The sequence below is a fragment of the Neobacillus sp. C211 genome (assembly GCF_051842875.1).
Classification (GTDB): Bacteria; Bacillota; Bacilli; order Bacillales; family Cytobacillaceae; genus Neobacillus.
Genome location: NZ_JBPXRO010000011.1, coordinates 57,672 through 115,342, shown reverse-complemented (window position 1 = coordinate 115,342; position 57,671 = coordinate 57,672). Strand labels below are relative to the sequence as shown.

Below are 57,671 nucleotides of genomic sequence, written 5' to 3'. Positions count from 1 at the left end.
AAACAAAGCTGAGTAAATCCAATGCAAGCCGTGCACCTACTTGACCGGTCATTCCAGCTGGGTCATATGGCGGTGCTACTTCGACCAAATCAAAGCCAATCACTTTTCCTCTTTTAGCTATTCCTTCAAGCAATTCATTTACTTCATCGTAAATAAATCCTCCTGGTGAAGGGGTACCTGTTCCAGGTGCTACTGAAGGATCCAAACCATCAATATCTAGGGTAATATAGTATTTTTCTCCTTCTGGAAGTAGTTCTAATACACTTTCAATTCCCATTTTCCTAATTTGGCGCGGTGATAAAATAACACTTCCATATTCTCGTGCTGCATCCACATCTTCCTTCAAACTGCTGGAAATTCCTCGAATTCCAAATTGGAAAATTTTCTGAACATGGTCCATTTCAGATAAACGACGGATACAGCTACCATGCCCATACCTTTGCCCGGAACGATGATCCGCCCAATCCAAATGTGCATCGATTTGAATAACATGAAAAGGTCCTAACTCCTCTATAGCTTTGCCGACTGGAATGGTAATGGAGTGATCTCCGCCTAATACAACCGGCATCGCTCCTTTTGAAACAATCTTTCTAATGGCCTCTTCTGTATTTTCATGGCATTGCATCATATCTCCATGAACCATGTCCACATCCCCGCAATCTACTACTTTCCATCTTGGCCCCAAATACGTAATATCTTTTTCAATATCATAAGCACCATTTAATCCAAAACTGTAAAGTGTAGATCCTTCACGAATCCCCCTTGGACCCATTCTTGCCCCAGATTTCCATTGAGTACCCATATCATTTGGAACTCCAATAACGGCTACATCCGCATCTAGTTGATTAATATCTGAACAAACAGGATATTTTCCAAAAGTGCAGATACCAGTAAAAGGTAAATTCAAAAATTGCTTTTCATCTTGATTTGACATAAAATAGCCTCCTTTAAGTTTCTATTCTTAAAGAGTGCAATTTTCATGCCAACTAATAAAGTCAGCGTTTAAGAGAATGTTGTAGTCAAAAACGACTACCTTTGCTCAACATATTTTAGTATTTTCCGATTGGCAGTAGATTGGCTGATTCCCAATATTTCTGCAAGTTTAATGCTACTAGGATATTTATGATACATTCGCACAATATACTCCTTTTCAAGTGTTTCTAAATAATCGTTTAAGGGAATTTCTTTCGTTGACGGGGTGAAGGAATCCTTTTTTGTTTCCTCTTCTCCCCAATCAAGGTCTATTTCGTTTCCACTAGATGTGATCATTTTCTTTTCAATAAAGTTTCGTAATTCCCTGACATTTCCCGGCCAATTTTGCTGGCTTAGCCAAGCAGCCATTGTTGGGGTAAAATATGTATTCAATTGATATTTACGATTCAATTGTTCAGTAATCTCGTAAATTAATGGAATGATTTCTTCCTTTCGTTCCCTTAGCGGTGGAATCTCTACTTTTACGACATTGATTCGGTAATAGAGATCTTCTCTAAATTTCCTTTCTTCGATCATCTTTTCTAAGTTTTGATTTGTAGCACAAATAATTCTACAATTCACCTCAATTTTTTTTGTTCCTCCAATTCTCATTAGGGTTTGATTTTGCAAAACCGACAATAATTTTACCTGAAGATTCAATGGTAGTTCACCAATTTCATCTAGAAAAAGAGTTCCCTTTCCTGCTATTTCAAAGTACCCCTTCTTACCCCCTTTTTTAGACCCGGTAAAAGCTCCCTCCTCGTAACCGAAAAGCTCTGATTCAAATAAAGATTCAGGTATTGCACCACAGTTTACATCAATGAAGGGTTCAGCCTTTCTTGATGACATTTGATGAATTTTATAAGCAATATGGTTTTTACCAACCCCCGACTCACCTTCGAGTAATACAGTAACGTTTATATCTGCTACCTTTGACACAACTTCAAATACTTTTTCCATTTTTCCATTACTTATAAAGAATTGTTGAGTCGCCTGTTTTCGTAATTTTTCATTTTCTTCTTGAAATTTTAGTAATGCCTTTGCTACTTGCTCATTTTCTTTTCTTAAAGACTCAAATTCGGTTATATCTCTTGAAAAACTCGTAGCGCCTATTAATATTCCTGATTGATCATAAACCGGATATCCTGAAATGATTAGTTTTCTATTATGATTTGTTTCTTGAATTAGCGTTACTTCCTTGTTAGTTCTTAACACGCTTGCAATGACAGAGGGAGAAAAAAGTCCTTGTTTTTCAAGTTCGAAAATATTATGATTAACGATTTGCTCACACGGAATACCAAAGACTGTTTCAGTAGATTGACTTGCATATAAAACCATTCCCATTGCATCCGCAATAAAGATTTCATCAAAAGAATGTTCTAAAATATGGTTTAAAATTATCGAATCATCCCAGCTTTTATTCATTTTCATCACCTAGTCATTTTTGATTTAATCATAATCAAAAATGACTAATAATTCAAACTATTTTAAATTTTTTTATTTCATTTAAGGAAATTTCAAAATGATTTGAATTTTAAAAGGGGGATTTATATTTTACATTCAGATATTTTGCTGGATAAGTGGTAAATATAAAAACAAGAGAAATACAAACTGGTGTAGTTTTGCAAAGAAAGGATTAACGAAAATGATTATAATGGAAAGAGAACAAAGCTATTTTATGGTAACTCAGAATGATCACCCAAAATTGCAGGGGAAATCGCCCGAAACTGTAAAGATGAATATTTTTTTGATCATACACGAACCCAAGAAGTGCAACTGGCGATCCAAGAACATGATAGAGGCTGGATAGAACTGGATACGTCTCCTGTATGGAATGATAAAACGGAGATGCCGTACTCTTTTATCGACTACCCGATAGTGCTTAAAATTTCTTTTTATAAAAAGGGATTGAATGAAGTTGAAAAAATGAGCAAGTATGCTGGACTTTTATGCAGTTTACACTATTCATCATTCATCCAGGATGCTACAGAGCCCGCAGTCAGGGAATTTTGGAATGAAGAAAAGCAAAGACAGGAGCAACTTTTAAAGGGATTGCAAATAGTGGGAAACGAGAATAAGAATGAAACTTTAATGTACCACTTAGATCTGTTAAAATTTTGTGATTATCTTTCCCTGTATATTTGTTTAAATGAACCTGGAGATAATAAAAGGATACATCCCTTTTTTCGAAATGGATTTCCACAGTTATTTCCTTTTGTTACGGACAAACCCATCGATGCTCATTGGAAAAACCAAGAAACGGTTTCGCTCTCCTTCTCCCCTCTGAAAGGTGAATTAGAAGTAAAACTGCCTTATAGGGATGTAAGAAAAGACCAAATAGAGGAACATGGCATCTTACAGGCATACAAGGATACCCCTGTTACTATAAGGAAGATAGCGTTTAATAGGTGAAAACCTGTGGAATGCATTTTCCGAAAAAATGCAATCCACAGGTAAATCGTTTATCTAAGACCTGCGTTTAGGTTTAAAGGTTTTACAACAGGTTTCGGCCGAATGACCTGCCGTATCGATATGATTCTTTTCACCTAATTCGGCAGACATTTCTGTATCATACCTTGCATGGTTATCTAGTTCAACCATAATTTTTTCCGCAGTACAAACATTTCCTTGTCCATAAAACGAACAGTTGGAAATCGCACAAGATACTTCAACTTTAGGCATTGTCTTACCTCCTAGTTAATGACCTGTTGCTTTATTATTTTTTGTAAAAACAATTTTTTCATACACTGGATACAAAAGATTAAAAAACAGATACTAGTAAATAATTATCACCCATTTGTTTTTTTTATAATCAGTTCATTCTATTTAACCAAGAACGTCTCTCCTACTTCATCAAATGCGTGCTTATAGTCAAACGCAAAAGGAGTGGGTCCATGCTGAATATAATAGTTGTATCTCTTGAATGCCTCCTCCCAGGATACATCCTTCACCTTCTCCGTCCACCACACCACATATGTAGGTTGTTTCTCTTGATGAGTTTCAATCCACTTGTTCCTGTCTCGTATGGCTTGCTTGTGTTGGCCTGAATACGTAAAACGATATAAAGATTGAAGGCTTTTCCATACCGTTAGTGTAAGAATAGGTACACCCTCCCCTTGGATAACTTCCTCAGGGAATGGCACTCCATTAGGTGAAAACTCCTCTATAAGATGCCCTGATTTAGCAGCCTGGCGAATCACTTCGTATCCCACCTCAAAAAACTCACGAGAGGCAGGATGCTCATACGGATGTTTTAGTCTACCGACAGTATAGATCGCAACAAAAGCCATAATTATCTCTCCATTTACACTTTTTACCTACATATATTCAAGAAACTCTGGACTAATTCCTGTTGAACAAACTGATCATCATTTTTATGAAAAAACTTACTTTTTATAGAAAGGACTCAAATTCATAAATTTCTAGGCACAATTAATTACCTTTGTAAAATTTTCAAGAAAAGTGTAGTCTCCATACACTCGTTGAAGGGTGGCTGCACTTTTTTTATTTCGACAAAAATCTTCGAAACGCGAGCGGTGACCGGCACTCACTCAATAATTTTATATATACGGGCTCCAATTTCATCTCTAAGTATAATATAAAGGGTGTTAGCCTAATTACCCTCCATACAATATACAATCGAAAGGTAGTGTTTCAATGTATAATAACGCAATCCCTTATCTTAGTGATTACTCTAATGCTATTCCCCAGGCTCCAATGTCTTACGGTTATGCGACTCCTTTTCAAGGACATTGTGCTAATGTTCGTGGGTGGGGAAGTTTTATCATTATCATCGTGTTGTTTATTTTATTAATCATTATCGGTGCAATTGCTTTCTGCTTTTAATTAGGGCAGACCTAATAGTAAGCTCTTCAAAAAAACATAATGATCTTGTCGAGTTAGATGACAAAAGCCAGGGACATGGTACGACCCCATGTCCCATTCATGTAAGAAAAGCTTCTATGTTTAACCTATAAAAACGACTCAGCTATTTAATCTTTAATAAGATTATTAATCCCCAATTCATTAAAAACATTAAACTTTAATATAATCCAAGAACTCCATGACATGATCCGTTTCTCAATTGAATTGGAAAAAAAAGCGAGATAAAAAGCCTGAAACGTTCAACTTTTAACAACTCTATCAAAATTAAGTCTGAACAAATGTGCAGACCTCCGGATCTATTGATGGTATACTTGTTTAATATCTAAAACTATATGGTGATAAATTTGGTTTACTTATTGATATTGATTTTCATTATGGTTTGTATTATTTTATTTTTCACTTTTAAAAAACTTTATATTAGAACTTCAACCATGGCCATGGTTATGGCATTTGGGATTGTTACGCAAGGTGTTCTATTAAACTATTTTGGAATCCAGTTCTTCCAACACATTTTTGGAAAAATTCTAAGCATTATTAACCTATCCCTTTGGTTTGCCTTTATTCTTTCTTTTATAATTGCCAGTCTGGATGGAAAATTTAAAGTCATCCATTATTCCAATCTAATCAATCGTTTTGGGATTGGTACATGGGTTGCTGGTACATCTATTAGTGGCATATTATTTTATAAACAATTTTTCCAATGGGGATTTATTTCGGTCATTATTGCTATTATTAATATTGTCCTGTGGATTATTTATATTGGGATAAGTTTAAAAACATTTTTAGAAATTTCTCGGACAAAATCATATCGGAATGTCCATGGAATTCTTCTGCTTACTACTGTTAGCACTCAATCGATAGTCCTTTTACTTAACACTGTTTTCAAAGAATTTCCGTACATCTTTAACCTATCCTTACTAATCATAGGGTTTTGTTTTTATCTTGTTTGTGTTTTTTTTATTTTATATAGATACATAAAAAATTCTTGGTCAATTGAAATGGATTGGAACAATACGAACTGCATTTTACATGGGGCTTTATCTATTTCCGGGATTGCCTGTTTAGTCACGGGCATCATAAGTATTGATACCATAAGATGGATATGGAGAGCTGCCCTTATTATTTTCATTACGGTGGAGTCTATTGAAATCTACAGGCTTTTTAAACGGATTAAACACTATGGCTTTAAAAAAGCTATCTTTATTTATGATGTTACGCAGTGGAGTAGAGTTTTTACTTTTGCAATGTTTTATACTTTAACATCCCTTATCCATACCCATTTATTTATTGGATCTTTTGTGATTGACACGATCTTAAACGAAGGCGTATGGGTAGTCATAATTCTTTTAATGTTTGAACTAATGCTTTGTTTTAGTGATCTCATAAAAGCTATTAAACAATCATCCAGACAAATTGGTAAAGAAAACGAAGTAAGCTCTCCATTTTAATTGGGGAGCTTTTTAATTTTGAACATTTATTTTTGGCTGCCAATAAAGCATTTGTCTGCCAGTCTAGTCTCGAAACTTGGTTTTAATATTTCTAATTTCACTTAATTCGTCTTTAGTAAGTATTGTAAGCGCATCTTTTAATATAAAAGAAACAGAAATATCACTCCAGATTTTTAATTCCTGTCTCTGCTGTGTTTTCTGAGCCATTTCTTTCAATCCTTCTAAAGCACCTAGTAAAATTGATGTGAAGTTTTTATCCATTTTGCAAATACTCAAGATGATCACCTCAAAAATCTTTGAGAGAATCATACCTGAAAATATTCTTTTCAATATTCAATCAATAAAACCTATTAATTACAACTCCATTCAGAAATAGCCATTTTTATATATGGACTTTCTTCTAGAAGCCCTTCTTTTTCAAGAAAATCATTTACTATTCCCTAATTTGGAATTGCAAAAATGAAAATGAATTCCTGATTCTCTGCTTATTCCAAACTCTTTTCCGATAATATTCAGTTTATTTCTCGAGATAGTAACAGTATAAAACTCAGGAAATAGTAAAATAGAGATTCTATGGGTTTAGGCTAAAGGTATATGCTTTCCTTTACCTAAAACAAGAAGCTGACCAAAAAAAGTCGTCATTCAACGACCGTTCGGGAATTCCCTGAATATATACTCTACTTCAGAAACTAATTTACTTTTTCTTGTTCCTTCTGCTTATCAAGCTCCCCGACTTAATTTATATAAATGTATAGGTATGGATCATTCATTTTCTCGTTGAACGAATGAGGCCTTTCAGAAGCTGCCGCACCAGGTTTTTGAGCCTGTCTTCACGAAAGTAATCGATGAAGTCATTTCGCATCGATTATCCTAAAAATAGATTCTGCAAAAGACATTTTTGGGGTATCCCCCAACATAAAAAATAAAAATCCCTTTACTCGATTTGTTTGAAGCCATCTAATATGATAGAAAGCAATCCCTTACTTGCTTCATAAACAAGTTGCTCCTTAGGGACCGGGCGTTTTTCCTCTTTTCTTGACTCAATACCGTTTCTATACACATACTTTCTTCGAAGGATTCCTTTTTTCTGATTATAATAAAGGACAAACCGCTTCAGATTCGATTTCATGTCAGAATTTTTCCAAATGATGTAAAAATACTGCTGATCCTTCCATTCTTCAACTGAAATCATCGAGTACAGTAAACTTAACTGTAAAATGTTAAAATCATTATTAAAAACTTTAACATCCGTTTCTAAGGTTACTTTTGGTTGATCGATTGTTGGCAGATACTCGTCAACAACTCCAAACTGCTGAAGTTTTTCTATTAATTGATCGTAGGTATTAATTTAAATTTCCTCCTCTGTTTAAACGATATTTCACTTTCCTTTTATTAATCCTAAAGCTAATATCAATTTTATATTCTCCCTTAAATCGATACATCCATATTCCACTTTTATCCTTTTCATGAACAAACGAACTTCTTTAAGTTCATATCTTTTTTTATTATGTAATCATAGATTATACCCTATTCATCTTCTTCATGAACCCATTCAATCGTATAGTAGCATTCCACTAACGCTTCATAAAACCCCCATCCAGTACCATCTGCCATTGATACAACTTTACTTAGTCTGGTAGAAAATTCTCGGTAAAATTCTTCATTCTGATCACATTCCATTGCTACCTGGTCATAACCTGTCTAACTTTACGGGGTCACTTCAATTTAGATTTAAAGATACCCCTTTTTCTCTAAGGCAATTACACAATAGTTATGATGTTTGACATCTGAACTAATTGCAGATCACACAATATCTTCGAAATTGATTCGACTGCCCGATGTACCTGTAACAACGCTGAGTTCCAAACACATTTATTATTACATTCTAAAATTTATCAATAAAAAGAGCAACTTGTCCGTTGCTCTTTTTTGAGTCAGATATATGAATTTTTCACTTATATCGGAACCTCTGATTTTTCACCGTAGGACTGGAATTTTTTGCGTATTGGTCAAAACCCGTATCATAAAATTGAGCGACCTTACTGGACCAGTCGCTGGTATCTTCTCCACTGGTCCGTTCAGACATATAGCATGATATCATTTGATCATATTGGTCAATGATTTCCTTTTGAATTTTCGCATCATACTGTTCTTTCTGAAGGGTTGCCTTAATTGGCAGCCTTGGTTTTTGACCAGGGACGGATCGTGGATATCCGACCACCAGACCTGAGATTGGGAAAACATATTCCGGAAGATTCAATAGATCAACAAAGGTTTGGGGCTTTCTCCGTAATCCTCCGATTGGAACGATCCCGAGTCCCATCGATTCAGCCGCTATCACCGCGCTACCCAGAGCAATCCCTACATCTGTTGAACCGATCAAAATGGCTTCTAAGTCCTCGATAATTTTAAACTCCGTACCATTTTTTTCAGAAGCCAGCTTCGCCCGATAAAAATCTATGCAAAACACTAGAAAAACTGGAGCTTCCTCAATCCACCTTTGGTTGCCTGCCGCTTTCGCCAATGCTGCTTTCCTTTCAGGCTCCCTAACTTCGATCACGCTCACTTGCTGTCCATTAATCCAATTGGGACCAGCCAAAGCCGCCCTAATAATCACTTCGATCTGTGTTTCGCTTACCTCTTTTTTTGCGTCGAAGTCCCTAACTGAGCGATGATTTCTTAATAATTGAATGGTTTCGTTCATACAATCACTCCTCGTGTATACGATACTACACACTCAGCTTTAAATTCAAACACCTGAATCTAATAAAAGTGCCTGACACCACTGAAGGTGGTGTCAGGCACCATTTTACTTATTTAGAAGTTCTAAAAAGGAACAAATCGTTAAGATTCCTTTATCAAAGTTTTCTAAGTTAAAGTGTTCGTTTGGAGCATGAAGATTTTCATCTGGCAGACCGAATCCCATTAAAACAACAGGTGCATGTAGGGATTGGTTGAAATCCGATACAATAGGAATGGAGCCACCTTCTCTTTTGTAAACAGGCGATTTCCCATAAACAATTTCATACGCTTCGGCCGCTTTTTGAATCATCGGACTGTCAATCGGCGTTAAAAATGGATTCCCCGTATCTTGTAGCGACACTTTCAGCGTGCATCCTATTGGTGCATGTTCTTCCAGATGCTTTTTAATCAATCCTTGAATCTTTTCAGGGTTTTGATTGTGGACTAGACGGCAGGTGATTTTGGCATGAGCCTCGTTCGGGATGACCGTTTTAGTTCCTTCCCCCTGAAATCCGCCCCATAATCCGTTGATTTCTAATGTTGGCCTGGAGCTGATTCTCTCAGGATAAGGATAATTGTTTTCCCCTCCTGTTAACTCAGTTAATGCTAACGATTTTTTTAACTTTTCTTCATCGAAACCCAGTGCTTTAATTTGTTCCTTTTCAAATGCGGTTAATTCCACTACATCATCATAAAAATGATCAACATTTACTTTACCATTTGAATCATGAAGAGTAGTAAGCAGCTGTACTAATAGATGGTTGGCGTTTTGAACTCCCCCGCCGAACATACCCGAGTGCAAATCAGAATTAGCGGTTTTAAGAGAAACTTCTAATGCACACAGACCTCTTAATGAATAAGTAATGGCAGGGACGCCTCTGTCCCACATATCAGAATCGGAAATAACAACCACATCACAGGATAATTTTTCTTTATTTTCGGATAAGTATGGCGGAAGATGAGGACTTCCGATTTCTTCTTCTCCTTCGATGCAAAATTTTACGTTTACCGGTAATTTACCTTCTAATTTCAATAGTGTTTCCACTGCTTTGATATGTAAGAACGTCTGCCCTTTGTCGTCGGTTGCCCCTCTGGCAAAGATCTTTTCATCACGGATCGTTGGTTCAAAAGGGGGCGTTTCCCATAAATGAACAGGGTCAACGGGCTGTACGTCATAATGCCCGTACACTAAGACTGTTGGGGCGTTTTCCTGATGAAGCCAGTCCGCATAAACAATCGGATGACCTTTCGTCTGGACGATTTCAACATGATCCATTCCAATGCTTTCTAATTTATTGGCAATCCATGAAGCCGCTTTTTGAATGTCCTCTTTATGCTCGGATAAGGAACTGATGCTTGGAATCCGGAGCAATTCTTTTAATTCCTCGACATTTTGATTATGTTGATTGGATAACAACTCGGATAATTGACTCATGTTCTCACCTTTTCAAGTTTATTTTCTATTCTTATTTTATACAAAAAGAATGGAGAAAACCCACAATCCGCTCTAATTCATATACCGATATTCCCTCAAACTATTCAAAATTGAAATTTCCTGTAATAGTTCTTTACCAATATTCGTTTCTCTTACTTTTTTTCTCACAAGTTCTTTATCCACTACTCTTTTTACCGATAATACATCCGTACCGTCACTTAATACATCTTCTTTTGAATGAAAATGTTTATGAGCCACCAACTGCATACCGTAGGAATTATATAGTAAGGTGTATCCTGCTATACCTGTTACAGATTGATAGGGTTTTGAGAACCCACCATCGATAACAATCATTCTTCCATTCGCTTTGATGGGATTCTCTCCCTCAATTTCTTTCACTGGTGTATGACCGTTGATAATATGACCCTGCTCAGGGTCGAGATCAAATTCAGCAAGGAGTTTTTTGCAAAGTTCTTCATTCTCTCGTAAGTAATAATAAGGGTTCTTTTTCTCCTTATGCGTTTCCTTATCCTTAATAAAGTACCTTTCAAAGGTGGTCATCGCTCGTTTTCCAAATAGGGATGAGTATTCTCCGGTCCATAAATACCAAACCATATCTGTTGCAAGGTCATCAGTCATTTCCGGGTGTTCAAAAGAATATCGTAAATTATATTCAAACGTATCAAGTAATTCACGGCCTGCATACGTTTTATTCTCAATCGTCATTTTTTCCATATTTCCTTCTTCATCTAAAGGAATGCAGCCATGAATTAATAAGTTACCGTTATATTTCAAATAAAGGCTGCCTTTTTTCATTAGAAATTTCATATGCCTAGCCAGCTTCTCGGAATGCTGCACGGAAAATAACAATTTTTCTATCACCTGTTTTTCCTCTTCTAATAATTGATCGGGCTGCTCTGGATTAACCGTTGCAAAGCAACTATTTACTAGAGGGTAGGTTTTCCCATATATGGTTATTTCGTTCTTTTCATAATCAATTTTCTCAAGCAATCGCCTTTCTGACATATTAAAATACGGGCGTCTCTTGATGATCGGGATTTCCAGTTTGAATTGAATCATCGCGATTGCTTGATGAATTTTTGTAATTTGCAGTTGTTCATGATCAGATGGACTTTTATCGGAATGGACCTTAGGTCTAAAAGCTGGATTGTCTTCATAATACTTTTCCGATAGATTAAGTAATGGTCTTAGATTGATTCCATATACGTCTTCAATAATATCCAAATTGTCGTATCTCGCACAAATACGAATAATATTTGCCAGACATACCTTTGATCCAGCAAAGGCACCCAGCCATAGGACATCGTGGTTTCCCCACTGAATATCTACTGAATGGTAACCGATCAGTGTTTCCATAATTTTATCTGGTTCGGGTCCACGGTCGTAAATATCCCCAACTACATGAAGATGGTCGACAACTAATCGCTGTGTCGTATAGGCAAGACCTATGATCAGCTTATCGGCCTGTCCTAAAGAGATAATCTGTTGGACAATTTTTGAATAATAATCATCCTTATTGGTGGAATCATTTTTTTTGTAAAGCAGTTCTTCAATGATATAGACAAACTGATTCGGCAAAGCCTTCCGTAACTTAGAGCGTGTGTATTTAGAGGAGGCAAAAGAGATGAGCATAATCATCCGCTCAATCATTTCTGTATACCATTGATTTAATTCTAATTCATTATAAAAATGATTTTTTATTAACTGAAGTTTTTCTTCTGGATAATAAATTAATGTTGCAAATTCATTCCTTTGGTTTTCCGTTAAGATATATTGAAACAGGTCATTGATTTTCTCTTTTACCTTCCCTGAACCATTTCTTAATACATGTTGAAAGGCTTGATATTCACCATGTAAATCACTGACAAAATGTTCAGTCCCCTTTGGTAGATTTAGGATGGATTCGAGATTAATAATTTCTGTTGCTACTTTTTCTGCACTATCATATTTTTGGGCGAGTAAATCTAGATATTTTGCATTCAAAAAATATGTATCCCCTTTCAGAATTGGCTGCGTTTCTCTTATTAACATCATTCATTAATGCTATTATAAGGGATAAATAGTATATATTTGATAAAATAATACAAATTTTTATTGTCTTTATATGCAAAAGAAGGAAACTTGATGGCTGCAATCACAGAACTTCGCGAAACACATCACTCTTCACCTGCCGTATCGCTTTTAAAATCATATCTTTCGTCTGTAAAAAGCTAGAATCATCTAACCAAACTAACAGCTGCTCTTTCGCATTCATGTTCGAAAAACCAAATCCATAGTCGTCCCAAAACTCAATAATTTCTTTTACATCTACTACTTTTTGATTATTATCTGTGTCAGGATTTTTGTCTATTTTTGGATTAAAAGCTTCTTGTTGTTGTTTTTCTTTTTTATTTTGATTTTTATTTTTATTTTCTTTTTCTTTTTGTCCCCCTTCCGTATAACGACTCGTTAACGCATCGTCATGCGCTCCACAATCAAAATCTAGATATGTATCATTTCCCTTCTCCAATAATCGGGCCCTTTTATGAAAGCCTAATTTCTAACTTACAATACATAGAAATTAGGCTTTTCATATTTGTGAGTGTTTTATCTTTTTTAAAAATGATTGAATCCTTATAACACAGATGACGATGATCGATTATATTCGATACCTTGAATGCGCTCCTGATGGGTGTAAACATTAAATCCGTTAGCTCGGATAAAGCCAACCGCCGTAATTCCGAGTTCTTCTGCTAAATCTAGGGCAAGATTGGTAGGTGCAGATTTGGATAGAATAATTCCTACTCCAATCTTGGCTGCTTTAAGTAACACCTCGGATGAAATTCGGCCACTGAAAGCAATGATTTTATCCTTACGTGGTATTCGGTTAATCATGCAATAGCCAAAAAGTTTATCCAGGGCATTATGTCGACCGATATCCGTTCGTGCTGCCACAATTCCATCCTTCGTACATAGTGCGGCATTATGAACCCCGCCGGTTTGTTGAAAATGTGTAGAGTTTTCTTGCATTTGCTTCATTAACTCACGGCATTGTTCCGGTGTAACCGTCAATTTGGTCATTACCGTTTTCGCTGTCTTTACATCGTTATGAAAGTAAAATTGCCGCCCTTTTCCACAACAAGAACCAATGAATCTCTTCGAATGGAAATCTTTTTGGAGCGAATGTTTACTCACAAGATCAACATAAGCAAATCCCGTTTCTTCATCAATATGGATCGATTGAATATCTTGGTAGACTCGAATCACACCCTCAGAAGCTAGGAAGCCGACCACCAATTCTTTCAGTTCAGAAGGGGTACATACCATGGTGGCAAACTCAGTTCCATCTAATATAATCGTTAAGGCAGATTCGACTGCAATGTCATCCTTTTCCTCTATGAAGTTATGTCCATTATACTTTACAATGTTTTGAGAAGTAGTGATTTCCTTTAACAAATTCGGTGCCCCTTTCCATAAAATATTCTTGCCCTTAACCAACTTCTGTTTCAAGCTCAGCAATCGGCTTTTCTAGATATTGGGTATCTTTACGCGCATGATATCGTTCTGCTTTTTCAACAGTAACCGTGATGTTGTAATCCGGAATGCCGGCAAATTTCTCATACCGACCGCGCGGCAGTAAGTAGTTACCCTCCGGGAAATGAACTTCTAAATTTCCTTTCGCAATATCAACAAATTTGGCCGTACCTTGGAAGACGCCAAATCCGTTATAAACAACAATTCCTTCGCCTTCAGCAATGCTTAATTTTTGCCCATCAACAGGACTCATTAATACATCATAACGACCAGCACCGTTTAACGGATCTACTTCTTTATACACCATCGAGTTAAACTGCTTACCACGGCGAGATGTAATAATAAATTGTTCTGGCTTTTTATTTAAATCCGGAATATCAACCGGAATTAAGGTACCTCTCCCATCTTGAGTTGGACAAATTCCATCTTCACATAACCAAGCACCGCCCCACTGGAAAACGTCTCCTTGCTTTTTCAAATACTGGATGCCGTCGTAATCAGGGTTTGCTATGGCAATTTCCTCACGAATTGTCTGCCCGTCAGCAAAATCGACCAAATGAAACGTTTCTGGTTTTACACGCTTGGCAAGGTCCAGATAAATCTTCCATTCTGCACGTGCTTCTTCAATCATGTTTTTGTTACCAGTAATTTCAGGAGAGAAGTAAACCATCCGTTCTGTTGATGTACTCGTGCCGCCTCCTTCTTGCTCATAACGCGTTTTTGCCGGTAACACGATGACTGCTTCTTTCGCATCAACTAAAGTCGATGTATTTAAAATAATATCTTGATGAACGCGAATCTCCAGTTCAGATAAGGCTTGTTCAATAAAATCTGGGTCAGGCATCGTTTCTAAGAAATTACCACCAGATAGGTAATATAATTTCACTTTCCGCTCATGATCTTCTGGAAGAACAACGTTTTCTAGTGTGACACCAACTATATCACCCTGCCACTTTGGCAGGTCAAATCCCCAAAGTTTTTCGATTCGCTCTACATTTTTCTCATCCCAGCCTCCGCCAGGTAAAACAAACGGGTCTGCCCCCATTTCTCCGCTGCCTTGAACGCTAGAATGTCCACGGAACGGCATGAGACCAGCGTGCTTTCGTCCTAAGTGTCCACGAAGGAGTGCCAGGTTTGCTACTTGAGAGATATTGTCAGTTGCAAAGGAGTGCATGGTCAGACCCAGCGCCCATGCATACACCGCATTTTTGCTGTTTGCTAAAAGCTCAGCTAATTCAATGATTCGTTCTTTAGAAACACCTGAAGACTCGATGATATCTTCCCAAGGTTGTTCTTGGACTTTTTTCTTTAATCCCTCGTAACCGTTTACATGTTCCTCTACGAACTTATGGTTAATCGCTGACCCATATGCTTTTTCCTCCATATCAAACCAATGCTTCATGATTCCATGCATAAAGGCAATATCCCCGCCAATGTTGACTTGATAGAAGTCATCGGCAATTTTTGTACCGAATAATGCAGACTCAGGGTTTGATGGAATCCAATACTTATCCATCGCTGGTTCACGGTATGGGTTAACAACAATGATTTTGGTTCCTTTTTTCTTTGCTTCAAGCATATATTTCGAAGATACAGGTGATGAGTTCGAAGCGACACTTCCCCAAAACAATAAGACATCTGTTCCAATCCAATCTAAATAATTGGATGTCGAAGCTCCCACTCCAATGGAACGTTTTAAAGCTGTTTTACTTGGAGCATGGCAAATACGGGAAGCGTTATCAATGTGATTGGTCCCAAGAAAACGAGCTACCTTTGCTGCAACATAATAGCTTTCGTTTGTAATCCCTCGAGCGGTTAAATAAAATGAATATTGTTTAGGATCCAACTTTTTCATTTTATCTGCAATTAAATCCATTGCGCCATCCCATGTAATCCGTGAAAATTTACGTTCCCCTTTTCGACGAATCATTGGATATGGAATCCGACCTAGCTTACGAAGTTCACTGCTATCATACTTCCTTAGTTCATCGATATCTGCATGAAGAATTTCAGGCGAAATCGCAGGCATAGTATTTAGCCGAAGCACATTCAAACGTGTGGTGCAAACATGTGGCCCCTCTAATGTTTGGTCATACAACCCTGAAACACCGAGTGCACAACCGTCACAAACCCCTTTTGTAATAATACGTGTGGCATAGCCGATATTGTCTTTATTATCCCAAGCAATTTTCATCGTATCGCGGATATGCTGCGGCTTAATCTTTCCTAATCCAAAAGGAATTGGACTAACCCAGTATTTAGGGGCAGGTAACATTGCCTTTTTTTGTGGTCCTGGATGTTGAGTTTTTCCCATTTTCATTTCCTCCTCAATCATGTCAATTGCAATTTTTCAAATAAAAAACCACCTAAGATTATATTCATCCGATAAAACGGACAAATAGCTCTAGGTGGTTAGTCTTTAACAGGGTCGCTGTCAAGTGCCAACAATATGTAGTTGAATGATGTTTTCATTGGGGTTAACTTTTTAAGTTAAACTTTTCCTCAATATCTTGATCAAACACGAAGATTGACATCCCCATGTCGTCTTCAATATCAATATCCACAAAGACACGAATGAATCTTGCACCAAGTAGTTCTTCCATTTCCTGTGGATAGTTTTTTTTATAAATCTCCTTGACCATTTCAGTACGAGCAGATCGTAACATTTGTCTCCCATCTTCCGCTGAAGCAATAAATTTTTCAATAGGAGATAAATTACCTTCTAATTCACAAATTGCCCAGTTCTTACAAAACGTTGTTCGAACTTGACTAGGGCCTTTACCCATATGACGTTTTCGATACGCGCGAACAATGTTACTAAATTCTGCTTCATATTTATTCACATGATTCAACTCACTTGTTTTACTCAATGTTATCACTATGTTAATGGTGTTTATTCTATAAGTATACTATATAACGGAATAAAAATAAAAACCATTGTAATAGATTCTTTTTAGATTCCTTAAAATAGGCGGAATCCCATTTGAATCATTACAACGATTCGCCTCAAACAGGTTCGCTGTTACGCACCAACTGTTATAATATTTTACCCTTGTCATATGAGTTAAAAAACCTCTTAACCGATCAACAGGTTCGCTGTTTCGTATTAAAAGGGACTCCTATTTTATATTAAAATCGTAAGTTTCACAAATTGTTCACATTTGACAACTTAATCGTAACATGGCAGTGAAATTAACACAATAGATAAAATTTTAAATACCATTTGTTCTCGTTCCGAGGCCTTATCATGGAGCGGTAAATATGAAATCGCGACTGTGTAGATAAAATTATTCATCGCGGATTTCGTTCGATCAGGAGAATCATGAATCGTTTACCACTTCCTTCTTTTTGATCATTCCCACTGCATGCTAATTATTATCTAGCAATTAATTATTCCACGCCACTTTCTAAAATCGTGAAAGTCTTTTTATCACAATTAATTTCCGCCCTTGCTCCATAGGGCAATATAAATTTCGGTTCGGTATGACCAAAATTCAAGTTATATAGGATCGGCAAATCCTCCAAATTAAATTCCTTCATGACTTTTTGAATTTCAACTTTATATTCCTCGTAATATTTCTCGTCTTGCGGTTTACCAAAAATGATTCCATTGGCTTTTTGTAGAATTCCTTGTATGGCATAATTTCGCAACCAATACTTAATATTATTTGGTTCCGGCTTTTCTTCAGATGTTTCAAAGAAAAGAATACTATCATTCCAATACTTCTTTTCAGGCCAAAGCACTGTTCCTTTCGCAAACTCTAGTACCTCAATACAACCTCCAATCAGATGTCCTTGTGCTACACCTGAGCCTTGAAGTATCTCATAACCTACATTTTGTCGCATTGCCCGTCGCCGGTTCTTATTCTCTTCTATCCATTCTATACGTTCACTCGTCCATTCTTTGGCTGGTTGAATTTCGCCAATCATCTCATTTGAAAAGAGCGTTCGATTCACCATGTTAATCGTATATGGATCCATCTTAACGTTTTCAGCAAAATCGGTTAATATTGCCGGACCATAAAAAGAAGAAATTCCTGCTTTATGACAAAATAAATGTGAAACAGTTACATCTGAGTAGCCCATAAAAATTTTCGGGTTTTCACGTATAACATCAACATCAATATAAGGAAGTAAACGAATACTATCTTCTCCACCAATATTTGCAAAGATTCCTTTAATGCTTTCATCTTTAAATGCTGTCATCAAATCTTCAGCACGAGCTTGTGGATTTTTATAAAGATAGTCGCTCCCTTTTAAACTATTCGGCATGGGGATAACTTTCAGTCCAAAAACTTCTTCTAATCTCTTTACACCTTGTTCATACCGCCATCTAAGTTCTGGATCACCAGCTCCTCCCCAAGAAGGACTTACTGTAGCAACACGATCTCCCGGCAGCAATTTCTTTGGCTTTATTAACATATTTACTCCCACCCTTGTAGCATTTGATTAGCGAAGAATATACCATCCTCGTAGATAAAGAACATTTCACCTAGCTTTAATTTCTACAACATTTAATAAATTACCTGCTGTTATTTGACCTACATAGAAGATATAGGGTTTTATGAAGAAAACGGACATGTGCTTTTTCAGAAGCATGTGAATATTTAATGAACAAGCTAATACCGTGGTCAAATAAAAATGGTATGGAATCTATTTATCAATTAAATGATCCGTTCTCAATCCCGATTGTTGCTACTTCGCAATTATTCTACTTAACAATATCGAATAAACGTATTAGAGCTTCATAATAGAATAGAAATATGCTTTCAATTATACTGATGATTAGGATGCAAAGGATTCTACCAGAAAGAAGGACTATATATGCTATTTTACGTAATTGCTATCCTCGTTATTGTGATGGACCAGCTTTCTAAATATCTAATTCGGGCCTACATTGACATCAATGAAACATTTACATTGTGGGGAATACAATTCACACATATCGAAAATAGCGGGATGGCAGGAGGTTTATTTCAAGGCTATGCGCGGCTCTTCGGTGTTGTGGCTGTGTTGTTCGTTATAGGTGTTTTATATTTTCGCAAAACCGGAGATATGAAAGGTGCTCTCATCGATAGCAGTTTTGGATTCCTAGTCGGCGGAGCAATTGGAAATGGCATTGATCGACTTTTGTTTGGGCAGGTGACAGATTTTATTATTCGCTCTGGTGGAATTCTTAACTTGGCCGATCATGCTATCGAGATCGGGGGGTTACTGCTTATTATTTATGGAGTCGTTAGCTGGTTGAAAAAAAAGCACTAGCTTCTCTAGAAATGCATATGTGAAAATGCTCTTTTACTGTCTTTGCTAAAGTCAAAGGAGGATTATTTTTTTGGTTAAATGACAGTAAGGCTACGATCAAGCTTGCAAATGCAAACGTAATCATGAAGGTTTCATAGTCAATAAAAAAGTGAAAGTCCCTTTTTTAATATATAAACATACTATTACTGTTCGCCAGAAATGTTTGTTAAGTTCGTGCCCCAAAAATGACATTATGTTTTTACAGCCCAAAATGTTGTTTTGCCAGCTCTTTGAATTTTACCTTATCAATATTCTCTTTCGTGAGAATCCCGTCAGCCCATTGGGTAAATGTGGTATCCGTTAAGGTTATATTTCCGTTATTTGTAAGTCGAGTTATTAATGGATGTTTGTTAAATGAAGATTTCGGATGTTCGGTAATAATTGTTTGGATTTCATTTAACTTCGATAAATCTTCAATAGGTTTCTTGGTATCAAATGCATAGCCAATTTTCCAATCTGAATCTTTATGCTTTAATTTCATTTCTAAACAATAGTACCCATATTGTTGATTTACTTTTTTAATTCGAAACTCTCCATTATACGAAGAAATGGTCTCACCGGATATTGGAACGGGTTTTAACGGTAAATTCCCACCAAAACCCGTGTCAACTAAATAGGTTTGTCCCTCGTGGTTTACAAGAACCGTGACATGTGTCCTTCCAAGTTGATGATACTCTTCGGCAGCATGATTATAAACAACACCGTCTGTTAAGACTGCATTAAACCCATTTTCTAATAGGTAGAAATAGAAAAGTGGATTTAATTCGAAACAAAGGCCGCCTTCGTTTCTTTCCACTATTTTGTTCATTAAGTTTCCCTTTGTAATCTTATGAGTTTTGTTTTCAATGATAGATAAATTTTCAAACGGTATGTTTTGTGCTGTTTTTTCAAGAACCTCAGCTAAATTTTCAAAGGTAATTGTTTCGTTATTCTTAATGCCTATTCTTTTATGAAATAAAGACGTCAGTTTTTGCATTTCTACCCTCCATGCCCTTTTATTGCTTTATTTTCTGAAATTCCCTTTAGGTGAAAATATAATAATTAACGTCGAAACCTATGATAAATCCCTAGAAATTTATGGTATGAAATGAATAAAAGCCAGGATAATGAATTTTATCATTAGTTCATGATTCAAGACGGATTAGAGATCTCCACAAATAAAAAAGGTAAAAAAAATAACTACAAATTGTTTTACAATTCGAGTCATTTTTTTAGGCCATTATCTTTCCTTTTTATAAAAACGCTCCCCTGTTAGGGGATTATAGTACACTCTTGTTTTCTCATTGGTCACTGGGTCAATGTTTATTTCATCTGTTTTTTCAAATCCGGCGGGCACTTTATCACCCTGCCGACCTTTGAAACGTTTGTCATAAATAAGCACTCCTAATAAAATAAAAACAATAACAGCGATGATTTGCAAACCGTAATAGGTGATAATTATCCAAAGTCCGTTCATTACATTTTCTCGACTACGACTGCCGTTCCATATGCAAAGATTTCACTCATATTTTTTCCAGCTTCCCCTGAGTCAAAACGAGTCATAACTACTGCATTGGCACCCATCGCATTTGCATTCTTGATCATCCGGTCCATGGCTTCTTTTCTCGAATCCTCCAGCATTACGGTATATTGTTTAATTTCTCCGCCTACCAAACCTTTTAAGCTCGCCATAATATCCGCACCCAAGCCCCGGCTTCTAACGATTAAACCAAAAACAGGTCCTTTTACTTCGACCACCTTGTAGCCTTGGATATTTTCTGTTGTAACAACTAGCATACAAACACCCCCATCAAACATTCGTAAAATATATGAATAGCCTTTACTTCGTAAATGCGCACCCATTATTCCTTATTATACCATTTATAAAGTGTCAGGCACCATTCAATTATATTTTCCGATTACTTAATCCGGATTTACTAACTTGGAAAACGTCCAACCTGTCAAGAACCGTTCCCATGAGCTTCCATGCCCTCATGGCCAACTATTTAGTAACGCTCACTTGTTCAAAAGGCCATGAGGGCAATTGTTTACGCAGAGTCTTATCTTCCCTGTAACCTAAAGCGTACTCACCTTGCATAATCGTATGGATTTCCCTTGTGCCTTCATAGATCACAGGAGCTTTGGAATTTCGCAAAAAGCGCTCAACTGGATATTCATCGGAATAACCATAAGCCCCATGGATTTGAACGGCATCATTTGCAGCATCAAAAGCAGCATTACATGAAATCCACTTAGCCAGAGACGTCTCCTTTGTATTTCGTTTACCCTCATTCTTTAACCACCCTGCTTTAAAAACCAGCAATCTGGAAATCTCAAGATTTGCGCTCATCTTTGCAATCATTTGCTGTACAAGCTGGTGCTTTCCAATCTCTTTCCCAAATGCTTTCCGTTCATGGCAATACATAAGGCTTGCTTCAAGACTTGCTTCTATTAAACCTACTGCTCCTGCAGCCACTGTAAATCGGCCGTTATCTAGTGCAGACATGGCAATTTTAAACCCTTCCCCTTCTTCACCTAATCTGTTCACAACAGGAACTTTTACATCAGTTAAAAATACTTCTCCAGTATTTCCAGCACGAATACCCAACTTACCCTTGATCGCCTTCGTTTCTACCCCTTCAAAACTACGTTCGACTATAAATGCAGTAATTCCTTTATGCCCTAAATCATGATTTGTCTTGGCAAAAATTAAGAAATGATCAGCAACATCACAAAGAGAAATCCATGTTTTAGACCCATTCAAAATATAGTAATCTCCGTGCCTAGTAGCTGATGTATTCATCGCTGCAACGTCAGATCCCGCATTCGGTTCTGTCAATCCGAAAGCACCAATTTTACGACCTTGTGCTTGGGGGACTAAATACTTTTGTTTTTGTTCCTCTGTTCCCCATTGCATGATCGTCATGCAATTTAGTCCCGTATGAACAGAAACGGCTGTACGATAGGCAGTATCTCCTCGTTCCAATTCCTCACATACAATCGCCAGTGCATTATAATCCATGCCAGCTCCGCCATACTCTTCGGGGATACAGACACCCATTACTTGCAAATCCGCCAATTTTTTCAAAATAGCCGGTTCAAAATAACCTTGGCGATCCCACTCCTGAATATTTGGAATGATTTCCTTATCAACAAATTTTCTAACCATTTCCTTTACACTTTGCTGCTCAACTGTTAATTCAAAGTTCATCATATATATTTCCTCCCTAAATAATATTATTTTGTTTTAATCTCGAAATTTCTTCAGAATTGTATCCAATGCTCTCTAATAGTGATTCTGTGTGTTCGCCAAACAGTGGAGGATGGCGCCTCATAGTTACCGGTGTTGCCGATAACTTCAACGGTGAGCCAGTTAATTGAAGATGATCAATTAATGGATGTTCCATTTCGATAATCATCTCTCTAGCCTTTATCTGTGGATCTTCAAACATTTCAGCGATGGTGTTGATTGGGCCATTCGGAACCCCAGCAGCATCAAATCGTTCTTTCCACTCTTTTTTTGGCTTTTTTGAAAGCAGTTCTTCACAAATGGCAATCAGTTTATCGTTATTCTTTAAACGCTGTTCATTATGAATAAATTCTTCCTTTTCCGCTAATTCCGGTCTACCCAGGACAGCAGCAAATCGCTTAAACTGCTCATCGTTTCCTACAGCAATGACAAGTTCACCGTCCATGGTATTAAACACCTGATACGGGGAAATATTTGGGTGTCGATTGCCCAGTCGTTTTGGAATCACTCCGCTGCATAAATAATTACTTGCCACATTAATTAATGAAGAAATCTGGCAATCCATCAGTGAAATATCAATTTCCTGCCCTTCCCCGGTCTGGTTCCGATGCTGTAAAGCTCCCAATATGCCGATACAGGTATACAGTCCTGTTAACACATCTGCGATCGCCACACCAACTTTTACCGGATTCCCTTCAGGTTCGCCAGTGATGCTCATCAGCCCACTCATTGCTTGAATGATATAATCATAGCCTGGCAAATCCTTATAGGGACCCGTTGAACCAAAACCTGTGATGGAAGCCAAAATCAGTCCAGGGTTTATTGTTTTTAACTGCGAATAGCCTAATCCCATCTTTTCAAGTGTTCCAGATTTAAAGTTTTGAATCACGACATCGCTAGTAAAAGCCAGTTTGGAAAAGATCTTTTTCCCTTCTTCTGATTTAAGGTTAAGTGTCATACTTTGTTTATTCCGATTGGCACATAAATAGTACGCACTTTCTCCATTGACAAAAGGCGGCCCCCAGCCCCTCGTTTCGTCGCCTGATGCATAGTGTTCAATTTTGATCACTTCTGCTCCCAGGTCACCGAGAATCATAGAACAAAATGGTCCTGCCAGTACCCGAGAAACATCCAAAATTCGGATTCCATCAAGTGCCCCTTTCACAAAATCACCTCTTTCCGACTACTTATAAAACAAAAAGGAGCCAGCAAAGCAAGCAATGAAAAATTCCATTGATTGCTTTACTGACTCCTACTCATAGCTCGTCTTCCGGCGAAGGAAGATCAAGTGAATATAGTCAATTTAATATCATCATTTTTATTACGATCCATCTGGTCATGCAGCAAGGTTTTTGCTGTCATACAGTTGTTATTCTAACTATATACCAATAATTTGAATTTTTCAACAATTACTTTTCTGTAGATTTTATTTGCTGGTAATGGAGATCTAGATCTTTTAACGCCGCTACCAATGCATTGGCAGCCTTACCTCGATAATACATTTGAAGTGCAGCAATTGCGTCATCGATTCCGTCGTTTAAACTCATCCCCCTTAACACCTGGCCAACAAACCCACGGGCATGTTCAGTAGCCAATGTACAGGAGGCCTCGAGAATGACTCCATATTTTGAATCGACTTCTGCTGTAATCGTCAATGTCTCAAATACACTTTTCGCTGCCATCCCTTGAGGTAACTTTGCATGCCCGGCAATAAACAGAGTTTTTCCATTCATCATCTAATCCACCTCGCTTTTAAAATAATGATTTACATTTATTACATGATCTACATTTACTCTATTAATTTGGTTTCTGAGGGAAAACGCCTGACTACCAATTTTCCAATGATGATTTACGGTGGAAAAATTTAAGTCTTGTTAATGTATTCTCCAATTAATTCAATAATCCTGTTGTGTTATTTCAAGAAAGATAAGAGAGTCAGAACAATTTGTATCTTTTTTCATGTAGAACCGTGTCAAGAAATAAATCCACCTTTTTAAATAAAGTGCCAGGCACCTCTTCAAATGGTGTCTGGCACTTTATTATTTCATTTCGTATCAAAATGGACGGATGCAGCTCTATTTAATAATAATTCCGATGGCGCACTCGCATATAAATACAACCTATGCATCGGCCTGGTCATGGCTACATACAATAATTTGATGTCTAACTCTTCTTCTCTGTACGATTCTTCCATGGAAAGAATCAATACGGCATCAAATTCCAATCCTTTGGAAAGGTAGGAAGGCAGGATCACAACGCATCCCTTTTTCATATCTTCTTTTTCTTCTAATAGCTGTATTGGAAGACTGCTATTCTCCAGCATTTTATGTATTCGTAAGCACTCTTTGTCTGTTCTTCCAATAATCGCAATCGAGTTAAGTTCTTCCTCTTTGAGTAAATTAATATCATGTTCAAGTATCTTTTTTACCTGTTCCAAATTACCAGGGTCAATTTTCGTAAAACATGGTTTGTCCCCATGTCGAATGACTGGTTCTACTTTTGGTAAGTCTTTATCCATGATAGAAAGAATGTCATTGGCTAAATGCATAATTTCGACTGTCGTTCGATAACTCTTTTGTAAAGCTTGATAATTAGCATTTGGGAAAATGTCGTTTACTAATGGTTCCCAGCTGTTTAACCCTCGATAGGAATGAATCCCTTGGGCTAAATCTCCCACAATCGTAAACAATTCTGTTTCAAAACCTTCTTTTAGTGCGGCAAATTGGAAATAGCTATAGTCCTGTGCCTCATCAATGAAAACACTTTTCATTTTATATGGTTCTTCAATACCTTCTAATTTTGACTTCATGTAAAATATTGGAGCTAAATCCTCAAGCTCTAGCGCCTTTTTAGCAAAAATCCTTTGACAATAGTTACTTAACCTCTTGCATTCTAACTCGGAAAGCGTTCGAGAATATTTTTGTAACAGTTCAGGGGACGTAATCAATTCCCTATATAAGGTAAAAATATCTTTTTTAACAAAAGGTGCCATATAATTTTTTATTGCTACCTTCGATTCTAGTTCCACCCTACTTATTCTTTTTTCTTTCGAATCCATGAAGCTGACTACTTTTTCCGTTCTTTTTTCTGAATCCAGCCTGCTGCTAAAAAGGAGCTTTTCTAATGCATCGTCATATTTGCTATTAATTTTTGAAAGAATCATCGATTTTTTTATTCTTAAATCATTTGCTAATAGATTTTTAATTTTATCCAATCTCTTATAGATAGGTAAGTAGTGAAATTCATTGATAAATAGTTTTTTGAGTTTCCCCCCTCTCATTAGTCGTGATTTTTCAATCATAAAATCCTCGGAAGGTGCCAAATTAAACTCAATTTCTTTTAAATAGTGGTCAATTAACTCCTTAAAATCCAGCGATCCTTTATAACTAGACACCCATTGAATCCATTTTGATTTTTCGTTTCCGTTAATGAGCGCCATTAATTTTGAATTAGGAGATATTAATGTTAATTTCTTCCCTAAACAATTTCTCATAAATTCAATATAGGTGGTTTGTTTAATTTTGTTTACCCCTAGATCAGGCAGAACGGCGGAAATATAATCGATAAACAATCTATTTGGCGCAAGAATCATTAATTTTTCTGGAGGAAATCGATATCCAGAAGAGTAGAGAAAGTAGGAAATTCGATGGAGAGCAATGGTTGTTTTTCCACTTCCAGCCGCTCCTTGAACGATAATAGGGTGTTTAAGTGAAGCTCGAATTACTTCATTTTGTTCATTTTGGATGGTCGCCACAATTTCTGTTAAGCGATTATCCGCTTTTCCTGATAAGGATTTCTGCAATAGTTCATCATGTGTGGTTAAATCGATATCCCTAATCTCTTTTAATAGTCCATTTTCGATTTCATACTGCCGCTTTAACGATAAATAGCCACTTTGCGTTTCTCCATAGGCATCATACGAAACATTTCCTAACCGGCCATCATAGTAAACATTTGCAATCGGTGATCGCCAATCGACAATAATCGGAATCTGATTCACACGGTCAAACAGTGAGGCTTTCCCAATATATAAAATCTCTTCTTTGGTGTCACCACTGCTTGTAAAATTGATTCTCGAAAAATATGGTTTCCCGATGACGCTTGCTAACCGTTCCAATTCACTTTCGGCCAATTCTAAATATTGAGCATTCGTTAAAAGGGTCATGTAGCTTAAACTACTGTCTGACGTATCCAGTTCAGCAAAGGCTTCTTTCAAATTCTCGACAAACTGTTCTTTATTTCCCTTCGATATTTCCAGAACGCTTTTAATATATTCCTTAGTAAACTCTAGGCGCTCCACTTCTGTTTGATAATCTTTATGTTCATGAACTGATATTTGTTTTTTCGAGCTCATTCTCTTATCCGTCACCTCTCAATATGAGTTTTACAACGGGAACTGGCACAAAAAGAAACATCTACAATTTTTTGTAGATGCTTTTCTTTACATTGGAGCTATATTTTACCATTTAACGTGCTTTAATACAATAAACTTTTTGTAAACCGACCTCTGATTTATTCAAAAAGGTCGGGTTTTAAAGGAATTTATTTTATTTTGTTTGAGAAATTTGGTTAACTATTTGGGTTAATGCCTCATTAATCGGCGTAATTGGACGACCGAGTACCCTTTCAAAATCATTACTTTCAACTGCTAATGAACCATTTCGAATACTCTCTTGAATTCCAACAACAATTGGAATGACAAAATCCGGTAAACCTAGACCTTTCATGATTTCTGCATAAGTCTCATCAGTGACTTGTTGTACAGGTATTTCTTTACCCAATACATCGCCAAGAGCAGATGCTAATTCTTCTTGAGTTAATAGAGGAGCAGAAAGTTCATATACCTTATTTTCGTGACCGTTTCCGACAAGCACGGCTGCTGCTGCATCTGCATAATCTTTTTGTAGTGCCCAGCCTACTTTGCCTGTTCCAGCTGAAGTTACCCATGGAGCACCTGCAATCGCCCCTTGAATGCTCCCAATTTCGTTTTCCAAATACCAATTGTTACGCAAGAAAGTATATGGAATCCCTGTTTTAATAATTGCTGCTTCTGTCGCAACATGAGGCGGTGCCATTAAATTTGTGCTTTCTGTTGCATTAGCCAAACTTGTATAAGCGATATATTTCACTCCTGCCCGTTCAGCTGCTGTGACTGCATCTGTATGCTGACGAATTCTTGTTTCATTGTCACCATCCGCAGAAATAATTAATAAACGATCAATCCCTGCAAAAGCAGTATCTAATGTTTCCGGAAGGTCAAAATCTCCTTGGCGAACTTCTACTCCACGAGCTCGTAATCCTTCTGCTTTCTCAGGATTGCGTACACTGACAGCCAATTGATTCGCTGGTACAGTTTTTAATAAGGTATCCACTACTTTTGATCCTAATTTTCCTGTTGCACCTGTTACTAATATTTTCATTTGATATTCCTCCAATTGTTTTATTGTTAAAATTATTTTTATTATTGCCACTAACCTGTAATCAATTCAATTACCTGTAATCATTTTAATAACATGTTGATCTTTTGTCAACGTAAAAACCATTTATATATTTTGTTCGTAATTTTGGTATAATACACTTGTAATCAAATTGATTACATTATAATAATATGGAGATATTAAAGTGAGAGACAATAGAGAAGGTGAGCAAAGATGTCGGTTAGCAGCCGTTTTTCAGTTGGAATTCATATATTAACACTTCTTGAGGTTAATAAAGGCGAGGTAAACTCATCAGAGTTTATTGCGGGAAGTGTCAATACAAATCCAGCCGTGATAAGAAAAATTATGGGCATGTTAAAAAAAGCAGGATTAGTAAATGTAAGACCTGGTATTGCTGGGGCTGAACTAGCAAAGAATCTATCTACTATTACCTTGTTGGATGTTTATAAAGCAGTTAATGTTGTCCAGGAGAAAGAATTGTTTAGCATACATGAAAATCCCAATCCTAATTGTCCCGTAGGGAGAAATATTCAAAATACAATTGGTCCACTGTTTTCAATTGCCGAGGCGGCTTTGGAGAAAGCTCTCGGAAATGTAACCATTGAGGATGTAGTCAGGGATATTACTAAAAAAGAGAATAGAATGTAAAAATACAATAGAGAAAGCCGAGGATACCGTACTCCTCGGCTCTCAATTTGCATAAAACTGATTTTTAACTAAAGTTAATAGTTTTCAGATATAACCTAGATGAAAACACTTAGTGGTAATGTAGTATGACCGGCAAGATGCTCTTACTTTTTATAGCTGAGACCAAAGCCGAAGGTGTAGTCGTCACCCGCTGCATTTGTGTAAGTATAGTCAAACTTTTCGGCATATCCTGGGACATCAGACGCGTTCTTTTCTACAGCCTCTTGATTGGCTGGGATTGTGATAGGCAGCTTACCTGTTGGGTTAAAGCGTCCGCGAAGGACATCGAGTAGTGCTTCAGCCTTGACGCTGTAGGTAGCCACGACGGACGCAGCAGCAGGCTCTACCTCATCGATAACCCATGGATTGGTCATGTTGATCACAAGGGTAGTTGGGACGGCTGCTTCGATTTGTTTAACTTTTGCAACGTTAATTCCGGTGTTTGTGCCTAATTTAATGTCTACAGTAGAGTTGTCAGGCAACTCGAATGGACTTGGACGCAGCCAAACAACTGCGGCATTTGCTTCATCAAGCGTGTCAACGGTCGTTACTGTTGGGTCTTCCTTCGCAATCATCTTCTTCAATGCGTCTGTGCGACTGGCACTGTTGGAACCGCTAAACACTTCTACGTATAGCTTTGTATCTGCGATTTTTTCATCAGTCAGCGGCAGCATTCCTTGATTGTTGCGGAGAAGTGTTACGGACTTAAGATGCGCTTCGTCTGCTCTGGCCTGTGATTTTTCTGAGCTGGCAATGGCCTGAGCTTCTGTCGGATTCGTATATGGGTCCTCGAAAAGTCCGAGGTTGAATATTTCAGTAAGCAGCTGGGACACGGAAGGATCAAGGTCTTTCTCTTTAATTAAGCCTTTATTTACAGCAGAGATAAGGCCGCTTGGGTCGTTGTTGTCAGAGAAAATGTTAGTTCCTGCATCGATTGCCTTGGCAAACTTCTGCTCGATTGTTAGGTCATGCACACCCCAGTCGCGGTTGGTCAGCACGCCGCTGTCGCTGTTGACGTATCCCTTAAAGCCCATCCGGTCACGGAGCAGGTCAGTGAGGAGGGTCTTGTTGTAAGCACCGGCTACCTCTTCGAACTGCTGTGTCTCCGATTGCCAAAGCTCACGTGGAAGCTGTGCAGCGCTGCCCTCATTTTTAGGGACATTGTAGTAGGACATGACCGAGCTCACTCCAGCATCAATGGCAGCTTGGAATGGCGGCAGCTGATATTTGTAAAGGCTGCCAGGTGTTGGATAGGTCGCAAACTGACCGGACTCATTGTGCGGGTCGAGGCCTCGGACGACCGCTCCGTCACCAGGGAAATGCTTAACGGTCTGTGCGACAGACTTGCTGCTAAGCTCCTCACCTTGGAAACCAAGGACGAGTTCTTTGGCAATTTTTGCATTCAACGTTGGGTCTTCCCCGAACGTGCCGGAAATGCGGCGCCAGCGCGGTTCAGTCGCAGTTTCAATCTGATAGCCGTAGTCCTTCTGGATGCCGGCTTCGCGCCATTCGTCGCGGGCAATCTCGGCAAAGTCGCGAATGAGGCTGAGGTCACGCGTTGCCGCTAGACCCAGGGTTCCAGGCCAGGTGGAGAATTGACCGGAAGCCTCGCTGATGCCGAACTCGTTCTGTTCATTAATGTTATTCCTCGGGTTGGAGGTGAAAACGATCGGGATACCCAGCGGTGAGGCCTCGGCAATCTCCTGATATTGGTTTGCTCGCTCCGCTAGAGCTTTAGCTGAAAGATTGTCTCGGATAATAAGGTAGCGAATATGGCGATTATTGATGTAATCGTTGATGGCGGTCGTGCTAAGTGATGTGATTTGCATGATGCCTGCCTTCTCCTCCATGCTCATTCGCGGCAGGAGATCGGTTACACGCTTTTCGGTGGACAAGCGCCAGTCCTCGTAAGGATCAAGCTTGCCATTGGCATTGAGATCTTTGAATAGTCGTTGACCAATCTTAATAGTGGGCTTAACATGAGCTTCAACCGATGGCGCCTTTTTCCCACCAGCATTTGAGTGGTCCGGTGGTGAGGCAAATGCCCCGCCGGCAATCGTGGCAGCAGCCACACTTGTGATAAGAGAAGACATAACCATTCTTCTTAACCGTTTCGATTTTTTTGCCAATTTTGCTACCCCCTTGAAATTTGTTGAAAGTAAATCATAAAAGCGTTCGCAAAAAAATATTTATATTTTCCCTCCCTTGCGCCCAAAAACTTGACGTTCATTATTTGTAACCGGATACAAAATGGGACAATTAAATTATACGAAAATTAAGACAATTAACCGTTGTATTAATTTTAGGTTTTTTTGTGATATTTTTATTTTTTATCTCTATAGTTAAATTCCGGTGACACACCCCGCATTTTCTTGTTTCAAACACTTTGTTCCACATGACCACTTATTAATAGATTAGTAGGAGATTAAATTATTTAGTTTAAGATAGTCATCACTTCTTTTTATAAAGGTAAAATGAATGGGTTTTATTAAAATTAGCACCATCCAAGTGTTGGATGGTGCTAATTACAAGCTATGTGAAACGGTTTATAACGATCTTCTCCTCTATTTAACACTTAAACGGGCTTTATGAACGAGTTACTTCCTCTTCGAATCTATATAGAAAATAAGGAATACAAAGGAAATGGTCAGGAACAAGAAATTATTACTATTTTGTGTTCATCAAAAAAAAGTGTCAGGCACCATCCAATTTTCTGGTTGGTGTCTGACACTCATTTATTCATTTCCTGGTATTCATTTAACAATTTATTCAGGAAGTCTAGTCTCTGCTTCGCATTCTCTTTGATTATGATATCTACGCCTGTATCAACAACTTTTTCAACATTTTCTCCTCTTGTTACTTTCAATGCTGTTTCAACGCTTAAATATCCCATATCATAAGGATTTTGTGCTACTGTACTAGATATCGTTCCATCCTTGATTAACTCCAGCATATCAGGGATTCCGTCTGCTCCGATGACTGGTATCGTAATACCTTGTTCCTCCAATACCTTTATTACTTGTACAGCAGAAGTGTCATGTGTGGCAAAGACTCCCTTAATATCCGGATGATCATGTAATATCTTTGTCATTTCTTTTTTTACTGTCTTGGGATCATCCGATATCCCTACAGTTTCTGCCGCTAATGTGATCCCTGCATCTTTTAAAGCCATTTTAGCGCCGTTTATCCGTTCTCTAAATACTGAAAGGGACAAATCGCCACCGATAATGGCCACTTTATTTCCAGGTTGAAGCTGCGAGGCTAAAAGTGAACCTGCTTTTTTTCCTAAATCCACGTTATCGGTACCGATATAAGAAGTTTTATTTTCCAGTGGAAAATCATTATCTACTAATAATACAGGGGTTTTTTTGGTTTCCGTAAACTTTTCCAGTATAGGAATAACCGTTGAATCCGTCGGTGCGACAATTAATACATCTGGATTTTCTTGATAGGTCTTCTCTAATAATCTACTTTGTGCTTCAGCAGATTCATTACGTGGTGCGATAACCTTCCCATCAATGCCAAAATCTCTGAATCCTTTTTCAGCGCCTGCTTTAATAATTTGCCAATATTGTATGTCTAAACTTTTTAAAACAATGACCACTTTCGGTCTTTCATCTACAAATGAATTAGAAATAAAACTTATAATGATGACAGAAATAACCGCTCCTACAAGATAAACTAGCTTTCTATTTTTTAACAATACATCCTCCCCTCTCCCTTATTTTAAGAATAGTAACGATCAGTTATTAAGAATGGGATTTAATTGAAAGCGAACTGAGAAAATGGTCCCCTCATCCCCCGTTGTTATATTAATTTCAGCGTGGTGTCGTTTTGCTACACTGTAGCAAATAGCCAAACCTAATCCTGTACCCGTTTCCTTCGTTGTAAAGAAAGGTGTTCCTAATTTTTGTAGAACGTCCGGGCTGATGCCGTGACCCTGATCTTTTATTTCTAAAATGACGGCTTGGTTTTTTGTATATGTTTTTATCGTAAGTTTTCCATTCGACGACATGGCATCGAGTCCATTAAGGGCGATATTTAAGATTAGCTGACGGATTTCTTTTTGATCGATATAAATATCCGGACACTTATTTAAATCAAGCTTAACTTGTTTATTTGACCGAAAAGCCTCCGCTTGAATGAGTGGAGATAATGCTTCTAGTATCGTATTTAAGTTTTGCTTTTTCTTCACACTGACCTTGTTTTTGGCTAAATTAAGAAATTCAGTAATAATCGCGTTCGCCCTATGTAATTCATCTAACATCAAATCAATGATCTCTGCTGATAAATTAGCGCTGTTATTCCTTGATAATTGTAAAAATCCTTGAACTGTGGTCATCGGATTTCTAATTTCATGGGCAATTCCTGCTGCCATTTCACCGATTAAATTCAACCGATCTAATCGGGACATCTCTTTCTCTAAGTGAACGGTATCGGTAACATCTGTTAAAACAATTAACGTACATGGTTCAGGATGGATATCAATCATTTCAGTCGATAATAATCCATCGCGAATATCCCCGTTTTTTGTTTTATAGCTAATTTTCTTATTACGAATTTTCCGATCAAGATCAATCGGTTTACCCGTTGATTCATCCACAAAATTATTCACATTTATTTTGTGTTTTTCCAACTCAGCGTGGCTATATCCAGTAAATTTTATCCAACTAGTATTTACTTCAATAAAAGTTAAATTCTTCTGCGAAAAAATCGCCATTAAACAGGGACTAGATTCAAAAATTTTCCGAAATCTTTCTTGGGAACGGTAAAGATGGTTGGCGATTCTTTCTCGTTCCTCTATCTCTGTTTGTAGTTTTTCGTTAGCCCTTATCAGTTCTAGCGTTCGTTCTTCTACTTTTTGTTCCATTGTAGTGAATTGGAGTTTTTTAATTTCCTCTATCTGCTTTCTTTCTGTGACATCCCGAATCGAACAAACAAAAAGCAGTTGATTGTCAACAGTGGTTTCCCCGATAAGAATGTCCGCATAAAAGTGACTTTCATCTTTCCGAATAGCCACCGATTCGATCACCTTTCCAACAGATTGCTTGATTGAGGAAAAGAATGAAAACGAAGAATCCTGGACTTCGTTACCCATCCATTTTAGAAAAAGCATTACCACATGTTTACCGATTAATTCCTCAGCCTTGTAACCAAACATGCTTTTTATTGCTGGATTCACTGATAGAATGGAACATTGATCGTCAAACGTAAGGATCGTGTCGACGATGGTTTCACCAATAACTTTGGATAATGCCTCTGTCCGCCGTAAATTTAACGTTGCTCTATCTAACTTTTTATTCACTTCATTCAGTTGAACTTTACGTTCTCGATCGGTCTGAATGATATTTTCTTTGTGATTTTGATAAATTTTAACAAATTGTTCGATTTTCTGTTTCAATGTTTTGGGATTAAAGGGTTTAAAAATATAATCAATGGCCCCTACTGCATACCCTTGATGCACATGTTCTATATTTTGACTAATCGCAGTGATAAAAATGATCGGAATATGTCTTGTTTTTTCTCTAGCCTTAATGAGCTTCGCCGTTTCAAATCCATTTAGCCCCGGCATCTGTACGTCCAGTAAAATAACAGCAAAGTCTTGTTTTAGCATACATTTTAACGCTTCTTTTCCTGAATTTGCGCTTACCAAGTGGTAATTGGGAGAAGTAAGTACAGCTTTCAGTGCTAATAGATTTTCAGGATGATCATCCACCATTAAGATATTTACCTTTTTAAACTGGGGACTAATTAATTTTTCGATAGAGTTTTTCTGATGCGTCAAATTCTCCGTAACAGTTTTCATAACTAGTAAATTTTATCCCCTCTCTTTTACCCAACCCAAGAAAACCTGATGGACATAGGCTATTATATAATAACGTATGGACATGATTTTGAAGAACCTTATCAAAATAGATAAAGACATTTCGGCATATAATTATATCAAACTCGTTAAATGATTGATCCGTTACTAAATTATGCTGCGCAAACACGACATTTTTTTGCAAAAAGGGATGGAAAAAAACCTTATCATCCACTGCCTTATAGTATTCAGAAAAGGCCCTTTTCCCGCCTGCCTCGATATAGTTTTTTGTATAGAGCTGCATCCTATCTAATGGAAAAGTACCTTTCTTCGCCTTTTCTAGGACAATTTTGTTTAAATCGGTAGCAAACATTCTCGTTTTTTCGTAAATCCCTTCTTCATGTAAGAGAATAGCCATGGAATAGACCTCTTCCCCTGATGAGCAGCCAACATGCCAAATTCGAATTTCAGGATAATCTTTTACTAACGGAATGATTTTTGTTCGGAATGACTTAAAAAATGAAGGATCCCGGAACATCTCTGTCACATTAATCGAGAAATCAGAAAGCAATTCCCCCATGACTTCTGAATCGCGTAGTACCTTTTCCTGAAGAGCCGATATACTTGCAAGATTCTCCTTACAAACACGATGGCGAATTCTCCTTTGGATGAAAGGAAAGGCATAATTTCGAAAATCATAACCATAATAACGAAAAACGGCCTCTAGGAGTAATTCTATTTCAATTCTTTCTATCTCTTCTGACTTGAGAATATCAGGTGCTTTTATCAAATTTTCTGGCCCTCCTTACTATACAACCATACTTGAATTAAAGAAAATAACTGGTCTAAGTTAATTGGCTTACTTATATAATCCGTTGCTCCAGCATCTAAACATTCTTCTCTACTGCGTTTCATTGCCTTGGCTGTAAGGGCGATGATTGGTAATGCTTGAAATTCTGTTATTTGGCGAATTTGTCGCATGGCTTCAAACCCATCCATCTCAGGCATCATAATGTCCATTAATATTAAGTCTGTATCTGGGTTATCCTTTAATACCTCAATCCCTTCACGACCATTCTCTGCTACAATAATATTCATTTCATATTTTTCAAGAGCAATTGTTAAGGCATAAACATTCCTTATATCATCATCTACAATGAGTATTTTCTTGTTTTTCAAAGAAGAAATCCCATTTTGATTTTCCCGATCTTCTATATCTTTAAGTGGGTCATCCTCATAAAGACTTATCGCAACTTCTTCTAAAGCGGTATTTCCCACTATTTTGTTGATCGTTTGATAGTATGGCAAATATAAAGTGAAGATGCTACCTTTCCCTTTCATACTCATTACCTCAATAAATCCACCTAATAACTGTGCCATTTCTCGACTAATGGAAAGTCCTAATCCAGTGCCCCCATATTGACGACTTGTCGTTCCATCTGCTTGTTTAAAGGCATCAAATATCGTATCTTGTTTGTCTTTATCAATGCCAATTCCCGTATCGATAACGGAGAAAGCAAGCATTGAATTCGCTTGAACTCCCTCAGATAGATTCCTGCTGAAGTCTTTAACTTCCTTCCGGACAACTAATGATACACTGCCACGTTCAGTAAACTTAAAAGCATTGGAAAGTAGATTTTTTAAAATTTGCTGTAAACGTTGTTCATCCGTATTGAAAGTCCCTGATAAATTTGCATCCATTTTAATAGTAAACTGTACATTTTTTTGAATCGCAAGAGGAGAAAATTGCCGTTCAATAAAATCTTGCACATCCTGTAAGTCCACCTCTGTAGGGTTTACATCTAATTTACCTGACTCCACTTTCGCTAAGTCTAAAACATCGTTTATTAAATGAAGTAAATCATTCCCCGATGAGTAAATCGTCCGAACATACTCCTCCTGATCAGCCGTAAGATTTCCATCCCCGTTTTCAGCGAGTATTTGCGCTAATATTAGTAAACTATTTAGAGGTGTTCTTAACTCATGGGACATATTCGCTAGAAATTCCGATTTATATTGTGAGCTTAGTGCCAATTGTTGAGCTTTCTCTTCAAGCGCCTCCCTAACCTTTTCGATTTCCTCTTTCTTTTGTTCAGAAGCTATATACTGCTCCTCAAGTTTTTCATTCGTCGTCCTTAACTCCTCTTGTTGTAACTGCAGTTCTTCTGATTGAGCTTGGAGTTCTTCTGTCAAGGCTTGTGATTCTTGCAATAATCTTTCTGCTTTCATATGGCTGACAATACTGTTTATCTTGATACCAATATTATTAGTTACGGCTTCCAATAGCTTAACCTGAAGCGGACTTAAGGCCTCAAATGATGCAATTTCAATAACAGCTAGTACATCATTTTCAAATTGTATCGGTAAAATCATAATATTTTTCGGTGAACCTACTCCTAGTCCTGATCTAATTTTTACGTAGTGATCTGGGACATTGGTTAGTAAGATGGATCGTTTTTCAAGTGCACATTGGCCGATCAGACCTTCTCCAAAACGAAAACGCATATAATCTTTATTATCATTCAAAGAGGCATAGGCTGAAATCTTTTTTAGATACTTCTCTCGCTCTTCCACTTCCTTAACATAAAAAACTCCGTAACTTGCTCCTACCATCGGTACAAGTTTTGTAATTAACAATTCTGCTAACATAGAAACATTTTCAACCTCAGGATAAATGGTAGCAATTTCGGCAATTTTCCTATTCAGCCAACTTTGCTCTTCTGCTACTTCTTTTAATTGTTTCTCTAGCATACTTTGTTCCTCTAGTGCATGTGCCATTTTATTAAAGGAAACTGCGATTTCACCCAACTCACCCTTAGTGGAAAGTTCAATTCGGGGCAATGAACTAAAATCACTAGTTGTAGCACTTTTCATAACAGCTGTTATTTTGTTCAGGTTATTTGTCATACCTCTAATAATCCAAAACGTGAAACCAATGCCAATACATAAAGCAATGGCAAGATAAATGTAAATAATGGTGACAGCCATATTGTAAGTATCTTTAGACCTTAAAAGTTCATTTTTCATCTTTTGTTCTTGCAATCCATAGAGAAGATCGGCAATTTGAATCATTCTTTGTCTTATAAGTTCAGAATCCGTCCAAAAGACTGCAGGAATTTCCATTTCCCCATTTAGCTTTTTTGCTGTCAAAGCTTGCTGCCCCATATTTTTATATGATTCTTGCAATATTTTAAACTTTGCAATTAGTTCTTTAGATTTCTCTTGCTTGTCCATTTTTTCTAATGATTCAATCGCCGATTGCAAATTGGTATGGGAATCTTCCCAAGAATTCGCCGCATTTAAATGGATATCATTTCCACGATTAGTTAACATCGAAGTTAGCTCTAGACCTATTCTAGAAGTCTCATATTTAATATCGGAAGCCATTTCGATTCTCTCATTTAGATCATTAACAACAACGTTCATATTCACTGTCGATTGTTCGAGCATGTTCATTAAAATGATTGCGATAATAAAAAACAATAGCAGTAATGAACCGATGCTCGTATAGAGCTTTGTTTTAAATTTCATAAGACCTCCATATTTCCTATCGTTTATTAACAGGTTATTCTATTAAACTAAAATCGTAATTGTCACAAAAAATAGAATATTCAAAATAACAAAACATCCCATTTATCAATTATCTTTCATATTTTTATATTTTACTTTAAGTCAATATTATCGTCTACATAATATTTTATATAAATAAAGGAAAGTGGCTAATAAAAAGGATGCACATACTTCCACCCATAATTAGTAGATATTACATCAAAAGCCTGTTAAAAATGTCCAATTCTAGAGGGTTTTGAAGAATTATAGTAAATGTGAAGGATTCACTCTTTATCGTTTTATTATTTCAATATAACAAACTAACGAGTTCACCGTACTAGACGATTAACCCCTGCTTCAAACAATCACCTTCATTATAATAGTACTACAGTTCCCGCTTTTTTTCTTCTATTGGAATGGAGACAATCAAAAATAATAGGAAACATGATTTATTTCACATACAAATGAATCCAAATATTTTAAAATATTCTTTAAAATAGAAATCAGGTGAAGGTGGTGTAGCAGGATTTCGGGCCCAGACCGAAGAAGAAGAAAACGTCTATCCGATGGTACCCCCTAACCATAACAACCATCAAACCATACTATCTCGAAAGTAAAAAACGCCAAACCATTGTGGAATTCAAAGGTTAGGCGTTTTTTTAGGAAGGAATCGTCCAGAAGTGTAAAAATGAGCGAATTTTCGCATTTTATGGACTAATTTTCGTTTCCAATAGGTGAGAATAGATTCTCTCAGCGAATTATTAGCTTCTATCAGCGAATTTGCATGTTCTATCAGCGAATCTAGGAAGGTTAGGTCTATATTTTATAAATATACATTAATTATGAATGAAAAGTACGGCTATACAGCGTATATTTGTCAATACGCTCCCGGTTCGGTTCATACCCGATACCGGGTTGTTTTGGAATCGTAATCATCCCGTCTTCCACTGTTACCTCAGGATCAATAATATCCTCCTTCCAATATCGGGCAGAAGCAGCTGTATCACCTGGGAGAGTAAAATTAGACAGGCTTGTTATTGCAATATTATGCGCCCTGCCAACCCCAGCCTCAAGCATGCCGCCACACCAGACGGGAATCCCATTCGCCTCACATAAATCATGGATTTTTTTAGATTCTGTTAAGCCTCCGACACGCCCAATTTTAATATTAATAATTTTACAACTGCCAAGTTGAATAGCCTTTCGCACGTCATCCACACTATGGATACTTTCATCCAGACAAATCGGTGTCTCGATTTGGGCTTGAAGCTGCGCATGATCGATGATATCATCAAAGCCCAACGGCTGCTCAATCATCATTAAATTAAATTGATCCATCGCCTTAAGCGTTTCGATATCCTCTAAAGTATAAGCGGTATTTGCATCCGCCATTAATGGAATATCTGGGTAGTGTTTTCGAATCTCTGCTAAAATGTTTAAATCCCATCCTGGTTGAATTTTCACCTTGATACGTTTATATCCTTCTTCTAGATGACCCTCAATCAATGCTAATAATTCTTCGACCGTATCCTGGATCCCAATACTGACACCGACCTCAATCTTTTCAAATGTTCCTCCAAGGGCACTCGATAGACTAACTCCTTGCTGTTTAGCATAAGCATCCCAAATGGCCCCTTCAAGGGCAGCCTTTGCCATGTAATTCCCTCGGATATGATAAAAGCGTTCGGATACCTCATCTGGATGAGAAATTGGCTCTTTCAGAAGAAGTGGAATCAGAAAATCCTCCATCATATGCCAATTGGTTTTGACAGTTTCTTCTTTATATGTGGCATCAATCGCAGCAACGGATTCAGCCCAACCCGTAATGCCATCCTTTGTTTTGACTTCGACCAAAATAAAATCTTTATCATATTCGGTCCCTACAGCGGTCGTGAAGGGGTGTAATAGATCCATTTTCATATGTCTTAACACAATTCGTTGTATTTCCATCCTATTTATACCTCTCTCCGTTAAGTATGTTTCTTGGTTAATACATAATGATGAAGGTAAGGCTGATCACTTTTCTGTAATGCCGTAACCGTCCACCCTTTGCTCATATAATGGGTAAAAATCTTGCGCGTTTTCATTCTCCATTCCAATGCAGCATTTAAATTATTCGATTTAATCGTTTGGAATTGATTTGGAACCGGAACATAGAGGAGATTGGCCCAGGCATCCCTCTCGCTATCTAGAAAAATATCCTTCGGTACCGGCAAGCCCTCTGCATCCTCGTCCACTTGAATCAAGAGGGGCACTTCATGGTTATCAACGAAATCTTCCATCCTCTTAGACGTTTCCTCAGCTATGTTCCATTCCACTAAGAAGCGGTCAGAAGGCAACCCTGCATTAAGAATATCAGGCATTTCACCATAACAATTCTCAATATACTGCGTACACACTCCGCCTAGTTTGCTTAAATTAAGGTATCCATTGACCGTTTCTAGTGGGTCATACGTCCATATGATGAGTTGATAGCCCATCTTTCGTGCTTCTTCACGCTGCTTTAATTTTAATTTTTCCCCGATTCCCATTTTTCGAAAATCTGGGTGAATCCCCATACTATGCGAACAAAGATAGACTTTTGTCCCATCAAATCCTGGAAAGCTATACTGAAAGCCAATTAATCGAGTTCCAGAAAAAGCGCCAATCACCATACCGCCATTTTTAACGACGGCAATGCTATGGTTAACGGGGACCGGATCCTCATCAGCCCAAACAAGACTTTCTAAATCTCTCACAGCAGTCAATTCTTCTGTCGTATGTAACATGCGTATTGTAATCAGTTTTTGTAAGTCCATATTGAGTAACTATCCTCCTGCCAATTGATTAGATGACATTTTTAAGAAAGCTTTTTAAACGATCACTAGTAGGATTGGTGAACAGTTGTGCTGGAGCTCCTTGTTCTTCAATGACCCCGTCACACATATAAATGACGCGATCGGCCACTTCTCTAGCAAACTTCATTTCGTGAGTCACAATCAGCATCGTCATTCCTTCTTCGGCCAATCCCTTCATAACATTAAGAACTTCACTAACAAGTTCTGGGTCTAAGGCGGAGGTCGGTTCATCAAACAGCATAATTTTTGGATTCATCGCCATCGCCCGTGCAATCGCGACCCGCTGCTGCTGACCCCCAGAAAGTTTCCTTGGGTATACATCTTTTTTATCTTTAAGCCCGACCCTTTCTAGTAAAACTAATGCCTTTTCGACGGCTTCTGCCTTCGACTTCTTTAACGCCCGAATCGGCGCTTCAATAATGTTTTGTAAAACGGTCAGGTGCGGAAATAAGTTGAATTGTTGAAACACCATCCCTACTTCCCGTCTAATTTGTTGAATGCTCCGCGGCGAATAGTTCAATACCGTGCTATCAATTGAAATTCGGCCAGATGAAAGAGTCTCGAGCCCGTTCAGACAGCGAAGGAGTGTACTTTTCCCCGATCCGCTGGAACCAATCAGGGCAACCACTTCGCCAGGGTACACTTGTAGATTAATCCCTTTTAAGACCTCCAGCTGATTAAAACTTTTATGGACATTTTCAATTTCAATAATAGGATAAAGATGATCTTTCACTTTATTTGACAAGGTAGGTCCTCCCTTACTAACGTTCGCTAACCGACAACTTAAATTCGACCTTTCTTAAGAAAAACGAGAAGATCGTTGTCATCACTAAATAAAGAACGGCTGCAGTAATATAGAACTCGATAAACGCATAGTTGGTTGATGCAAATCTTTGTGAAGTCATCATTAATTCTGAAACAGTAACAAGAGAAGCGAGCGATGAATCTTTTAGTAGTGTAATAGACTCATTGCCAATCGCAGGGATGCTTACTCTTAACGCCTGCGGGAGAATAATTCTCCGCATGACTGTTGGATAACTAAGACCTAGTGATTGTGCTGCTTCCATCTGTCCTTTAGGGATTGACAAGATCCCTCCTCTTAAAATTTCGGCAATATAGGCTCCAGCATTTATTCCTAAAGCTATAACAGAGGCGGTAAAGGGATTCAACTCAATCCCTATTTGCGGAAGACCAAAGTAGACAAGAAATAGTTGAACCAAAAGTGGGGTCCCTCTAAGGACCCAAATATAAAAGTCTGCGAACAAAGACAAAATCTTAAACTTTGAAATCTTCATGATCACGATAATGATTCCCATAATTAACCCTAGTACTAAGGAAACAATAGAGATTTCAAGTGTCATTAGAGATGCCTCGAGTAGAAATGGAATGTACTGAGTAACAAGAGAAAAATCTAACATATCTTTAGCTCCTTATCGGATGTCTTTTCCAAACCATTTTTTACTAATTTCCTCATATTTTCCGTCTTTTTGCATTTCAGCTATAATCTTATTGATCTCTTTACGGAGATCATTATCTTCTTTTCGAATGGTCATTCCTGCTAGCTCTGTGTTCAATAGACCATCAATTGCTACTAAACTATAATTTTGATCGTGAATAATTTTTGCACCGACACCTTGGTCTGTTGATACACCTTCTAATCGGCCATTTACTAAATCCTCAAAGGCAAGAAAATCATTCTTATACAGTTTCACATCGGCCCCAAGCTTGGTTACCTCTTCTGCAGCAGTGGTTGAGATCGTTACACCAATTTTTTTCCCCTTCATGTCTTTTGGTGCTTTGATGGAAGAATCTTTTGGAACAAACAACTGATTGCCTGTTGTAAAATAAGGGTCACTAAAAGAGACTTTCTTCTTTCTTTCGTCTGTAATGGCCATATCGGAAATGATAATATCAAACTTTTTGCCTGTTAATGCAGGGATCATACTATCCCATGGGTTAGAGACTAAAACTGCTTTCACACCCAATCTTTTTGCCACTTCTTGAGCAATGTCCACGTCAAATCCTTCTAATTCATTACTTTTATTGATGTAGTTATAGGGAGGATACGCCCCTTCCATTGCAATCTCAATTTTTCCCTTATCCTTAATGGATTTAAGCGTATCACTTTTTGCTAAACCGCTAGTTTCTTTGCTGCCACCGCAGGCTGCCATGATCAGTACTAGACATGCTAAACACAAACCAACCATATACTTTTTCATAATGATCCCCCATTAATGTTTATTTTCATTATTTTTTGAAGCGGCATTATAAAGTAGACTTGTTAATATTTTCGTTCCATATAGTAGTGCCTTCTTATTGAATTGCATGTCCGGGTGGTGAAGTCCAGGACGTAAGTCACAGCCTAATCCAATCATGGTCGCCTTTACATCGGGATTTTGCAGGGTATAAAAATGAAAATCTTCTCCTCCTTGTGAAATACAATTGTCTACTACATTTTCTTCTCCCAAGACAGAGGCAGCGGCAGCCTTTGCTAGTTTTATAGCTTCCGTATTTAATCTTGCAGCAGGAACAAATTCTTTCAAGGTTCCGTTTATACTTGTCCCAGTCAAAGTACCGACCTTATCTAGTAAATCCACTGCTCTCGACTGCAGTTCATCCATTGCTCCATTTGTACTTGCACGTAAATCCAAAATAAAATTTGCAGTTTCCGGAATGACATTGGAGGAATCTCCTCCAGCATGTAAACCTGTCATTTTAATTGAAAAGGAGTCCGGGCTTTTTAATCGAATGTTTTGCAATGCCTGAATTAAGTAGGAAGCGGCTTCGATTGGGTTATTTCCATCCTGAGGCCGCGATGCATGTGCTTGCTTGCCCTTGATGACCCCGTAAATGGTAGCACAGGAACTATGAACAATGGCAGGAGCCACTTTCCCCATTGGAACTTCCATCCATGGACGAAGATGAACACCAAATAAGTATTGAACGCCTTTCAAAGCACCCTCTTGCATCATTCGCAGCGCCCCCTCCCCCTTCTCCTCTGCTGGTTGAAAAATAAACCGGATCGGTTTAGTCTGATAAGATTTATTAGCAGCTATTGCTAAGGCAGTATGTAATACCATGGTGCTGTGGGCATCATGCCCGCAGGAATGATTGGGTTGAACCTTCCCTTTCACTTCTTGTAATAGGGCATCCATATCCGCACGTAAAGCAACGATCTCGTTGCCTTCTCCTGGAATATCCGCAACAATACCAAAATGCCCTTCGTATGTTTTAAATGAGATCCCTGCTTTCGCTAATTCTTCCTGAATATATTGTGAAGTTTTCTGTTCCTGCCAGCTTGGCTCCGCCAATTGGTGCAGATCAGCATAAGTCTTTAGAATCGCTTGTTCCTGCTCGTTCATAAAATTGATAAGCTGGCTCATAATGGAACTCCCATCCTAATTTGTCATTCAACAAACACACCATAGTTTGAGTAAAGTTCTTCTAATTTTTGCTGTCGAACTTGGATTGCATCCGAATTTTTCACCTTCATCCCAGCAATGATAAAATCCAACAAAATGATCGCGGGTGTGATGGAATGGGCGGCCGATTCGGAATCTTCTTCTGTTGTCAGCGTATAATCGGCGATTCGACCAATCGGAGACAATAAACGATCGGTAACGCAAATGATTGGAACCCCTTGTTTTTTGGCACATTCTGCAATATGCAGGGTTTCCTTCGAATAACGAGGAAACGAGATAATAAATAGAACAGAGCGATCACTTAAATCGGTTAACCGCTCATAGATTTCTCCTGTTGACGGACAAAGTGTGACTTGATCCCGCAGTGTATGAAGCTGAAAAGAAAACCAGTGAGCCGGTGCATAGGATGCACCCATTCCCAAAATGAAAATCCGATCTGCTTTGATTAAAACATCAACGACCTTCCAAAGCTCTGTTTCATTGAGCTGGTGATTGGTTTGTCGCTGGGAAAGAATTTCCTTTTCCAAGATTTCCGTAAAAAGAGAAGTGTGCTCTTCTTCTTTATTTTCGATTTTGGAATTTGTATTGAATGGATGCAAACTTTTGTTTACCATCTGCTGTTGAATGTAATGGAGCATTTCGCTAAATCCATTGAATCCCAACGCATAGGAGAGTCGGATGACGGTGGTTTCACTAACATCTACCTTTCGTCCAATCATAGTTGCCGTGTCAAAAGCTGATTCATCAAGTTTTTCAATCAGATGTTTGGCTACTTTTTTTTGTCCAGGAGACAACGTTTCATATTTTTCCTTAATAATCGTTTCAAAGCTTTTCATATGTCCTCCAATTCTTGCAGGAAATTCTTCATAATTTATTAATGTTGCAGTAACTTCTTTATTGTTTTTTATTATACCCTATTCGTTGAATATTTAGAAATCTTTTTTTATAAAAAATTTCTTGTTTCTTTAAAATCCACTTATAAACAAAAAAGTGTCAGGCACCCTCCAGTAAATGGGTGGTTCCTGACACCTAGCTTTTATGATGCATCCTTTATTGGAAAAAACAAAAAAGCCGCCAAAGCAGCTAGATTTTCAACTGTTACTTCCCTTTAATTTAATAATTGGTACCTATGTAAACAATTTTAAAGAAATCAAATTCGTAAACCTACGATTATCACTTTCCTACTTCATACTTCATATTAAATGACAATATAGTTCTCCGCCCCGATTATCATTAAATTCTAAGATTATTTCAGTTGAAGAATGCTTTTTTATCTTATTGTTTTTGTACTTGAATCCAAACCATTTGTTTCAACATATTGGTACTCAGTTTCGAGTTCACACAAAGTCCATTCATACAAATGTTTATTATTTTTTTTAAATATTCCGGATCTTATAAGTTCATTTATTAAAAATTGCCTTTTTAGGTGGACAGCTTTTCGTTGGTTATTTTTCATTAAGAAGGGTTCCACTCCTTTCATAAGGGCAATTATAAATGAGATTTTTTAAGAATTTGTCGATTGAACGGGTATTTAATGACTTTTAAAGGAATTGTTAACCTTCTTTAACAAAAGAAAATGTCTTTCTAAAAATTTAATCTAAAAGTTAATTTTGAAAATAATTCTTAATAAAACTTAATATTATCGTAAACCTGAAAAGTTTTTATGTATGATACATTGAATTTAACTTTAAAAACAAAAAGTACATAGAAATGTGAAAAAAATTAGAAACAAGAATGAGTGGATCACATGTTAAATGTAAAAGAGGTAACTGAACTGCTAAGGGATGAAGGGATAACAGCTAGTGAACAAATCGTCATACGTTGGATCCTCGAGGGGAAAATAAAAGCGAAAAGGACCAAACATCTTAATATTGACTTCTTGATCCAACCAAAAGATCTAGTTGCATTCATACTAGAAAAGAAAATTGAGGACAAGATTAAACAATTTGGTATGGATTATCTGCATTGGGAAAAGACGTTTCAAGAGAACCAGAAATTAAAAGAGGAAATCGAAGAGGTAAAAACTTCTATTCGGATCGAACAAGCAAAAGTTAGTGGCTTAAAAAAAATGTTAAAAGCAGAATATGCTCTTTCCGATCATCCCCCACTTACCTTTAACTCATTATTTGGTTTAGATGCGGGGACTGAAAAAGCAATGTTGAAGAAAGAGTTTAAGAAACTACTTAAAGCCCTTCATCCCGATCGAGCTGGTGACGAGAGACTTTTCAAAGTGTTTTATGAACATTACAAAAAGACCATTTAAATTTAATATTTTTCTACAAACAGTAGAGGTACCATATGATTTACCGTCTTAATTTGTCCGATTAAGAAGTAATTTAACTATTCCTTATAAAATATGGAGATTAATGTAGATAAGTTTTAAAACGTGATAGCAGGAAAAAATCATCCCGTTACAAAAATAGTAAAGAAGACGTAACAGATGTCTAACGAATAAGTTGAAAGGTGGTCATTTTCCTTGAGTATGGATTTATCCCTACAACAAATCGTCGAAGGTCTACCGAAGTCGTTATTAAATGCATCTGATAGAGATTTGGAAGGATTCCAAAAAATTATCGAAGAAACAATAAAATTAAGAGAAGGCCATAGAAACTTACAAAAGATGGTTAAAAACTTCTCAACCACTACGATTCAGCGAGCTTAAAATTAAATTAGAAAAAATATTAGGAAGGTGAAATTCACCTTCCTTCCTTTTTGCTGTTAGGGAATGGATGTTGTTTTTTTCCTAGGAATTACGTTTTAAGGATATTGGATGTCTTAAAAACAACAAATTTTACGAAAACTGCTTTTCTTTTTTAACTACTAATTGTATTATTCAACAGTTTTAGCATATCTGCAAAATCAAAAGGTGCTTCTTTCCTCACGCAGTCTGCAAATTGGGACACAAGTTTCAATGTTTCAATGCTCTGTACAGGATAATTTCCTGCAGCACTTTCAGCAGACAACATCACAGCGTTTGTCCCATCCATTACGGATTGGAAAATATCTGTGACTTCCGCTCTTGTTGGCAGAGGATTCTCTACCATCGATTGCAACACTTGGGTTGCTGTTATGACATACGTATCCAGCCGGTTGCATTCGGTAATCATCGCTTTTTGTAACAATGGGATCCATTGATAGGGCAGCTCTACACCAAGGTCGCCCCGGGCAATCATCACGGCATCAGTTTCCGAACAAATTTTCTGGAAATTTTGAATGGCCTCAACCGTTTCAATTTTGGCCACCAGCTCAGGCGTATGTCCCTCCACACTTTCCATAAAGCTGCGAACTTCTTTAATATGCGTTGCCCTGCGGACAAATGAGCAAGCTATGAAATCAACTTCTTCTTGTAAAAGGAATTGAATATCATGTTTATCTTTTTCTGTAAGGGCAGGTAAATTGGTAACAACACCTGGAAGATTTACTCCTTTATGGGAAGATATTTCCCCTCCTGATTTAACTGTGGTAACAACTTTAGTTTGCTCTACCTTCGTAACTTCCAACTCCACGGCGCCATCATTAATTAAAATTCGATTTCCTGATTTTACATCTTTAATTAAACCCTCATAATCGACACTAGCTTGTTTATCGTTACCTACTACTTGATCGATGTGAAGGGAAAAGGACTGTCCTGTGTTAAGGGTGATTTTTTCACCTTCCACTTCGCCCAGTCGTATTTTTGGACCTTGGAGATCACCCAATACTTTAATTGGATGTCCTTTCTCTCCGCTAAGTGTTTTTAATAATCGAATGACATTCCTGTGGCTGTCGTGAGTCCCATGAGAAAAATTCAATCGTGCAATCGTCATCCCATGATTAATCAACTCAGTGAGAACTTTTTTATCATTACTTGCCGGTCCAATGGTACATATACGATCAACTGACATGGTATCACCTCAATTTTATGGTCGGAATTATTGTGCCCAAAGTGGCTTTTATTAGGAATGTTAAATAGGTGTGCCTGACACTCGCAGATTTTCTTCTTCAGGGTCTATGGGGTCGGATCCCCATTCCGCTGTCTTTAGGTCAATTACTTTTATTATAAAAATATAGTGCAATGTGCTTCCACAGCAAAAAAGGGTGCTCCAAATTTTTGGAACACCAACTCTTTTTATATTGTTTATAAGAATTCTCTTACTGCATTTCATGAGCCGGATTTCTTAAGTCTGCTTCAGTTCTAACTTTCGTGCAACTAGTGACAAAGCATAATTAACAATAAAGTACATCAACGCAACTATGACAAATACAGGTATCACATACGATCCCTTTTGCGCATAAACAATTTGTCCGTTGTGCAATAAATCCGGTAAGGCGATGACGACAGCTAACGATGTATCTTTAAGCAGAGAAATAAATTGACTCACAATCGGAGGAACCATTCTTCTCAGCGCTTGGGGCATAATGATATAGCGTAATGTCTGGATGTAGGTCAGGCCAGATGCACGTCCTGCTTCCACCTGTCCTTTTTCGATGGAGTTTAAACCGCTTCGGATAATTTCCGATATCATCGCCGATTCAAAAACCGTCAATGCTGCAATAGCCGCTGAAGTTATTTCCATTTCAATTCCGATTTCGGGCAATGCAAAATAAGTGAAGAAAATGATCAGCAGCAAAGGAAGGTTTCGAATTGTCTCAACAATCACGGCAAGTAATTTAGAAACAACGGGAATCCTCGCATATCTGAGCGTTCCTGTGAGACCGCCAATAATGAAGCTAAGCACAATTGAAATGGCAGCGACCTTAAGAGTGACCCCAAACCCTTCCAGTAAAAATTTAATATTGTCCAGTGTATACACTTCAATGAACGGTGCTAGAAAATCCATCTACACAGCTCCTTAATTACTTCTAGCCATGCGTTTTTCTAAAAATCCTACGCCAAGACTTAAAGGTATTGTTAAAATTAAATAAAATAAGGCCACAAAAATATAGGTATCAAAAGTTATGTATGTCTTTGCCGAAATTAAATCCCCCTGATACATTAAATCCCCACCTGCGACTACGGCTAACAATGATGAATTTTTAACTAAATTGATAAATTGGTTGCCAAGAGGAGGGATGACGATCTTAATAGCCTGAGGGAGTATAACCATTCTCATTGCCTGGCCGTAACTCAATCCTGTCGAGCGGGCAGCTTCCATTTGCCCTTTTGGAACAGACATAATTCCGGCACGGATTGCTTCGGCAATGAAAGCGGCTGTATAGATGGTCAATCCGATGGTTCCTGCAGTCATCCCGCCAAAATTTCCAGCTAAGTAAGTGAAAAACACGATAACCAGTACAGGTATATTACGGATAAATTCAACATATGCCGAACCAAGCAAGTTAAGAGGTTTAAATGGGGCAATTCGAATGACTGCAATAAGTGTTCCCAAAATAAAACTGCATATTAATGCTATTAAACTAGCTATAATCGTTATTTTTAATCCTTCCAAAAATGAATCGATATTATTTGTTAGTATCGAGAAATCCAGCAAACGATCTCCTCCTAATTGATCAGAATGAGCAAGTCCGCAAACTTGCCTGCGGACTGCTGCCCAACCTGACGAGAAACCCGATATAAATAATTAATGTTTAATCCATTTATCCTTAATTTCATCGTACTTACCTGAATCCTTCAGGCTTTTTAATGCTTTATTTAACTCATCGACAAGCTCTTTATTGCCTTTTTTAACAGCTATCCCATAAGGCTCTTCTGTGAACGTACCTCCAACCAACTCAAAGGACGGATCTTCTTCTGCCATACCATAAAGGATTGCATCATCTGTGGTCAGGGCATCACCCTTACCTGACTTTAAGGCTGTAAATGCTTCAGCGTAGTTTTCAAATTCAAGTACGGTTGTTTCAGGAGCTTTCTCACGAATATTTACGGCTGAGGTCGAGCCTTTAACAGCAAGCACCTTTGTTCCTTTTTTCAAGTCTTCAATGCCCTTAACCTTGCTTCCTTTTTTCACTAGCAATGATTGCCCGGCATCAAAATATACATCTGTAAAATCGACTTCTTTTTTACGTTCTTCATTGATGGTCATAGTGGCGACAACCGCATCAACCTTACCATTATTTAAAAGTCCTACCCTCGTTTTCGAAGTAACCTCTACATACTCAGGCTTAACCTCTTTGCCAAACATTTCTTCGGCCAGTGCTTTAGAAAGATCAATGTCAAACCCTTCCACCTCACCTGTCGAAGGATTTTTCAATCCAAACAAACGAGTATCATGTTTTACACCAAATACGATTTTTTTCTCTTCTTTAATCTGAGCAAGTACATCTTTGCTGCTTTCTTTTGAAGCCTTGTCCCCGCCGCAACCCGCAAGTAGTATAGCGGCCATAGTTGACACTACCGCCATTTTTACGAAATTTTTTGTTTTGAACATTCCATTTCCTCCCTATTAATGATTTAATATACGGCTGAGAAATAAGCGAGCCCGTTCTTCACGCGGATTCTCATAAAATTCAGCCGGAACTGCTTCTTCTAATATTCGCCCCTCATCCATAAAAACGATTCGGTCAGCAACCTCCTTGGCAAAACCCATTTCGTGGGTTACGACCACCATCGTCATACCTTCTTTGGCCAAGGCTTTCATTACATCCAGTACCTCGCCGATCATTTCAGGATCTAGTGCTGAAGTTGGTTCATCGAAAAGCATGATCTCCGGGTTCATTGCTAGGCCACGGGCGATGGCTACTCGCTGCTGCTGACCTCCGGAAAGCTGGGAAGGATAAGATTCAGCCTTATCTAATATGCCTACCTTGGTAAGATAATGACGGGCTGTTTCCTTAGCTTCTTTTTCGGATTGGCCCAATACTTTCATCGGCGCAAGAGTAATATTTTCAAGCACTGTTTTGTGCGGATATAAATAGAAGTGCTGAAAAACCATACCAATATTGCGCCTCAGCTTATTGATATCTGTTTTTTTATCGCCTACTGAGATCCCATTTACGGTGAGTGTCCCGTCAGAGATGGTTTCCAGATGATTGATACAGCGCAACAAGGTACTTTTCCCTGATCCAGATGGACCAATTACTACAACTACTTCACCTTGATTGATTGTAAGATTAATATCTTTTAAGACATGAAAATCCCCATAAAACTTATGTACCTGATTAAATACAATCATTCTTGACCTCCTGTTTTAAAACCTATTACATGTGAAAATCCCATTATTAGTAATATTCAGAATAACTTAAATTATATTTATATTTTGTCGAATTGTCAAATCATGACAAATTGCCTATAATTTCCCGATATTTAACACTTTCTTGGATTAAAGATGTCTATAGCAAAAAGGTGTCAGGCACCATCCATAAAATTGGATGGTGCCTGACACCTTTTAATGTAGGATTGTCGGCTTACATTTATCTTACTTTTTCTTTGTAAGTCGAGCTCTCTGATTATTCCTTCTTTTTCAATTTATATCCTATATAAAGGACCATAAACCAAATAGGTGCTACAATTAATGCTCCTCGCATACCCTCAATAAAGGCCATTAAGACCACGACAAGTGCTAAAAAAGCAAGGGCTAAGTAGCTTGAAACTGGATATAGCGGCATTTTAAATGCTAGTTTTTTTACTTCTTCTGTCGTTTTTGATTGTCTGAACTTTATTTGTGTAATCAGTATTATGGTCCAGCTAGTAATAACCGCAACCGTTGCAACAGAAGAAATATAGATAAATACTTTTTCAGGAACAATATAATTTAAAAATACTGCCACTAATAAAAATGATGACGAAAATAGGATTCCACGTCGGGGTGTAGAATGCTTGTTGAGCTTTCCAAAATATTTCGGCCCATTATTTTGAAGAGATAAATTGTATAGCATTCTTCCAGTACTGAATAAACCACTATTAAAAGCAGACAAAGCTGCTGTTAACACGACAAAGTTAATTATATGGGCAGCCCCAGGAATTCCGATTTTATCAAAAATTAACACAAACGGGCTTCCATTCGTCCCTACTTCATTCCAAGGATATAAACTCATCATGATGCCTAGTGCAGCAATATAAAAAATTAAAATCCTCCAGACCACATTGTTGATTGCAGATGGAATTGATTTTCGAGGATTTTTAGCCTCCCCTGCGGTAATCCCGACCAGTTCTACCCCGCCAAATGAAAACATCACTAGAACCAATGACATGAAAATACCCTTTATCCCATTTGGCATAAATCCTCCATGAGTCCAAAGATTGTTAAAACCTATGGGCTGGCCTTCGTTGCCGATACCTAAGAGGATCATTCCTAATCCAACAACAATCATTCCAATAATCGCAACCACTTTAATCATTGCGAACCAGAATTCAAACTCTCCAAATGCTTTAACACTTGTAAGGTTTACCATTGTGATTACAACAAGTGTTGCAAGAGCTGTCAGCCATTGTGGTATTTCTTGAAACCAGTAGTTTACATAGACACCAACAACTGTAATTTCCGCCATCCCAACGACAACCCACATAAACCAATAGGTCCAACCGGTTAAGTAACCCGCAAACGGCCCTAAATAACGATTTGCGTATGAACTAAATGAGCCGGAAACCGGCTCATCTACAGCCATTTCCCCTAATGCTCTCATAATGGTAAAAATAACTAAGCCTCCGACTAAGTAAGAGAGCAAAATTGACGGACCAGCCATTTGAATCGTTGCACTTGAACCATAGAACAGACCTACTCCAATCGCACCTCCAAGTGCAATTAGCTGGATGTGCCTGTTGTTTAGACCTCGTTGTAGTTGCTCACTTTCCTGATTTTTGCCCACACTAATATTCCACCCTTCATAATTATTCTTTTACAATAACTAAGAATGATATTCCTTTCCACATGAAAGAAAATTCAATAAATTCACTCTTCACCGAATACTTCCATTACATTACAAGAAATTCCAAGTAAAATATTCCTCTATTTCGTTATATTGGATGGAATATGTCATTTATATAGGAAAATTGTCATAAATCCATTCTACCTGTAATGTTGTTCATCAAATTAAAAAGAAATGTAACAGTAGCGTTCTGTAAATCGTGTACTAGCACATATAAAGTAGTACCATACGAATTTACAGGAGGTAGCCACATGAAAAACAATTACATGAAAAAATTAGTTGTAGCTTGTGCAGCTACATTTGCACTTATAGGTTTACAAATTAATACGGCCGAGGCTATTACCCAATCTCCAGTTGTAAAAGGAGATAGCCCTTGGGAACTAGGACAACAATATGGATTAGACACTAATAATATAGAACAAGTTAATAATCAACCGAACGATTGGGTTTATATTGAAGAAATGTTGCAAAATCCTGATCAACCGAAAGTAAAAGCAATAAAATCATCAAAACCTGAAATAGAAACGCCAGAAAAAAAACAAGAGGAACCAGCAGTGTCAATATCAAATAAAGAGAAAGATTTATTTGCCAGATTAGTAGAGGCTGAAGCAAAAGGTGAATCTTATGAAGGAAAAGTTGCAGTTGCGACTGTTGTATTGAATCGAGTTGATTCTTCTCATTTCCCAAATACAGTGACCGCTGTAATTAAACAAGTAGTAGGCAATAGCTATGCCTTTTCTCCGGTTCAAAATGGTGAAATTAAAAAACCAGCATCAGATGAGTCGAAACGAGCAGTCGAAGAAGCATTAACGAGGGATGATCGTTTAAATAATTGCATTTATTTTTATAACCCGGAAATTGCAACGGATGATTGGATTCGTACGCGTGAAGTGGTAAAGACGATTGGTGATCATGTATTTGCAAAATAATGAATCAAGAGCCGTAGATGACGGCTCTTTTTGCTTAAAAAAAACGTACTGCCTATACCGCCTCCAATTACTGTTTCGCCACCCATGCCCATTCCTCTTCGGTCTTCAACGTTTGCGCTTTGCCGTCTTCCCTTCCATTTCATTGTTATGCCTCCTCCAAAATATGGATAAAGAATAATTAACCAATTTACTATTACCATAATGGTATACCCACAATAGAGATGATTAATATTGTATATCTTCTGGAAATTATCAACTTTAAAAATATATAATAACAAATTTTAATATTGACAATTATCAGATAATAAGCGAGAATGAACGCGTGTACATTATAAGTTTAGAGGTGATATTTTGGCTAACCGGAAAGATGTTGCAAAATTAGCCGGCGTTTCTGAAGCCACCGTTTCACGAGTATTTAATAATATCGGTCCCTTACGTGAAGAAACAAAACAAAAAGTTTTGCAAGCCGCCCAACAACTGAACTACCACCCTAATGCCATTGCCCAAAGCTTTGCACGAGGGAAAAGTAACAACATTGGGGTCATTGTTCCTTATTTTCAAAGAGTAAACTTGATGACTACCCATTATTTTTCGGAACTTTTAAGTGGAATTGGAGCGAAGCTTGGTGAGTTTGGATATGGTTTGCTACTTTTATTTCAATCCCCTGATGAGTCGAAAGATTATGTGAAGCTTTTTCATACTCAGAAGGTAGATGGATGCATCATCCTAGGTTCCAAGGATGTTCCTGGTGAAGTGGAAGCGCTTGAAAATTTACACCAATTGCAACTCCCCTATTGTCTTGTGAATCAAACTTTTTCGGGCTATCCCTTTCATTCCATTGACGCAGAACATTTTGATGGTAGTTTACAATCCGTATCCTCTCTGCTAATGAATGGGAATGAACAAATTATCTTTTTAAATGGACCAAATGAATTTTCAAATAGTATCGAACGTTTACACGGTTATGAAACTGCCCTTTTGAATGCGGGTATTCCCTACAATCCTCAGTTCGTTTTTCAAGGGAATTATAGCCGTAAAAGTGGTTTTCAAGCGGCTGCTGGTATAGCTTCTTTACTGCCAGAGATCCATGCTATTTTTGCCGGGAATGATCGAATGGCTATTGGTCTTATGCAGGGTTTAGGTGAACAAGGCTACCAGGCAGGTCGTGATTATGCTCTCATTGGGTATGATAACTCTGAAATTTCAAGGATGACCTCCCCGCCACTTAGCACCGTTCATGTACCGCTTTTTGATATGGGGCAAATGGCAGCTGAAAAAGTTCTCCAATTGATCACTCAAGGTACCATGTCAGAAATTAATGCACGATTGCCAGTTACCTTTATAGAACGGGCATCTTCACAACTTAAGACAACTTACACCAAACAATCTTAATAAAAATCTATTAATATTTTATTCTTTTTAATTCTTAAATAAGAAAAGGAGATTCGCTATGGAAACCGTAAAAATTGGAATGATTGGCTACAAATTTATGGGCAAAGCTCACAGTCATGCCTATCGAGATCTCCCCATATTTTTCCCTAAGATCATTCATCCTGAAATGAAGGTGATTTGTGGTCGTGACCATAACGCTGTCGCTGCTGCAGCTAAGCAATTCGGTTGGGAGGAACACACAACCGACTGGAAAACTCTTTTACAAAGAGAAGATATTGACCTTATCGCTATCAATGCACCGAGTGATGTACATAAAGAAATAACAATTGCAGCAGCAAAAGCAGGCAAGCATGTTTTTTGCGAAAAACCGTTAGCGCTTACACTTGAGGATTCTAGAGAAATGCTTGAAGTCGTTGAATCTGCTGGAGTTAAACATATGGTCGGCTTTAACTATCGCTTTGCCCCTGCTGTGATGCTGGCTAAAAAGCTTCTCGACGAAGGTAAGCTAGGAGAAATCTATCATTTCCGCGCCTGGTTTTTACAGGATTGGCTCGTAGATCCGAACTTCCCTCTAGCCTGGAGACTGCAAAAAGAAATTGCTGGTTCAGGGTCTCATGGAGATCTGGGGGCCCATCTTGTCGATTTGGCTCATTATCTAATCGGTGATATTACTGAGGTTATTGGAATGAATGAAACCTTTATTAAAGAAAGACCAATTCCTTCTCAAATGTCTGGTTTATCTGCTAAAGGCAGCGATAGTGATGAAAAAGGCGAAGTAACGGTTGATGATGCTACCCTATTTTTAGCCCGTTTTGCTAACGGGGCTTTAGGAAGCTTTGAGGCTACACGATTTGCTACAGGGCATCGCTGTAAGAATTCTTTTGAAATCAACGGCAGTAAAGGAAGCGTCATCTTTGACTTTGAACGCATGAATGAACTTCAGGTTTATTTTGCTGATGATAGAAATGATGTCCAAGGCTTCCGCCGCGTCTTAGCGACTGACCCTTCCCACGCTTTTGCGGAAGCATGGTGGCCGCCAGGACATACGATTGGATATGAACATACGTTTATTCACGAAGTAGTTGAACTTATGGAGTCATTCCGTGAAGATCGCCAGCCCGTTCCAAAATTCCGTGATGGCGTAAAGTGCCAAGAAGTTTTGGAGGCGGTTGATTTATCGATAGAAAAACGTCAATGGATTCGTATATCTGAAGTATAAAAAAATAAAAATTAAAGGAGTGCTCTAATTATGAAAAAAAAGGCATTAATCGTCTGGGGCGGATGGGATGGCCATCAACCAGATCAGGTAGCAGAAATCTTTAGAGGGATACTTGAGGAAGAAAACTTTCAAGTTGAGGTTTCCAATACACTTGACGCTTATGCAGACACGGAAAAGCTGAAATCCTTAGATCTAATTATTCCCCACTGGACAATGGGTAAGATTGAAAATAAATATGCCTTAAATATTTCCGAAGCGGTTATGGCTGGTGTTGGTTTAGCAGGGTGCCACGGCGGAATGTGTGACTCCTTCCGCAATAATGTCGATTGGCAATTCATGACAGGCGGGAACTGGGTAGCACATCCTGGAAATGATGGTGTGGAATATATGGTAAACATCAAGCATTCTACAAGTCCGTTATTAGAGGGCATCTCCGATTTTAAAGTTGTCAGTGAGCAGTATTACCTTCATTTTGATCCAGCCGTTGAAGTGTTAGCGACCACTCGCTTCCCAGTTGTTCAAGGTCCTCATGCTGCCAATAAAGCCGTTGATATGCCTGTTGTTTGGACAAAACGCTGGGGTCTTGGAAATGTTTTTTATAGTTCATTAGGACACCAAGCTAATGTCATTACAATGCCAGAAGTAACGCTTATTATGCGACGCGGATTTTTATGGGCTGCGGAAGGAAAGAAACGGGCCGAAGATGTGGATGTAGCCGCTCTTTATGGAAATGGCCGTGTTTATACAGGTATGGGAGACAGTCAATAATAATTAGATTTATACAATGACCAAGATATTAAACCGGAGGAACCAATAATGAGAAGACTTAAAATCGGTATCATTGGATGCGGAAATATTAGTTCTATTTATATGAAAAATTGTCAGAAATTCTCCCACCTTGAGCTTGTTGCCTGTGCGGATTTAGATTTACAGCGTGCACAGGCTCAGGCCGAGAAATTTGGGATTCCAAAAGCTTGTTCTGTCGTGGAACTGCTTTCAGACCCTGAAATTGAACTAGTCATTAATTTAACGATTCCAAAAGCT

54 protein-coding genes and 2 pseudogenes (2 of these 56 cut by a window edge) are annotated in these 57,671 nt (G+C 37.8%); 12 read left to right on the top strand and 44 right to left on the bottom strand.

The genetic code is table 11. The annotated features are described in order from the left end of the window. Both speB and ACSU6B_RS12510 read right to left on the bottom strand, forming a co-directional pair. Positions 1-934, bottom strand: partial view of an agmatinase gene (speB, locus tag ACSU6B_RS12515; protein ID WP_410885617.1) — the 5' portion only. Its footprint begins 59 nt before the window's first position; 934 of the gene's 993 nt are visible here — the first part of the coding sequence; the start codon lies at positions 932-934; its stop codon lies off the left edge, out of view. Between the two features lie 95 nt (positions 935-1,029). After that, complete coding sequence (locus ACSU6B_RS12510; protein WP_410885615.1) at positions 1,030-2,397, bottom strand: sigma-54 interaction domain-containing protein; 1,368 nt, start codon at positions 2,395-2,397, stop codon at positions 1,030-1,032. A gap of 279 nt (positions 2,398-2,676) precedes the next feature. Between ACSU6B_RS12510 and ACSU6B_RS12505 the strand changes: the two genes are divergently transcribed. Further along, positions 2,677-3,384 (top strand): DUF3891 family protein, encoded by a 708-nt coding sequence (locus ACSU6B_RS12505; RefSeq protein ID WP_410885701.1) that lies wholly within the window; start codon positions 2,677-2,679, stop codon positions 3,382-3,384. Between the two features lie 54 nt (positions 3,385-3,438). On the opposite strand, the gene ACSU6B_RS12500 is transcribed toward ACSU6B_RS12505, so the two are convergent. Together ACSU6B_RS12500 and ACSU6B_RS12495 are read right to left on the bottom strand one after the other, a co-directional pair. Continuing rightward, positions 3,439-3,654, bottom strand: coding sequence for a DUF1540 domain-containing protein (locus ACSU6B_RS12500; protein ID WP_168244380.1), 216 nt, complete (start codon positions 3,652-3,654; stop codon positions 3,439-3,441). A gap of 140 nt (positions 3,655-3,794) precedes the next feature. Beyond that, positions 3,795-4,262, bottom strand: coding sequence for a DUF3291 domain-containing protein (locus ACSU6B_RS12495; protein ID WP_410885613.1), 468 nt, complete (start codon positions 4,260-4,262; stop codon positions 3,795-3,797). A gap of 367 nt (positions 4,263-4,629) precedes the next feature. On the opposite strand from ACSU6B_RS12495, the gene ACSU6B_RS12490 reads away from it, so the two are divergent. Both ACSU6B_RS12490 and ACSU6B_RS12485 read left to right on the top strand, forming a co-directional pair. Continuing rightward, entirely contained in the window at positions 4,630-4,818 is a 189-nt protein-coding gene (locus ACSU6B_RS12490) for a YjcZ family sporulation protein (protein WP_251033084.1), read from the top strand. 470 nt (positions 4,819-5,288) lie between these two features. Continuing rightward, on the top strand, positions 5,289-6,305 hold the full coding sequence (locus ACSU6B_RS12485) for a hypothetical protein (protein WP_410885611.1): 1,017 nt from the start codon (positions 5,289-5,291) through the stop codon (positions 6,303-6,305). Positions 6,306-6,368: 63 nt separating this feature from the next. Here ACSU6B_RS12485 and ACSU6B_RS12480 read toward each other — a convergent pair whose 3' ends face one another. The 12 genes and pseudogenes from ACSU6B_RS12480 to ACSU6B_RS12425 all read right to left on the bottom strand — a co-directional run bounded on the left by ACSU6B_RS12480 (position 6,369) and on the right by ACSU6B_RS12425 (position 18,438). Next, positions 6,369-6,581, bottom strand: coding sequence for a hypothetical protein (locus tag ACSU6B_RS12480; protein WP_410885609.1), 213 nt, complete (start codon positions 6,579-6,581; stop codon positions 6,369-6,371). A gap of 658 nt (positions 6,582-7,239) precedes the next feature. Further along, positions 7,240-7,434, bottom strand: a complete 195-nt coding sequence (locus ACSU6B_RS12475) for a hypothetical protein (protein WP_142292187.1) — start codon at positions 7,432-7,434, stop codon at positions 7,240-7,242. 398 nt (positions 7,435-7,832) lie between these two features. Then, positions 7,833-7,985: a hypothetical protein gene (locus ACSU6B_RS12470; protein WP_410885607.1), complete on the bottom strand. Its 153-nt coding sequence runs from the start codon at positions 7,983-7,985 to the stop codon at positions 7,833-7,835. A gap of 271 nt (positions 7,986-8,256) precedes the next feature. Further along, positions 8,257-9,009, bottom strand: a complete 753-nt coding sequence (locus ACSU6B_RS12465) for an NADPH-dependent oxidoreductase (RefSeq protein ID WP_410885605.1) — start codon at positions 9,007-9,009, stop codon at positions 8,257-8,259. A gap of 105 nt (positions 9,010-9,114) precedes the next feature. Then, positions 9,115-10,482: a dipeptidase gene (locus ACSU6B_RS12460; protein ID WP_410885603.1), complete on the bottom strand. Its 1,368-nt coding sequence runs from the start codon at positions 10,480-10,482 to the stop codon at positions 9,115-9,117. A 72-nt stretch (positions 10,483-10,554) separates the two neighbouring features. Then, positions 10,555-12,486 (bottom strand): fructose-1,6-bisphosphatase, encoded by a 1,932-nt coding sequence (locus tag ACSU6B_RS12455; RefSeq protein WP_410885601.1) that lies wholly within the window; start codon positions 12,484-12,486, stop codon positions 10,555-10,557. Between the two features lie 151 nt (positions 12,487-12,637). Then, positions 12,638-13,012, bottom strand: coding sequence for a hypothetical protein (locus ACSU6B_RS12450; RefSeq protein WP_410885599.1), 375 nt, complete (start codon positions 13,010-13,012; stop codon positions 12,638-12,640). A 104-nt stretch (positions 13,013-13,116) separates the two neighbouring features. Next, positions 13,117-13,938 (bottom strand): formate dehydrogenase accessory sulfurtransferase FdhD, encoded by an 822-nt coding sequence (fdhD, locus tag ACSU6B_RS12445; RefSeq protein WP_410885597.1) that lies wholly within the window; start codon positions 13,936-13,938, stop codon positions 13,117-13,119. Between the two features lie 34 nt (positions 13,939-13,972). Beyond that, the gene (locus ACSU6B_RS12440; protein ID WP_410885595.1) at positions 13,973-16,330 is read right to left on the bottom strand and encodes an FdhF/YdeP family oxidoreductase; all 2,358 of its coding nucleotides are present in this window, start codon (positions 16,328-16,330) and stop codon (positions 13,973-13,975) included. A gap of 163 nt (positions 16,331-16,493) precedes the next feature. Continuing rightward, positions 16,494-16,859 (bottom strand): DUF2294 domain-containing protein, encoded by a 366-nt coding sequence (locus ACSU6B_RS12435; protein WP_168244478.1) that lies wholly within the window; start codon positions 16,857-16,859, stop codon positions 16,494-16,496. A gap of 374 nt (positions 16,860-17,233) precedes the next feature. Further along, a pseudogene (locus tag ACSU6B_RS12430) lies at positions 17,234-17,347 on the bottom strand (DNA alkylation repair protein); the annotation flags it as partial. Positions 17,348-17,406: 59 nt separating this feature from the next. Beyond that, positions 17,407-18,438, bottom strand: coding sequence for a S66 family peptidase (locus ACSU6B_RS12425; protein WP_410885593.1), 1,032 nt, complete (start codon positions 18,436-18,438; stop codon positions 17,407-17,409). Positions 18,439-18,840: 402 nt separating this feature from the next. Here ACSU6B_RS12425 and lspA point away from each other — a divergent pair, with 402 nt between their 5' ends. Beyond that, the gene (gene lspA / locus ACSU6B_RS12420; protein ID WP_410885591.1) at positions 18,841-19,278 is read left to right on the top strand and encodes a signal peptidase II; all 438 of its coding nucleotides are present in this window, start codon (positions 18,841-18,843) and stop codon (positions 19,276-19,278) included. Between the two features lie 238 nt (positions 19,279-19,516). Here lspA and ACSU6B_RS12415 read toward each other — a convergent pair whose 3' ends face one another. The 8 genes from ACSU6B_RS12415 to ACSU6B_RS12380 all read right to left on the bottom strand — a co-directional run bounded on the left by ACSU6B_RS12415 (position 19,517) and on the right by ACSU6B_RS12380 (position 27,966). Beyond that, positions 19,517-20,293, bottom strand: coding sequence for an arylamine N-acetyltransferase family protein (locus ACSU6B_RS12415; RefSeq protein ID WP_410885589.1), 777 nt, complete (start codon positions 20,291-20,293; stop codon positions 19,517-19,519). A 243-nt stretch (positions 20,294-20,536) separates the two neighbouring features. After that, entirely contained in the window at positions 20,537-20,773 is a 237-nt protein-coding gene (locus tag ACSU6B_RS12410) for a hypothetical protein (protein ID WP_410885587.1), read from the bottom strand. Beyond that, on the bottom strand, positions 20,773-21,093 hold the full coding sequence (locus ACSU6B_RS12405) for a YbjQ family protein (protein ID WP_168244485.1): 321 nt from the start codon (positions 21,091-21,093) through the stop codon (positions 20,773-20,775). Before ACSU6B_RS12405 ends, ACSU6B_RS12410 begins: the two co-directional genes overlap by 1 nt. Positions 21,094-21,298: 205 nt before the next feature. Further along, positions 21,299-22,507 (bottom strand): acyl-CoA dehydrogenase family protein, encoded by a 1,209-nt coding sequence (locus tag ACSU6B_RS12400; protein WP_410885699.1) that lies wholly within the window; start codon positions 22,505-22,507, stop codon positions 21,299-21,301. Between the two features lie 16 nt (positions 22,508-22,523). Beyond that, positions 22,524-23,711: a CaiB/BaiF CoA transferase family protein gene (locus tag ACSU6B_RS12395; protein WP_410885585.1), complete on the bottom strand. Its 1,188-nt coding sequence runs from the start codon at positions 23,709-23,711 to the stop codon at positions 22,524-22,526. A gap of 244 nt (positions 23,712-23,955) precedes the next feature. Then, positions 23,956-24,282 (bottom strand): DUF3870 domain-containing protein, encoded by a 327-nt coding sequence (locus tag ACSU6B_RS12390; protein ID WP_410885583.1) that lies wholly within the window; start codon positions 24,280-24,282, stop codon positions 23,956-23,958. A gap of 308 nt (positions 24,283-24,590) precedes the next feature. Next, complete coding sequence (gene helD / locus ACSU6B_RS12385) at positions 24,591-26,900, bottom strand: RNA polymerase recycling motor HelD (RefSeq protein ID WP_410885581.1); 2,310 nt, start codon at positions 26,898-26,900, stop codon at positions 24,591-24,593. A gap of 193 nt (positions 26,901-27,093) precedes the next feature. Beyond that, positions 27,094-27,966 carry an SDR family oxidoreductase gene (locus tag ACSU6B_RS12380; RefSeq protein WP_410885579.1) on the bottom strand — a complete coding sequence of 291 codons (873 nt, stop codon included), beginning with the start codon at positions 27,964-27,966 and terminating at the stop codon, positions 27,094-27,096. Positions 27,967-28,197: 231 nt separating this feature from the next. On the opposite strand from ACSU6B_RS12380, the gene ACSU6B_RS12375 reads away from it, so the two are divergent. After that, positions 28,198-28,632, top strand: a complete 435-nt coding sequence (locus tag ACSU6B_RS12375) for an Rrf2 family transcriptional regulator (protein WP_410885577.1) — start codon at positions 28,198-28,200, stop codon at positions 28,630-28,632. 143 nt (positions 28,633-28,775) lie between these two features. Here ACSU6B_RS12375 and ACSU6B_RS12370 read toward each other — a convergent pair whose 3' ends face one another. The 13 genes from ACSU6B_RS12370 to ACSU6B_RS12310 form a co-directional block, all read right to left on the bottom strand. Beyond that, entirely contained in the window at positions 28,776-30,800 is a 2,025-nt protein-coding gene (locus ACSU6B_RS12370; protein ID WP_410885575.1) for a glycoside hydrolase family 3 protein, read from the bottom strand. A 602-nt stretch (positions 30,801-31,402) separates the two neighbouring features. Continuing rightward, complete coding sequence (locus ACSU6B_RS12365; RefSeq protein WP_410885573.1) at positions 31,403-32,374, bottom strand: sugar ABC transporter substrate-binding protein; 972 nt, start codon at positions 32,372-32,374, stop codon at positions 31,403-31,405. Between the two features lie 39 nt (positions 32,375-32,413). Beyond that, the gene (locus ACSU6B_RS12360; RefSeq protein ID WP_410885571.1) at positions 32,414-34,477 is read right to left on the bottom strand and encodes a PAS domain S-box protein; all 2,064 of its coding nucleotides are present in this window, start codon (positions 34,475-34,477) and stop codon (positions 32,414-32,416) included. Further along, entirely contained in the window at positions 34,419-35,264 is an 846-nt protein-coding gene (locus ACSU6B_RS12355) for a CheR family methyltransferase (RefSeq protein WP_410885569.1), read from the bottom strand. Before ACSU6B_RS12355 ends, ACSU6B_RS12360 begins: the two co-directional genes overlap by 59 nt. Continuing rightward, the gene (locus tag ACSU6B_RS12350; protein ID WP_410885567.1) at positions 35,261-38,005 is read right to left on the bottom strand and encodes a hybrid sensor histidine kinase/response regulator; all 2,745 of its coding nucleotides are present in this window, start codon (positions 38,003-38,005) and stop codon (positions 35,261-35,263) included. The genes ACSU6B_RS12355 and ACSU6B_RS12350 overlap by 4 nt, the downstream gene beginning before the upstream one ends. 858 nt (positions 38,006-38,863) lie before the next feature. Continuing rightward, positions 38,864-39,973: an o-succinylbenzoate synthase gene (menC, locus tag ACSU6B_RS12345; RefSeq protein ID WP_410885565.1), complete on the bottom strand. Its 1,110-nt coding sequence runs from the start codon at positions 39,971-39,973 to the stop codon at positions 38,864-38,866. Positions 39,974-39,993: 20 nt separating this feature from the next. Beyond that, positions 39,994-40,821 carry a GNAT family N-acetyltransferase gene (locus ACSU6B_RS12340; protein ID WP_410885563.1) on the bottom strand — a complete coding sequence of 276 codons (828 nt, stop codon included), beginning with the start codon at positions 40,819-40,821 and terminating at the stop codon, positions 39,994-39,996. A 28-nt stretch (positions 40,822-40,849) separates the two neighbouring features. Beyond that, entirely contained in the window at positions 40,850-41,572 is a 723-nt protein-coding gene (locus tag ACSU6B_RS12335) for an amino acid ABC transporter ATP-binding protein (RefSeq protein WP_410885697.1), read from the bottom strand. A gap of 49 nt (positions 41,573-41,621) precedes the next feature. Beyond that, positions 41,622-42,278, bottom strand: coding sequence for an amino acid ABC transporter permease (locus ACSU6B_RS12330; RefSeq protein ID WP_168244498.1), 657 nt, complete (start codon positions 42,276-42,278; stop codon positions 41,622-41,624). 12 nt (positions 42,279-42,290) lie between these two features. Then, positions 42,291-43,079 (bottom strand): transporter substrate-binding domain-containing protein, encoded by a 789-nt coding sequence (locus ACSU6B_RS12325; protein ID WP_410885561.1) that lies wholly within the window; start codon positions 43,077-43,079, stop codon positions 42,291-42,293. Between the two features lie 12 nt (positions 43,080-43,091). Beyond that, entirely contained in the window at positions 43,092-44,243 is a 1,152-nt protein-coding gene (locus ACSU6B_RS12320) for an amidohydrolase (RefSeq protein WP_410885559.1), read from the bottom strand. A 23-nt stretch (positions 44,244-44,266) separates the two neighbouring features. Beyond that, positions 44,267-45,118 (bottom strand): MurR/RpiR family transcriptional regulator, encoded by an 852-nt coding sequence (locus ACSU6B_RS12315; RefSeq protein ID WP_215004060.1) that lies wholly within the window; start codon positions 45,116-45,118, stop codon positions 44,267-44,269. A gap of 434 nt (positions 45,119-45,552) precedes the next feature. Further along, positions 45,553-45,738, bottom strand: a complete 186-nt coding sequence (locus ACSU6B_RS12310) for a Fur-regulated basic protein FbpA (protein WP_410885557.1) — start codon at positions 45,736-45,738, stop codon at positions 45,553-45,555. Between the two features lie 291 nt (positions 45,739-46,029). Here ACSU6B_RS12310 and ACSU6B_RS12305 point away from each other — a divergent pair, with 291 nt between their 5' ends. Together ACSU6B_RS12305 and ACSU6B_RS12300 are read left to right on the top strand one after the other, a co-directional pair. Beyond that, positions 46,030-46,545, top strand: a complete 516-nt coding sequence (locus ACSU6B_RS12305; RefSeq protein WP_410885555.1) for a J domain-containing protein — start codon at positions 46,030-46,032, stop codon at positions 46,543-46,545. Positions 46,546-46,758: 213 nt separating this feature from the next. Then, positions 46,759-46,944 carry a hypothetical protein gene (locus tag ACSU6B_RS12300; RefSeq protein ID WP_088088290.1) on the top strand — a complete coding sequence of 62 codons (186 nt, stop codon included), beginning with the start codon at positions 46,759-46,761 and terminating at the stop codon, positions 46,942-46,944. A 151-nt stretch (positions 46,945-47,095) separates the two neighbouring features. Here the strand turns inward: ACSU6B_RS12300 and ACSU6B_RS12295 are convergent, their stop codons facing one another. The 6 genes from ACSU6B_RS12295 to ACSU6B_RS12270 all read right to left on the bottom strand — a co-directional run bounded on the left by ACSU6B_RS12295 (position 47,096) and on the right by ACSU6B_RS12270 (position 53,027). Further along, positions 47,096-48,166 (bottom strand): pyruvate kinase, encoded by a 1,071-nt coding sequence (locus tag ACSU6B_RS12295; protein WP_410885553.1) that lies wholly within the window; start codon positions 48,164-48,166, stop codon positions 47,096-47,098. A 273-nt stretch (positions 48,167-48,439) separates the two neighbouring features. Continuing rightward, positions 48,440-49,102 carry an amino acid ABC transporter permease gene (locus ACSU6B_RS12290; RefSeq protein WP_215004066.1) on the bottom strand — a complete coding sequence of 221 codons (663 nt, stop codon included), beginning with the start codon at positions 49,100-49,102 and terminating at the stop codon, positions 48,440-48,442. A gap of 12 nt (positions 49,103-49,114) precedes the next feature. Beyond that, positions 49,115-49,753, bottom strand: a complete 639-nt coding sequence (locus ACSU6B_RS12285; protein ID WP_410885551.1) for an amino acid ABC transporter permease — start codon at positions 49,751-49,753, stop codon at positions 49,115-49,117. 90 nt (positions 49,754-49,843) lie between these two features. After that, positions 49,844-50,650 carry a transporter substrate-binding domain-containing protein gene (locus ACSU6B_RS12280; protein WP_410885549.1) on the bottom strand — a complete coding sequence of 269 codons (807 nt, stop codon included), beginning with the start codon at positions 50,648-50,650 and terminating at the stop codon, positions 49,844-49,846. A 15-nt stretch (positions 50,651-50,665) separates the two neighbouring features. Next, positions 50,666-51,394 (bottom strand): amino acid ABC transporter ATP-binding protein, encoded by a 729-nt coding sequence (locus tag ACSU6B_RS12275; RefSeq protein WP_088088296.1) that lies wholly within the window; start codon positions 51,392-51,394, stop codon positions 50,666-50,668. 274 nt (positions 51,395-51,668) lie between these two features. Further along, entirely contained in the window at positions 51,669-53,027 is a 1,359-nt protein-coding gene (locus tag ACSU6B_RS12270; RefSeq protein WP_410885547.1) for an amino acid permease, read from the bottom strand. Positions 53,028-53,338: 311 nt separating this feature from the next. Between ACSU6B_RS12270 and ACSU6B_RS12265 the strand changes: the two genes are divergently transcribed. Beyond that, positions 53,339-54,016, top strand: coding sequence for a cell wall hydrolase (locus ACSU6B_RS12265; protein ID WP_410885545.1), 678 nt, complete (start codon positions 53,339-53,341; stop codon positions 54,014-54,016). Positions 54,017-54,066: 50 nt separating this feature from the next. Here the strand turns inward: ACSU6B_RS12265 and ACSU6B_RS12260 are convergent. After that, positions 54,067-54,159 (bottom strand): annotated as a pseudogene (locus ACSU6B_RS12260) (KPN_02809 family neutral zinc metallopeptidase); the annotation flags it as partial. Between the two features lie 208 nt (positions 54,160-54,367). Here ACSU6B_RS12260 and ACSU6B_RS12255 point away from each other — a divergent pair. The 4 genes in view from ACSU6B_RS12255 to ACSU6B_RS12240 are tightly spaced (at most 58 nt apart) and all read left to right on the top strand, a layout consistent with a single transcriptional unit that may run on beyond the window. Next, positions 54,368-55,408 carry a LacI family DNA-binding transcriptional regulator gene (locus ACSU6B_RS12255; protein WP_410885541.1) on the top strand — a complete coding sequence of 347 codons (1,041 nt, stop codon included), beginning with the start codon at positions 54,368-54,370 and terminating at the stop codon, positions 55,406-55,408. A gap of 58 nt (positions 55,409-55,466) precedes the next feature. Further along, the gene (locus tag ACSU6B_RS12250; RefSeq protein WP_410885539.1) at positions 55,467-56,627 is read left to right on the top strand and encodes a Gfo/Idh/MocA family protein; all 1,161 of its coding nucleotides are present in this window, start codon (positions 55,467-55,469) and stop codon (positions 56,625-56,627) included. Between the two features lie 30 nt (positions 56,628-56,657). Further along, positions 56,658-57,395, top strand: coding sequence for a ThuA domain-containing protein (locus ACSU6B_RS12245; protein ID WP_410885537.1), 738 nt, complete (start codon positions 56,658-56,660; stop codon positions 57,393-57,395). A gap of 48 nt (positions 57,396-57,443) precedes the next feature. Next, positions 57,444-57,671, top strand: the 5' end (the start) of a protein-coding gene (locus ACSU6B_RS12240; RefSeq protein WP_410885535.1) for a Gfo/Idh/MocA family protein. 870 nt of this gene lie beyond the right edge of the window; the window shows 228 of its 1,098 coding nt (coding positions 1-228); its start codon is at positions 57,444-57,446; the stop codon falls past the right edge of the window.

What these genes read in the sequence shown, in the direction of transcription:
- ACSU6B_RS12510 (WP_410885615.1), bottom strand. Translation starts at nt 2,397, where the DNA reads ATGAATAAAAGCTGGGATGATTCGATAATTTTAAACCATATTTTAGAA.
- ACSU6B_RS12500 (WP_168244380.1), bottom strand. Translation starts at nt 3,654, where the DNA reads ATGCCTAAAGTTGAAGTATCTTGTGCGATTTCCAACTGTTCGTTTTAT.
- ACSU6B_RS12495 (WP_410885613.1), bottom strand. Translation starts at nt 4,262, where the DNA reads ATGGCTTTTGTTGCGATCTATACTGTCGGTAGACTAAAACATCCGTAT.
- ACSU6B_RS12490 (WP_251033084.1), top strand. Translation starts at nt 4,630, where the DNA reads ATGTATAATAACGCAATCCCTTATCTTAGTGATTACTCTAATGCTATT.
- ACSU6B_RS12485 (WP_410885611.1), top strand. Translation starts at nt 5,289, where the DNA reads ATGGCCATGGTTATGGCATTTGGGATTGTTACGCAAGGTGTTCTATTA.
- ACSU6B_RS12475 (WP_142292187.1), bottom strand. Translation starts at nt 7,434, where the DNA reads ATGAAATCGAATCTGAAGCGGTTTGTCCTTTATTATAATCAGAAAAAA.
- ACSU6B_RS12470 (WP_410885607.1), bottom strand. Translation starts at nt 7,985, where the DNA reads ATGGAATGTGATCAGAATGAAGAATTTTACCGAGAATTTTCTACCAGA.
- ACSU6B_RS12465 (WP_410885605.1), bottom strand. Translation starts at nt 9,009, where the DNA reads ATGAACGAAACCATTCAATTATTAAGAAATCATCGCTCAGTTAGGGAC.
- ACSU6B_RS12460 (WP_410885603.1), bottom strand. Translation starts at nt 10,482, where the DNA reads ATGAGTCAATTATCCGAGTTGTTATCCAATCAACATAATCAAAATGTC.
- ACSU6B_RS12440 (WP_410885595.1), bottom strand. Translation starts at nt 16,330, where the DNA reads ATGGGAAAAACTCAACATCCAGGACCACAAAAAAAGGCAATGTTACCT.
- ACSU6B_RS12425 (WP_410885593.1), bottom strand. Translation starts at nt 18,438, where the DNA reads ATGTTAATAAAGCCAAAGAAATTGCTGCCGGGAGATCGTGTTGCTACA.
- lspA (WP_410885591.1), top strand. Translation starts at nt 18,841, where the DNA reads ATGCTATTTTACGTAATTGCTATCCTCGTTATTGTGATGGACCAGCTT.
- ACSU6B_RS12415 (WP_410885589.1), bottom strand. Translation starts at nt 20,293, where the DNA reads ATGCAAAAACTGACGTCTTTATTTCATAAAAGAATAGGCATTAAGAAT.
- ACSU6B_RS12410 (WP_410885587.1), bottom strand. Translation starts at nt 20,773, where the DNA reads ATGAACGGACTTTGGATAATTATCACCTATTACGGTTTGCAAATCATC.
- ACSU6B_RS12405 (WP_168244485.1), bottom strand. Translation starts at nt 21,093, where the DNA reads ATGCTAGTTGTTACAACAGAAAATATCCAAGGCTACAAGGTGGTCGAA.
- ACSU6B_RS12400 (WP_410885699.1), bottom strand. Translation starts at nt 22,507, where the DNA reads ATGAACTTTGAATTAACAGTTGAGCAGCAAAGTGTAAAGGAAATGGTT.
- ACSU6B_RS12390 (WP_410885583.1), bottom strand. Translation starts at nt 24,282, where the DNA reads ATGATGAATGGAAAAACTCTGTTTATTGCCGGGCATGCAAAGTTACCT.
- helD (WP_410885581.1), bottom strand. Translation starts at nt 26,900, where the DNA reads ATGAGCTCGAAAAAACAAATATCAGTTCATGAACATAAAGATTATCAA.
- ACSU6B_RS12380 (WP_410885579.1), bottom strand. Translation starts at nt 27,966, where the DNA reads ATGAAAATATTAGTAACAGGTGCAACAGGAAAATTAGGATCAAAAGTA.
- ACSU6B_RS12375 (WP_410885577.1), top strand. Translation starts at nt 28,198, where the DNA reads ATGTCGGTTAGCAGCCGTTTTTCAGTTGGAATTCATATATTAACACTT.
- ACSU6B_RS12360 (WP_410885571.1), bottom strand. Translation starts at nt 34,477, where the DNA reads ATGAAAACTGTTACGGAGAATTTGACGCATCAGAAAAACTCTATCGAA.
- ACSU6B_RS12350 (WP_410885567.1), bottom strand. Translation starts at nt 38,005, where the DNA reads ATGAAATTTAAAACAAAGCTCTATACGAGCATCGGTTCATTACTGCTA.
- menC (WP_410885565.1), bottom strand. Translation starts at nt 39,973, where the DNA reads ATGGAAATACAACGAATTGTGTTAAGACATATGAAAATGGATCTATTA.
- ACSU6B_RS12340 (WP_410885563.1), bottom strand. Translation starts at nt 40,821, where the DNA reads ATGGACTTACAAAAACTGATTACAATACGCATGTTACATACGACAGAA.
- ACSU6B_RS12330 (WP_168244498.1), bottom strand. Translation starts at nt 42,278, where the DNA reads ATGTTAGATTTTTCTCTTGTTACTCAGTACATTCCATTTCTACTCGAG.
- ACSU6B_RS12325 (WP_410885561.1), bottom strand. Translation starts at nt 43,079, where the DNA reads ATGAAAAAGTATATGGTTGGTTTGTGTTTAGCATGTCTAGTACTGATC.
- ACSU6B_RS12320 (WP_410885559.1), bottom strand. Translation starts at nt 44,243, where the DNA reads ATGAGCCAGCTTATCAATTTTATGAACGAGCAGGAACAAGCGATTCTA.
- ACSU6B_RS12315 (WP_215004060.1), bottom strand. Translation starts at nt 45,118, where the DNA reads ATGAAAAGCTTTGAAACGATTATTAAGGAAAAATATGAAACGTTGTCT.
- ACSU6B_RS12310 (WP_410885557.1), bottom strand. Translation starts at nt 45,738, where the DNA reads ATGAAAAATAACCAACGAAAAGCTGTCCACCTAAAAAGGCAATTTTTA.
- ACSU6B_RS12305 (WP_410885555.1), top strand. Translation starts at nt 46,030, where the DNA reads ATGTTAAATGTAAAAGAGGTAACTGAACTGCTAAGGGATGAAGGGATA.
- ACSU6B_RS12295 (WP_410885553.1), bottom strand. Translation starts at nt 48,166, where the DNA reads ATGTCAGTTGATCGTATATGTACCATTGGACCGGCAAGTAATGATAAA.
- ACSU6B_RS12290 (WP_215004066.1), bottom strand. Translation starts at nt 49,102, where the DNA reads ATGGATTTTCTAGCACCGTTCATTGAAGTGTATACACTGGACAATATT.
- ACSU6B_RS12280 (WP_410885549.1), bottom strand. Translation starts at nt 50,650, where the DNA reads ATGTTCAAAACAAAAAATTTCGTAAAAATGGCGGTAGTGTCAACTATG.
- ACSU6B_RS12275 (WP_088088296.1), bottom strand. Translation starts at nt 51,394, where the DNA reads ATGATTGTATTTAATCAGGTACATAAGTTTTATGGGGATTTTCATGTC.
- ACSU6B_RS12265 (WP_410885545.1), top strand. Translation starts at nt 53,339, where the DNA reads ATGAAAAACAATTACATGAAAAAATTAGTTGTAGCTTGTGCAGCTACA.
- ACSU6B_RS12250 (WP_410885539.1), top strand. Translation starts at nt 55,467, where the DNA reads ATGGAAACCGTAAAAATTGGAATGATTGGCTACAAATTTATGGGCAAA.
- ACSU6B_RS12245 (WP_410885537.1), top strand. Translation starts at nt 56,658, where the DNA reads ATGAAAAAAAAGGCATTAATCGTCTGGGGCGGATGGGATGGCCATCAA.